This is a genomic window from Streptomyces sp. NPDC090021 (assembly GCF_044748225.1).
Lineage (GTDB): Bacteria > Actinomycetota > Actinomycetes > Streptomycetales > Streptomycetaceae > Streptomyces.
This window is the reverse complement of sequence record NZ_JBIVFO010000045.1, coordinates 1-55,810: the sequence shown is the minus strand read 5'-3', so window position 1 is coordinate 55,810 and position 55,810 is coordinate 1. Positions and strand designations below refer to the sequence as shown.

Annotated in this window: 51 protein-coding genes, 2 pseudogenes and 1 riboswitch; of the genes and pseudogenes, 28 read left to right on the top strand and 25 right to left on the bottom strand. The window is 72.8% G+C overall.

Going from position 1 to position 55,810, the window contains the following annotated elements; all coding sequences use genetic code 11:
- Positions 1-5: 5 nt before the first annotated feature.
- From ACIPXC_RS29385 to ACIPXC_RS29375, 3 genes are all read right to left on the bottom strand, one after another.
- A complete protein-coding gene (locus tag ACIPXC_RS29385) occupies positions 6-788 on the bottom strand; it encodes an SGNH/GDSL hydrolase family protein (RefSeq protein WP_401624119.1) in 783 nt (260 codons plus the stop codon).
- Positions 789-851: 63 nt separating this feature from the next.
- Positions 852-1,877: a hemolysin family protein gene (locus ACIPXC_RS29380; RefSeq protein ID WP_401624117.1), complete on the bottom strand. Its 1,026-nt coding sequence runs from the start codon at positions 1,875-1,877 to the stop codon at positions 852-854.
- Entirely contained in the window at positions 1,874-3,217 is a 1,344-nt protein-coding gene (locus ACIPXC_RS29375) for a hemolysin family protein (protein ID WP_401624115.1), read from the bottom strand. Before ACIPXC_RS29375 ends, ACIPXC_RS29380 begins: the two co-directional genes overlap by 4 nt.
- Before the next feature lie 229 nt (positions 3,218-3,446).
- Between ACIPXC_RS29375 and ACIPXC_RS29370 the strand changes: the two genes are divergently transcribed.
- Positions 3,447-3,917, top strand: a complete 471-nt coding sequence (locus ACIPXC_RS29370; protein ID WP_401624113.1) for a GNAT family N-acetyltransferase — start codon at positions 3,447-3,449, stop codon at positions 3,915-3,917.
- A gap of 239 nt (positions 3,918-4,156) precedes the next feature.
- Here ACIPXC_RS29370 and bioD read toward each other — a convergent pair whose 3' ends face one another.
- The 3 genes from bioD to bioB are packed head-to-tail and all read right to left on the bottom strand — an operon-like array spanning position 4,157 to position 7,490.
- Complete coding sequence (gene bioD / locus ACIPXC_RS29365) at positions 4,157-4,900, bottom strand: dethiobiotin synthase (protein ID WP_401624111.1); 744 nt, start codon at positions 4,898-4,900, stop codon at positions 4,157-4,159.
- 9 nt (positions 4,901-4,909) lie between these two features.
- The gene (locus tag ACIPXC_RS29360) at positions 4,910-6,232 is read right to left on the bottom strand and encodes an adenosylmethionine--8-amino-7-oxononanoate transaminase (RefSeq protein WP_401624109.1); all 1,323 of its coding nucleotides are present in this window, start codon (positions 6,230-6,232) and stop codon (positions 4,910-4,912) included.
- Complete coding sequence (gene bioB / locus ACIPXC_RS29355) at positions 6,225-7,490, bottom strand: biotin synthase BioB (protein WP_401624107.1); 1,266 nt, start codon at positions 7,488-7,490, stop codon at positions 6,225-6,227. Before bioB ends, ACIPXC_RS29360 begins: the two co-directional genes overlap by 8 nt.
- Positions 7,491-7,646: 156 nt before the next feature.
- Between bioB and ACIPXC_RS29350 the strand changes: the two genes are divergently transcribed.
- Positions 7,647-8,819: an 8-amino-7-oxononanoate synthase gene (locus ACIPXC_RS29350; protein WP_392578598.1), complete on the top strand. Its 1,173-nt coding sequence runs from the start codon at positions 7,647-7,649 to the stop codon at positions 8,817-8,819.
- A gap of 43 nt (positions 8,820-8,862) precedes the next feature.
- Here ACIPXC_RS29350 and ACIPXC_RS29345 read toward each other — a convergent pair whose 3' ends face one another.
- Positions 8,863-9,093: a DUF397 domain-containing protein gene (locus tag ACIPXC_RS29345; protein WP_401624105.1), complete on the bottom strand. Its 231-nt coding sequence runs from the start codon at positions 9,091-9,093 to the stop codon at positions 8,863-8,865.
- Positions 9,094-9,106: 13 nt separating this feature from the next.
- Positions 9,107-9,991: a helix-turn-helix domain-containing protein gene (locus ACIPXC_RS29340; RefSeq protein ID WP_401624103.1), complete on the bottom strand. Its 885-nt coding sequence runs from the start codon at positions 9,989-9,991 to the stop codon at positions 9,107-9,109.
- Between the two features lie 196 nt (positions 9,992-10,187).
- Here ACIPXC_RS29340 and ACIPXC_RS29335 point away from each other — a divergent pair, with 196 nt between their 5' ends.
- The 8 genes from ACIPXC_RS29335 to ACIPXC_RS29300 all read left to right on the top strand — a co-directional run bounded on the left by ACIPXC_RS29335 (position 10,188) and on the right by ACIPXC_RS29300 (position 15,935).
- Positions 10,188-10,637, top strand: coding sequence for an ATP-binding protein (locus tag ACIPXC_RS29335; RefSeq protein ID WP_401624101.1), 450 nt, complete (start codon positions 10,188-10,190; stop codon positions 10,635-10,637).
- A 353-nt stretch (positions 10,638-10,990) separates the two neighbouring features.
- Complete coding sequence (locus ACIPXC_RS29330) at positions 10,991-11,293, top strand: urease subunit gamma (RefSeq protein WP_030960114.1); 303 nt, start codon at positions 10,991-10,993, stop codon at positions 11,291-11,293.
- 15 nt (positions 11,294-11,308) lie between these two features.
- The gene (locus ACIPXC_RS29325) at positions 11,309-11,620 is read left to right on the top strand and encodes an urease subunit beta (RefSeq protein WP_392064295.1); all 312 of its coding nucleotides are present in this window, start codon (positions 11,309-11,311) and stop codon (positions 11,618-11,620) included.
- On the top strand, positions 11,613-13,334 hold the full coding sequence (locus ACIPXC_RS29320) for an urease subunit alpha (protein WP_401624098.1): 1,722 nt from the start codon (positions 11,613-11,615) through the stop codon (positions 13,332-13,334). Before ACIPXC_RS29325 ends, ACIPXC_RS29320 begins: the two co-directional genes overlap by 8 nt.
- Positions 13,335-13,347: 13 nt before the next feature.
- Complete coding sequence (locus ACIPXC_RS29315) at positions 13,348-14,022, top strand: urease accessory protein UreF (protein WP_401624096.1); 675 nt, start codon at positions 13,348-13,350, stop codon at positions 14,020-14,022.
- A 65-nt stretch (positions 14,023-14,087) separates the two neighbouring features.
- Complete coding sequence (ureG, locus tag ACIPXC_RS29310) at positions 14,088-14,783, top strand: urease accessory protein UreG (protein ID WP_401624094.1); 696 nt, start codon at positions 14,088-14,090, stop codon at positions 14,781-14,783.
- On the top strand, positions 14,780-15,565 hold the full coding sequence (locus ACIPXC_RS29305; protein ID WP_401624092.1) for an urease accessory protein UreD: 786 nt from the start codon (positions 14,780-14,782) through the stop codon (positions 15,563-15,565). The genes ureG and ACIPXC_RS29305 overlap by 4 nt, the downstream gene beginning before the upstream one ends.
- A 10-nt stretch (positions 15,566-15,575) precedes the next feature.
- Positions 15,576-15,935 carry a hypothetical protein gene (locus tag ACIPXC_RS29300; RefSeq protein WP_401624090.1) on the top strand — a complete coding sequence of 120 codons (360 nt, stop codon included), beginning with the start codon at positions 15,576-15,578 and terminating at the stop codon, positions 15,933-15,935.
- Between the two features lie 49 nt (positions 15,936-15,984).
- Here ACIPXC_RS29300 and ACIPXC_RS29295 read toward each other — a convergent pair whose 3' ends face one another.
- The 6 genes from ACIPXC_RS29295 to ACIPXC_RS29270 all read right to left on the bottom strand — a co-directional run bounded on the left by ACIPXC_RS29295 (position 15,985) and on the right by ACIPXC_RS29270 (position 21,265).
- Positions 15,985-16,695 carry a lysophospholipid acyltransferase family protein gene (locus tag ACIPXC_RS29295; RefSeq protein WP_386464662.1) on the bottom strand — a complete coding sequence of 237 codons (711 nt, stop codon included), beginning with the start codon at positions 16,693-16,695 and terminating at the stop codon, positions 15,985-15,987.
- An 84-nt stretch (positions 16,696-16,779) separates the two neighbouring features.
- On the bottom strand, positions 16,780-16,938 hold the full coding sequence (locus ACIPXC_RS29290; RefSeq protein ID WP_031150049.1) for a hypothetical protein: 159 nt from the start codon (positions 16,936-16,938) through the stop codon (positions 16,780-16,782).
- A 32-nt stretch (positions 16,939-16,970) separates the two neighbouring features.
- Positions 16,971-17,927 (bottom strand): cytochrome c oxidase assembly protein, encoded by a 957-nt coding sequence (locus tag ACIPXC_RS29285; RefSeq protein WP_401624087.1) that lies wholly within the window; start codon positions 17,925-17,927, stop codon positions 16,971-16,973.
- 101 nt (positions 17,928-18,028) lie between these two features.
- The gene (locus tag ACIPXC_RS29280) at positions 18,029-19,054 is read right to left on the bottom strand and encodes a 6-phosphofructokinase (protein WP_030960129.1); all 1,026 of its coding nucleotides are present in this window, start codon (positions 19,052-19,054) and stop codon (positions 18,029-18,031) included.
- Positions 19,055-19,269: 215 nt separating this feature from the next.
- Positions 19,270-19,998 (bottom strand): type 1 glutamine amidotransferase, encoded by a 729-nt coding sequence (locus ACIPXC_RS29275; RefSeq protein WP_401624085.1) that lies wholly within the window; start codon positions 19,996-19,998, stop codon positions 19,270-19,272.
- A gap of 28 nt (positions 19,999-20,026) precedes the next feature.
- A complete protein-coding gene (locus tag ACIPXC_RS29270) occupies positions 20,027-21,265 on the bottom strand; it encodes a MurT ligase domain-containing protein (RefSeq protein ID WP_401624083.1) in 1,239 nt (412 codons plus the stop codon).
- 123 nt (positions 21,266-21,388) lie between these two features.
- Between ACIPXC_RS29270 and def the strand changes: the two genes are divergently transcribed.
- Complete coding sequence (gene def, locus ACIPXC_RS29265) at positions 21,389-21,943, top strand: peptide deformylase (RefSeq protein WP_401624081.1); 555 nt, start codon at positions 21,389-21,391, stop codon at positions 21,941-21,943.
- Between the two features lie 145 nt (positions 21,944-22,088).
- Here the strand turns inward: def and ACIPXC_RS29260 are convergent, their stop codons facing one another.
- Positions 22,089-22,733, bottom strand: coding sequence for a TetR family transcriptional regulator (locus ACIPXC_RS29260; RefSeq protein WP_401624079.1), 645 nt, complete (start codon positions 22,731-22,733; stop codon positions 22,089-22,091).
- 214 nt (positions 22,734-22,947) lie between these two features.
- Here ACIPXC_RS29260 and ACIPXC_RS29255 point away from each other — a divergent pair, with 214 nt between their 5' ends.
- Positions 22,948-24,177, top strand: coding sequence for an acyl-CoA dehydrogenase family protein (locus tag ACIPXC_RS29255; RefSeq protein ID WP_386460503.1), 1,230 nt, complete (start codon positions 22,948-22,950; stop codon positions 24,175-24,177).
- 459 nt (positions 24,178-24,636) lie between these two features.
- On the opposite strand, the gene ACIPXC_RS29250 is transcribed toward ACIPXC_RS29255, so the two are convergent.
- Positions 24,637-25,074: an SRPBCC family protein gene (locus ACIPXC_RS29250; RefSeq protein WP_401624077.1), complete on the bottom strand. Its 438-nt coding sequence runs from the start codon at positions 25,072-25,074 to the stop codon at positions 24,637-24,639.
- A 155-nt stretch (positions 25,075-25,229) separates the two neighbouring features.
- Here ACIPXC_RS29250 and ACIPXC_RS29245 point away from each other — a divergent pair, with 155 nt between their 5' ends.
- Complete coding sequence (locus ACIPXC_RS29245; RefSeq protein WP_386460507.1) at positions 25,230-25,415, top strand: DUF5999 family protein; 186 nt, start codon at positions 25,230-25,232, stop codon at positions 25,413-25,415.
- A gap of 152 nt (positions 25,416-25,567) precedes the next feature.
- On the opposite strand, the gene ACIPXC_RS29240 is transcribed toward ACIPXC_RS29245, so the two are convergent.
- Together ACIPXC_RS29240 and ACIPXC_RS29235 are read right to left on the bottom strand one after the other, a co-directional pair.
- Positions 25,568-27,664: an ATP-binding protein gene (locus tag ACIPXC_RS29240; RefSeq protein WP_401624074.1), complete on the bottom strand. Its 2,097-nt coding sequence runs from the start codon at positions 27,662-27,664 to the stop codon at positions 25,568-25,570.
- 62 nt (positions 27,665-27,726) lie between these two features.
- Positions 27,727-28,692 carry a fibronectin type III domain-containing protein gene (locus tag ACIPXC_RS29235; protein ID WP_401624072.1) on the bottom strand — a complete coding sequence of 322 codons (966 nt, stop codon included), beginning with the start codon at positions 28,690-28,692 and terminating at the stop codon, positions 27,727-27,729.
- Positions 28,693-28,872: 180 nt separating this feature from the next.
- On the opposite strand from ACIPXC_RS29235, the gene ACIPXC_RS29230 reads away from it, so the two are divergent.
- The 7 genes and pseudogenes from ACIPXC_RS29230 to ACIPXC_RS29200 form a co-directional block, all read left to right on the top strand.
- On the top strand, positions 28,873-30,465 hold the full coding sequence (locus tag ACIPXC_RS29230; RefSeq protein WP_401624070.1) for an ABC transporter substrate-binding protein: 1,593 nt from the start codon (positions 28,873-28,875) through the stop codon (positions 30,463-30,465).
- A 46-nt stretch (positions 30,466-30,511) separates the two neighbouring features.
- Positions 30,512-31,477, top strand: coding sequence for an ABC transporter permease (locus tag ACIPXC_RS29225; RefSeq protein ID WP_401624068.1), 966 nt, complete (start codon positions 30,512-30,514; stop codon positions 31,475-31,477).
- Positions 31,470-32,336, top strand: coding sequence for an ABC transporter permease (locus ACIPXC_RS29220; protein ID WP_401624066.1), 867 nt, complete (start codon positions 31,470-31,472; stop codon positions 32,334-32,336). Before ACIPXC_RS29225 ends, ACIPXC_RS29220 begins: the two co-directional genes overlap by 8 nt.
- A 104-nt stretch (positions 32,337-32,440) precedes the next feature.
- Positions 32,441-33,451: an ABC transporter ATP-binding protein gene (locus tag ACIPXC_RS29215; RefSeq protein WP_401624135.1), complete on the top strand. Its 1,011-nt coding sequence runs from the start codon at positions 32,441-32,443 to the stop codon at positions 33,449-33,451.
- Positions 33,444-34,181: an ABC transporter ATP-binding protein gene (locus ACIPXC_RS29210; protein ID WP_401624064.1), complete on the top strand. Its 738-nt coding sequence runs from the start codon at positions 33,444-33,446 to the stop codon at positions 34,179-34,181. Before ACIPXC_RS29215 ends, ACIPXC_RS29210 begins: the two co-directional genes overlap by 8 nt.
- Positions 34,182-34,201: 20 nt before the next feature.
- Positions 34,202-34,396 (top strand): hypothetical protein, encoded by a 195-nt coding sequence (locus ACIPXC_RS29205; protein ID WP_401624062.1) that lies wholly within the window; start codon positions 34,202-34,204, stop codon positions 34,394-34,396.
- 27 nt (positions 34,397-34,423) lie between these two features.
- A pseudogene (locus ACIPXC_RS29200) lies at positions 34,424-34,615 on the top strand (hypothetical protein); the annotation flags it as partial.
- A gap of 66 nt (positions 34,616-34,681) precedes the next feature.
- On the opposite strand, the gene ACIPXC_RS29195 reads toward ACIPXC_RS29200, so the two are convergent.
- Complete coding sequence (locus ACIPXC_RS29195; RefSeq protein ID WP_401624060.1) at positions 34,682-38,494, bottom strand: helix-turn-helix domain-containing protein; 3,813 nt, start codon at positions 38,492-38,494, stop codon at positions 34,682-34,684.
- Positions 38,495-39,005: 511 nt separating this feature from the next.
- Between ACIPXC_RS29195 and ACIPXC_RS29190 the strand changes: the two genes are divergently transcribed.
- The gene (locus tag ACIPXC_RS29190; RefSeq protein ID WP_401624058.1) at positions 39,006-40,097 is read left to right on the top strand and encodes a nitrous oxide reductase family maturation protein NosD; all 1,092 of its coding nucleotides are present in this window, start codon (positions 39,006-39,008) and stop codon (positions 40,095-40,097) included.
- A 35-nt stretch (positions 40,098-40,132) separates the two neighbouring features.
- Complete coding sequence (locus ACIPXC_RS29185) at positions 40,133-41,221, top strand: methyltransferase (protein WP_401624056.1); 1,089 nt, start codon at positions 40,133-40,135, stop codon at positions 41,219-41,221.
- A gap of 103 nt (positions 41,222-41,324) precedes the next feature.
- On the opposite strand, the gene ACIPXC_RS29180 is transcribed toward ACIPXC_RS29185, so the two are convergent.
- The gene (locus ACIPXC_RS29180; RefSeq protein WP_401624054.1) at positions 41,325-41,582 is read right to left on the bottom strand and encodes an acyl carrier protein; all 258 of its coding nucleotides are present in this window, start codon (positions 41,580-41,582) and stop codon (positions 41,325-41,327) included.
- A 12-nt stretch (positions 41,583-41,594) separates the two neighbouring features.
- Positions 41,595-42,785 carry a SchA/CurD-like domain-containing protein gene (locus ACIPXC_RS29175; protein WP_401624052.1) on the bottom strand — a complete coding sequence of 397 codons (1,191 nt, stop codon included), beginning with the start codon at positions 42,783-42,785 and terminating at the stop codon, positions 41,595-41,597.
- Between the two features lie 146 nt (positions 42,786-42,931).
- Here ACIPXC_RS29175 and ACIPXC_RS29170 point away from each other — a divergent pair, with 146 nt between their 5' ends.
- Both ACIPXC_RS29170 and metE read left to right on the top strand, forming a co-directional pair.
- Positions 42,932-44,587, top strand: coding sequence for an FAD-dependent oxidoreductase (locus tag ACIPXC_RS29170; protein WP_401624050.1), 1,656 nt, complete (start codon positions 42,932-42,934; stop codon positions 44,585-44,587).
- 391 nt (positions 44,588-44,978) lie between these two features.
- Positions 44,979-45,205, top strand: a riboswitch (cobalamin riboswitch).
- A 184-nt stretch (positions 45,206-45,389) separates the two neighbouring features.
- Positions 45,390-47,732: a 5-methyltetrahydropteroyltriglutamate--homocysteine S-methyltransferase gene (gene metE / locus ACIPXC_RS29165; protein ID WP_401624048.1), complete on the top strand. Its 2,343-nt coding sequence runs from the start codon at positions 45,390-45,392 to the stop codon at positions 47,730-47,732.
- 15 nt (positions 47,733-47,747) lie between these two features.
- Here metE and ACIPXC_RS29160 read toward each other — a convergent pair whose 3' ends face one another.
- Positions 47,748-48,419 carry a TetR/AcrR family transcriptional regulator gene (locus ACIPXC_RS29160; protein ID WP_401624046.1) on the bottom strand — a complete coding sequence of 224 codons (672 nt, stop codon included), beginning with the start codon at positions 48,417-48,419 and terminating at the stop codon, positions 47,748-47,750.
- Between the two features lie 110 nt (positions 48,420-48,529).
- Positions 48,530-50,596, bottom strand: coding sequence for a discoidin domain-containing protein (locus tag ACIPXC_RS29155; protein WP_401624044.1), 2,067 nt, complete (start codon positions 50,594-50,596; stop codon positions 48,530-48,532).
- Between the two features lie 258 nt (positions 50,597-50,854).
- Between ACIPXC_RS29155 and ACIPXC_RS29150 the strand changes: the two genes are divergently transcribed.
- A complete protein-coding gene (locus tag ACIPXC_RS29150) occupies positions 50,855-51,139 on the top strand; it encodes a hypothetical protein (protein WP_401624042.1) in 285 nt (94 codons plus the stop codon).
- Between the two features lie 30 nt (positions 51,140-51,169).
- On the opposite strand, the gene ACIPXC_RS29145 is transcribed toward ACIPXC_RS29150, so the two are convergent.
- Together ACIPXC_RS29145 and ACIPXC_RS29140 are read right to left on the bottom strand one after the other, a co-directional pair.
- Positions 51,170-52,378 (bottom strand): serine hydrolase domain-containing protein, encoded by a 1,209-nt coding sequence (locus ACIPXC_RS29145; protein WP_401624040.1) that lies wholly within the window; start codon positions 52,376-52,378, stop codon positions 51,170-51,172.
- 419 nt (positions 52,379-52,797) lie between these two features.
- A complete protein-coding gene (locus ACIPXC_RS29140; RefSeq protein ID WP_401624038.1) occupies positions 52,798-53,778 on the bottom strand; it encodes a ScbA/BarX family gamma-butyrolactone biosynthesis protein in 981 nt (326 codons plus the stop codon).
- 109 nt (positions 53,779-53,887) lie between these two features.
- On the opposite strand from ACIPXC_RS29140, the gene ACIPXC_RS29135 reads away from it, so the two are divergent.
- From ACIPXC_RS29135 to manB, 3 genes and pseudogenes are all read left to right on the top strand, one after another.
- On the top strand, positions 53,888-54,571 hold the full coding sequence (locus tag ACIPXC_RS29135) for a ScbR family autoregulator-binding transcription factor (protein ID WP_401624036.1): 684 nt from the start codon (positions 53,888-53,890) through the stop codon (positions 54,569-54,571).
- Positions 54,568-55,524: an NAD-dependent epimerase/dehydratase family protein gene (locus ACIPXC_RS29130; RefSeq protein ID WP_401624034.1), complete on the top strand. Its 957-nt coding sequence runs from the start codon at positions 54,568-54,570 to the stop codon at positions 55,522-55,524. The genes ACIPXC_RS29135 and ACIPXC_RS29130 overlap by 4 nt, the downstream gene beginning before the upstream one ends.
- Before the next feature lie 120 nt (positions 55,525-55,644).
- Positions 55,645-55,810 (top strand): annotated as a pseudogene (manB, locus tag ACIPXC_RS29125) (phosphomannomutase/phosphoglucomutase); the annotation flags it as partial.

Genomic DNA, 55,810 nt, shown 5'->3' with positions numbered 1-55,810 from the left:
CCTTGCTACGAGAGCGGCGCGTCCCGGTAGGGCCGCAGTTCGGGGCGCTTGGCCGGGCGGCCGTCCCCGGAGGAGCGGCCCGTCAGGCGGCGGCCGATCCAGGGGAGCAGGTGCTGCCGGGCGAAGCTCAGGTCCTGGGACCGGCGCGCCGCCCAGCCGGGCGGCTCGGCGACGGGCAGTTCGGTGCGCCAGTCCAGCTCGGCGGGCAGGCCCAGCGTCTGCCAGACGGCCTCCGCCACCCGGCGGTGGCCCTCCGACGTCAGGTGCAGCCGGTCGACGTCCCACATCCGCGGGTCGGCGAGGACGGGAGCCCCGTAGAGGTCCACCACCAGGGCGCCGTGCCGGGCGGCGAGCTCGTCGATGGTGGCGAACAGCTGCTCCATCCGGGGGCGGAAGCGTTCCATCACCGGCCCGTCGCGCCCCGGGGAGCGCATCAGGACGAGCTGCTTGCACGAGGGCGCGAGCTGCTCCACGGCCGCCTCCAAGTGGGCGCGCACCCGGCCCATGTCCACCTTGGGGCGCAGGGTGTCGTTCAGCCCGCCCACCAGGGTCACCACGTCCGCGCCCATCGCGGCCGCCACCGGGACCTGGTCCTCGGTGATCTGGCCGATCAGCTTCCCGCGGACCGCGAGGTTCGCGTAGCGAAAGCATGGTTGGCGCGCCGCGAGACGGGCCGCCAGCAGATCGGCCCAGCCGCGGTAGGAGCCGTCCGGCAGGAGGTCGGACATGCCCTCGGTGAAGGAGTCACCGACCGCGACGAAACTGGTGTAAGGCGCATTCATCTCCATGGCGCAGTGATGTTACCGCGCGGTACCCCGGCCCCGCGGGGCCGGGGACCCACACCCCGGGCGTCACGCGGAAGCCGGCCTGCCGAACAGTTCCCGCAGTACGTCCTCCATCGTCACCAGACCCGTCATGGCGTCCTCCGCGCCCAGTACCGCCGCCAGGTGGGTACGGCTGCGCCGCATGGCGGTCAGCACGTCGTCCAGCGGTGTCTCCGCCCGGACCTGCGCGATCGGCCGCAGCGCCGACGCCGGGAAGGGCTCGTCGCGCGACTCCGCGTCCGCGTCCAGGGCGTCCTTCACGTGCAGGTAGCCCAGGATGCCCTGCTGCGCGTCGACCACCGGGAAGCGGGAGTACCCGCTCTCCGCCGACAGCCGTTCCAGCCCGGCCGGAGTGATGCCCTCGCGGGCCGAGATCACCCGCTCCGCGGGCAGCACCACGTCGATGACGGGCCGTCGGCCCAGTTCCAGGGCATCGTGCAGGCGCTCGCTCGCCCGGCCGTCGAGGAGCCCGGCCTCGCTGGAGTCCTTCACCATCCGGGCCAGCTCGTCGTCCGAGAACGTCGCCGCGACCTCGTCCTTGGCCTCCACCCGCAGCAGCCGCAGCAGGGCGTTGGCGAAGGCGTTGATCGCGAAGATCACCGGCCGCAGCGCCCGGGTCAGGGTCACCAGCGGCGGCCCCAGCAGCAGGGCCGTGCGCACCGGCTCGGACAGCGCCACGTTCTTCGGCAGCATCTCGCCGAAGAGCATGTGCAGGTACGTCGCGAGCGCCAGCGCCACCACGAAGGAGATGGCGTGCGTCAGCCCGGACGGCACCCCGACCAGGTCGAAGAGCGGGGTCAGCAGATGGGCGATGGCCGGTTCGGCCACCACGCCCAGTACCAGCGTGCAGAGGGTGATGCCGAGCTGAGCCGCCGCCATGAGTGCCGACACGTGCTCCAGGCCCCACAGGACGGCGCGGCCGCGCCGGTCGCCCTGCTCGGCGTACGGCTCGATCTGGCTGCGCCGGACCGAGATCAGCGCGAACTCCGCGCCGACGAAGAAGGCATTCACGACCAGGGTCGCCAGGCCGATCAACAACTGGATCGCGGTCATCGCGCGTCCTCCGTACCCTCGGCCGGACCGGCCGACCCGGCGGGCGCGTGCAGCAGCACCCGCGCCGCCCGGCGCCCGATGTCGTCCACCACGTCCAGCCGCCAGCCGCCCAGCTCCAGGCTGTCGCCGACGGCCGGGATCCGGCCCAGCTCGGTCGCTATCAGGCCGGCCAGGGTCTCGTACGGGCCGTCCGGCACGCTCAGCCCGATCCGCCGGAGCTGGTCGGTGCGTGTGGCCCCGTCGGCGGAGTAGAGCCGGCGCCCGGAGGCGTCCGTGCCGGCCGGGGCGAGGTCGGGGGTCTCGTGCGGGTCGTGCTCGTCGCGGACCTCGCCGACGACCTCCTCGACGATGTCCTCCAGCGTGGCCACGCCCGCCGTGCCGCCGTACTCGTCGATGACCACGGCCATGGTCTGCTTGCCGGACAGCCGGTCCAGCAGCCGGTCCACGGTCAGGGACTCCGGTACGAGGAGGGGCTCGCGCAGCAGCTGCGACACCGGACGGCGGCGGCGCTCCTCGGCGGGCAGCGCCAGCACGTCCTTGATGTGGACGGTGCCGACGACGGTGTCGAGGCTTCCGCGGTAGACCGGGAAGCGGGACAGACCGGTGGCCATCGTCGCGTTCGCGACGTCCTCGGCGGTGGTCTGCACGTCGAGGGCGGTGACCTGGACGCGCGGGGTCATCACGTTCTCCGCGGTCAGATCGGCCAGGTTCAGGGTCCGGACGAACAGCTCGGCCGTGTCCTTCTCCAGGGCGCCCTCCCTGGCGGAGTGCCGGGCCAGGGCGACCAGCTCCTGCGGGGTCCGCGCGGAGGCCAGCTCCTCGGTCGGCTCCATGCCGAAGCGGCGCACCATGTGGTTCGCGGTGGTGTTGAGGTGGCTGATCAGCGGCCGGAACGCACGGCTGAAGACCCGTTGGAAGGTCGCCACCCGCTTGGCGATCACCAGCGGCGAGGAGATGGCCCAGTTCTTCGGCACCAGCTCGCCGACGACCATCAGGACGACGGTGGACAGGGCCGTTCCGAGAACCAGGGCGGTGGAGGACGCGGCGCCCGCCGAGAGCCCCATGGCCTCGAACGGGCCCTGGAGCAGGGCGGCGATCGAGGGCTTGGAGATCATGCCGATGACCAGGCCGGTCACGGTGATGCCGAGCTGGGCGCCGGAAAGCTGGAACGTGAGGCTGCGGACGGCCGACAGAGCGCTGTCGGCGCCGCGCTCACCGCGCTCGGCGGCCCGCTCGAGCTCGCTGCGCTCGACGGTCGTGAGGGAGAACTCGGCCGCGACGAACACCCCGCAGGCAAGGCAGAGCAGCAGTGCCACGACGAGCAGGAGCACCTCGGTCATCGGTCGATCACCTCCGTCCCATGATCGGCCAGGAGGAGGGGGATCGCGCGGTGTCGCGAACGGTGACGTCGCGGGGGCCGCGAAGTGCTGTGTCGTGGACTGGGAGGCTCGCCCATGGGCGGACGCTCACACCTTTCACTCAGGAGGATCTGTCCCCACATGGTAAAGGACGAGCAAAGCGGCCGGATCATCCTTTCGGCGCAGCGCCGCCTGATGATGAGATCCCGGCATGAGTGATCTCCATATCGGCCCCGCGTCGGCCGAGGACCTCCGTGACGTCCTGGACTTCTGGAAGACCGCCGCCGAGGGGACGAGCATCAGCGACGACCTCGCGGGCGTCGAGCGACTCCACGAGCGGGACCCGCGGGCGCTGCTGCTTGCACGCCGCGACGGCGAGCTCGTCGGGACCGTGATCGCCGGGTTCGACGGCTGGCGCTGCCACCTCTACCGGCTCGCCGTGCACCCCGGTCACCGGCGGCAGGGGATAGGCACGGCACTGCTGGCCGCCGCCGAGGAGCGCTTCGCCGGACTCGGCGGGCGGCGGGCCGACGCGATGGTGCTCGACCGCAACGAGCGGGCGCACCCGGCGTGGCAGGCCGCAGGGTACGGGCCCCAGGACCAGTGGACGCGCTGGGTGAAGCCGCTCGCCTCGCCGGCGGGGCCGCGGATTCCCGGGAGCGGGCGCCCCGGCCCCGCGTGAACGCGGGGCCGGGCCCACGGGGCCAACGGGGCCGAAGGGCCAGGGGCCGAAGGGGCGGGGCGCCGCCCCGGTCCCTGGCCCCGGCCCTGGCCCCGGCCCCGGCCCTGGCCCCGGTCCCCGGCCCTGGCCCCGGTCCCCGGCCCTGGCCCCGGTCCCCGCATGTCGGCCCCTGGCCCCGGGCCCGGCACGTCGGCCCCCGGCCCCCGGGCCCGGCACGTCGGCGGGGCCCGGGGTGGTTGTCAGGCGCCGGCGGGGGCGTAGGCCGGCGGGGACCAGGTGGTGAGGAAGGCTTCCGCCGACCAGGTGCCCGACAGCGACGGGGCCAGCCAGGAGGGGGCCGCCGCGCGGAAGCGCTCCGGGGGCAGCCTGCCCGAGCCCTCCGGGATCGCGCCCAGGAGGGGCACCTGCGAGGACTTCGGGAGGTCCGCCAGGTTGCACCGGGCCGCCAGGTCCGCGGACCGCGGCCAGCTCCCGACCACCACGCCCAGCGGGGTCAGGCCCCGGGCCCGCAGGCCCTCCGCTGTGAGGGTCGTGGAGTTGAGGGTCCCCAGGCCCGCCTGGGCGACGATCAGCGTCGGGGCGTCCAGCAGGCGCGCCGCGTCGGCCAGGGTGCTGCCCGCCTCGTCGAACCGCACGAGCAGCCCGCCCGCGCCCTCCACCAGGACCAGGTCGTGGTCCTCGGACAGCCGCCGGGCGGCCTCCGCGATCTGCGTCGGGGCCAGCGTCGGCAGCCCCGCGCGCCGGGCGGCCGTGTCCGGGGCCAAGGGCTCCGGATAGCGGGCCAGTTCCCTCGCCGTGACGGCGGAACCGGCCAGCCGTACCACCTCCGCCGCGTCCCCAGGCTCGTGCGGGCCGACGCCGGTCTGCGCCGGCTTGAGCACCGCCACCGAGCGGCCCGCCGCCACGGCCGCCGCCGCGACGGCCGCGGTGACCACGGTCTTGCCGATCTCCGTGCCCGTCCCGGACACGATCAGTACGGTCATCCCAGCCCCTCAGCCTTCCCGGGCCGCCGCGCACACCGCGCGGCAGATCCGGGCCACATCCGCGTCGCCCGAGACGAACGGCGGCATCACGTAGAGCAGGTCCCGGAACGGCCGCAGCCACACGCCCTCGCGCACCGCCGCCCGGGTGGCCGCCGCCACGTCGACCTCGTGGTCCAGCTGGACCACGCCGATCGCGCCCAGCACGCGTACGTCCCGCACACCGGGGACGTCGGCCGCGGCGGACAGGCCCGCGCGCAGCCCCGCCTCGATCCGCTTGACCTCCAGCGCCCAGTCCTGGCCCAGCAGCAGCTCCACGGAGGCCAGCGCCACCGCAGTGGCCAGCGGGTTCCCCATGAAGGTCGGTCCGTGCGCGAGCACCGGGACCTCGCCCTGGGAGATCCCGTCGGCCACCCGTGCCGTGCACAGGGTCGCCGCCAGCGTGAGGTAGCCGCCGGTCAGGGACTTGCCCAGGCAGATCACGTCCGGGGTGATCCCCGCGTGGTCGGCCGCGAAGAGCGCGCCCGTGCGGCCGAAGCCCGTGGCGATCTCGTCCAGGATCAGCAGAACCCCGTACTCGTCGCACAGTTCGCGCAGCACCCGCAGATAGCCGGGGTTGTGGAAGCGCATGCCGCCCGCACCCTGTACCACCGGCTCCACGATCACGGCGGCCAGCTCGTCCGCGTGCGCGGCGATCACGTCGCGCAGGTGGTCGGCGTACGCGGGATCCACGGGCGTGTCGAAGCCGCCGGGCGGCGCGTCCGCGAAGACCTGCCGCGGAAGGTGACCCTGCCACAGCTCGTGCATGCCGCCCTCGGGGTCGCAGACGGCCATGGGCTGCCAGGTGTCACCGTGGTAGCCGCCGCGCCAGGTCATCAGCCTGGTCTTGCCCGTGCGCCCCAGCGAACGCCAGTACTGCAGACACATCTTGACGGCGACCTCGACGGAGACCGAACCGGAGTCGGCGAGGAAGACGTGCTCCAGTCCCGGCGGGGTGATCTCGACGAGCTTCGCGGCGAGACGGACGGCGGGCTCGTGGGTGAGACCGCCGAACATCACATGCGACATACGGCCGAGCTGCGCGGTCACGGCCTCGTTGAGCACCGGATGGTTGTAGCCGTGGATGGCCGACCACCAGGAGGACATACCGTCGACCAGTTCGTCGTGGCCCTCCCCCTGGGACGGCTCGGCGAGCCTCAGCCGCACCCCCGACGCGGACGCGATGACCAGCGGCTCCTGCCGCCCAGGCATCGGGCCGTACGGGTGCCAGACGTGCTGCCGGTCCAGCGCGAGCAGGTCCGCGCCGGCCGACGGCGGGAGCGACTGCTCAGGCATTGGGGGCGATGTCCGTCCCCGCGCCACGGCGGCGTACCGCCACCAGGTCCGACCGGAGCGCGCCGGGCTCGGCCTGGGCCGGCTGCGCCGCCACCGGGGCGGCCTCCGCGTGCGCGTGCCCGGAGCAGCCGCCGCACGCCGAACCGCAGCCCGCGGCGTCCGCGTCCGCGTCCGAAGCCGCACCCGCACCCGATCCACACAGCGAGGCGCCGCCGCCGGAGCCGCAGCCGCCACCGGCGGGGGCCGCCGCGTCGGAGCGGTGCGCGGGCAGGGTCGTCGTACCGGCGCCCTCCACCTCGAAACCGGCGTCCGCGATCATGTCGAGGTCGGCCTGACCGGCCTGGCCCTCACTGGTGAGGTAGTCACCCAGGAAGATCGAGTTGACGATGTTCAGGGCCAGCGGCTGCAGCGAGCGCAGGTGCACCTCGCGTCCGCCCGCCAGCCGGACCTCGACGTCGGGGCAGACGAACCGCGCCATCGCCAGGATGCGCAGGCAGCGCTGCGGGGTGAGGTTCCACTCCTTGGCCAGCGGAGTGCCCTCGAAGGGGATCAGGAAGTTGACCGGGACCGAGTCGGCGTCCAGCTCGCGCAGCGAGAAGACCACGTCGACGAGGTCCTCGTCGGTCTCGCCCATGCCCGCGATCAGGCCGGAGCAGGCCGACAGGCCCGCCGCGTGCGCCTTCTCCACGGTGTCCACGCGGTCGGCGTAGGTGTGGGTCCTGGTGATCTGGCCGTAGGTGGCCTCGGAGGTGTTCAGGTTGTGGTTGTAGGCGTCGGCGCCCGCCTCGCGCAGCTTCTCCGCCTGGCCGTCCGAGAGCAGACCGAGGCAGGCGCACACCTCGATGCCCTCGTTCTGCTCCTTGATCGCCTCGATCGTCCTGCCGACGCGCTCGACGTCACGGTCCGTCGGACCGCGGCCGCTCGCCACCAGGCAGACCCGCTTCGCCCCGCCCGCGACGCCCGCGGCGGCGGCCTGCGAGGCCTCCTCCGGCCCCAGCCACGTGTACTTGAGGATCTCCGCCTTCGAGCCCAGGCGCTGGGAACAGTAGGAGCAGTCCTCCGGGCACAGGCCCGACTTCAGATTGACCAGGTAGTTCAGCTTGACCCGACGCCCGAACCACTGGCGGCGCACCTTGCCGGCCGCGGCCACCACGTCGAGCAGTTCGTCGTCAGAAGTCGCCAGTACGGCGAGTGCTTCTTCGCGGGTCGGCAGCTCGCGCCGCAGCCCCTTGTCCACCAGGGTGTTCAGCAGGTCCATGGACCAGATCCTGTCCCACACCACCGCTCCCGGCCAAGGAGAGATCGCACAACATGGCCGGATGGGTGTGTGTGTATCACCACACCTGGCGGACCGGCCGCGGCGGCTAGGGTCGGGCTGGTCTGTGGACTGCCGACAAAACACGAGGAATCGCCGATGCCCCAGCACACTGCCGACCCCGCGGACGTCTTCGCCTGGATCGACGCCGCGGAGAGCGTACGGGAGCGGGCCGGACTGGTCCGCACCCTGCGCCCCCGGCCGCCGGTGTCGCCCCTGCTGGACCTCGCGAGCAACGACTACCTCGGCCTGTCCCGGCACCCCGAGACCGTCCGGGGGGCCCGCGAGGCGGCCGAGTGCTGGGGAGCCGGAGCCACCGGTTCCCGTCTCGTCACCGGCACCACCGAGCTGCACGCGGAACTGGAGCGGGAACTCGCCGCCTTCTGCGGGTTCGAGGCCGCGCTCGTCCTGTCCTCCGGGTACGCGGCCAACCTCGCCGCCGTCACGGCACTCAGCGACCGGGGCACGCTCGTCGTCTCCGACGCGGGGAACCACGCCTCCATCGTCGACGGCTGCCGGCTCTCGCGCGCCGGGACGGCGGTGGTCCCGCACTCCGATCCGGACGCCGCGCGCAAGGCTCTCGCCGCGCACGAGGGCCGGGCCCTGCTGGTCAGCGATTCGGTGTTCTCCGTGGACGGGGACGCCGCACCGCTCGCCGGGTACGACGCGGTGTGCCGCGACGCGGGCGCGGCCCTGCTCGTGGACGACGCGCACGGGCTGGGCGTGCTGGGGGAGGGCGGCCGGGGCGCCCTGCACGCCGCCGGGCTGGCCGGCGCGCCCCATGTGGTCGCCACCCTGACGCTCTCGAAGTCACTGGGCAGCCAGGGCGGAGCCGTGCTCGGTCCGGCCAAGGTGATCCGGCACCTCGTCAACACCGCGCGCACCTTCATCTTCGACACCGGGCTGGCCCCGGCCGCCGCGGGCGCGGCACTGGCGAGCCTGCGCCTGCTCCGGCGGGAACCGGAACGCGCCGACCGTGCCCGCGAGGTGGCCGGCCGGCTGTACGGGCGGCTCACCGCGTCCGGCCTGACCGCGGCCCGGCCGGACGCGGCCGTGGTGTCGGTACGGGCCCCGTCCGCCTCGGCGGCACTGCGCTGGGCCGCCGACTGCCGCGAGGCAGGTCTGTCTGTGGGATGCTTCCGCCCGCCGTCGGTGCCGGACGGTATCTCCCGGCTGCGGCTGACCGCCCGGGCCGATCTCACGGGGGACGAGATCGATCGGGCGGTCACGACGATCGTCCGGGCCGCGCCCGCCGGAGCCACGCACTGTTAGACGGGGCTGTCGGACGGGACTGTCAGACGGGTGGACGGGGCTGTCAGACGGGCGCGCGGTCGTCCGCCCGTACGGAGACCAGGAAGCCGTCCCAGGCCGGCCCGGTGAAGAGCACGGCCGGGCCGTCCGTCCGCTTGGAGTCGCGGACGGCCAGCAGGCCGTCGCCGAGGACGGCCGCTTCCACGCAGTTGTTCATGCCGGTGCTGCGGCTGCTCCGCCGCCACCGCGCAGCTCTGATCAGAAGTCCGCTGGTGCTCAAGGGGGTTGCGGACACGGGGGTGCCTCCTCTACGCGTCGTCAGCGAGTGAGCTGATGAGTTCAGACGAGTCCTGGGGCGGGAGGGCGTGCGCCTGGATGGTGCGGAACGCGGCGCCGTACGCCTCTAGGTCTTCCTTCCGCTCCAGATAGAGGCTACTCGTCAAATGGTCGAGTACCACCACATCCAGATCGGCGATGTTCGTAAATGAGAAAATAACGAACGGTCCTGTCAGGCCGAGATGACCACCCACGCTGAACGGCAGTACCTGTAGGGTCACTTGGGGGAGCTGTGCCACCCGGACCAGGTGCCTCAGCTGCTCGCCCATCACCCCCGGCCCGCCGATCTGCCGGCGCAGCACCGCTTCGTCCAGCACCGCACTCAGCTCCAGCGGCGGATCCGCCCGCAGCACCGCCTGCCGGGCGAGCCGTACGTCGACCAGGGCGTCCACCTTCGGCTCCGGCAGCCCACCGAGGGCGGCCCGGGTCACGGCGCGCGCGTACTCGGGGGTCTGCAACAGTCCAGGCACCACGGACAGTTCCACCGTACGGGCGGACCGGGCCCCCGCCTCCAGGCTGATGAAGTCCCGGTACTCCTGGGGCAGCAGCCCCCGGTAGTCGTGCCACCACTGGCGCCCCCGCCCGGTGCCCCCGCCCGGTCCGGGGCCGGCGGCCGAGACGGAGAGGGCCTCCAGCAGCGCCCGCTGTTCCGGGCTCACGACCTCTCCGTAGGCATCGAGAAGCAGTCGGATGTCCTCCGGTTTCACGCCGCTGCGGCCCGTCTCGATGCGGCTGATTTTCGACTGGTGCCATCCCATGATCCGGGCGGCCTCACCACTGGTGAGTCCCGACCGGTCACGCAGGGCACGCAGTTCCTCGCCGAGCTTACGCCGGCGCACCGCGGGACCGTGCTGCACACCCGCCTCCTTCCACCGGCACAGGTCGCACCAGTCTGCCGTCCAAATACGCTCTTCCGTAGCAGAGTTCACCGCAACGGGCGACAGATATATGCACATCTTTGGGGAAAGGCAGGTGCGGCGCCACGATGGGTGGCACTCTGGCGTCCAGCACAGATCCGGGGAGTTTCCGACCCGGTGGGAAAGGGACGTCGCCATGGCAGACCACCAGGAAGCATCCGTCACTCTGCCGAGCGATCCCGCCTCGGTGGCCGCTGCCCGGCGCTACGTCGCGGAGGTGCTGTGCGCATGGGGACTGCCCGATGACGCCGAAACCGCGGACAGCGTCCGGCTGATCGTCTCGGAGCTCGCCACCAACGCCGTACAGCATACTTTCGGCCAGTCGCCCACCTTCACCGTCGACATCCGTCTGGAGCGAGAGGAATGGCTCCGGGTCGGGGTGACCGACAGCCACCCGCGATGGCCCAGGCGGCTTCCGGCCGCCGTCCAGCAGGACAACGGCCGGGGGCTGGTCATCATCCGCTGGCTCGCCGCGGAGGCGGGCGGCCGGCTCTCGGTCACCCCCACCGAGGAGGGCGGCAAGACGGTCTGGATCGCCCTGCCCTGGACCGCGGGCGCACCCGCCGCGGCGGCCGGCGGCTGCTGACCGCACCACTGCGCCGCCGGACCGTCCGTGCACGCCGGGCGCCCGGACGGCCGGGCGCCCGGCTCTCTCCGTATACGGAAGACGGCCCCCGGGGGCCGCGGGCCCGAACCGGGAGCCTTCCCGAAACGTGGGTTAACGCAGCGGAAAAGAGCGGACCCTAGCGTGGCGGTCACGTGCGACCACCAGTGATCACCCATGAGCCGGTAAAGCTGCGGTGGGCGCAACGGAAAGCCTTCCCCCACGTTGGGCAAGGGACGCTTGGGTCGGAAATGTGCAGGTCAACAGAGCGTTGAAGGCCGTTAGGGTCGCCATCGGCGCGAAGTCGATCTTGTCCTGGAAGCTTGGTGATACGAGTGCAACTGACACCGCACGAACAGGAGCGACTGCTCATCCACGTGGCCGCGGACGTGGCCGGGAAGCGGAAGGCGCGCGGGGTGCTCCTCAACCACCCCGAGGCGGTGGCGCTGATCACGTCGCACATCCTCGAAGGGGCCCGCGACGGCCGCACGGTGGCTGAGCTGATGGCCTCCGGCCGCACCGTGCTGAGCCGCGCGGACGTCATGGAGGGGATCCCCGAGATGATCCATGACGTGCAGGTCGAGGCGACCTTCCCGGACGGCACCAAACTCGTCACGGTCCACGACCCCATCGTCTGACAAGGAGCACCCCGCATGATCCCCGGCGAAATCGCCTTCGGTGAGGGACCGGTGCTCCTCAACGAGGGCCGCCCCGTCACCCGTCTCACCGTGCTCAACGCCGCCGACCGGCCCGTGCAGGTCGGCTCCCACTACCACTTCGCCGAAGCCAATCCCGGCCTCGACTTCGACCGCGCGGCGGCCCACGGGCTCCGGCTCAACATCGCCGCCGGCACGGCCGTGCGCTTCGAGCCGGGCATCCCGGCGGCGGTGGAACTCGTCCCGCTGGCGGGCGCGCGGACTGTACCCGGACTGCGCGGCGAGACCGGGGGGCCGCTCGATGGCTGAGATCTCCCGCCGGGTGTACGCGGACCTCTTCGGCCCGACGGCCGGCGACCGGATCCGCCTCGCGGACACCGACCTCTTCGTCGAGATCGAGCAGGACCTCGCCGGCGGCCCCGGCCGGTCGGGCGACGAAGCCGTCTTCGGCGGCGGCAAGGTGATCCGCGAATCCATGGGCCAGGCCCGCACCACCCGGGCCGAGGGTGCGGCCGACACCGTGATCACCGGAGTCGTGATCCTCGACCACTGGGGCATCGTCAAGGCCGACCTCGGCATCCGCGACGGCCGGATCTGCGGCATCGGCAAGGCCGGCAACCCCGACACCATGGACGGTGTCGACCCCGCCCTGGTCATCGGCCCCGAGACCGAGATCATCGCGGGCAACGGGAAGATCGTCACCGCCGGCGCCATCGACGCCCACGTGCACTTCATCTCCCCGACGGTCGTCGACGAGGCCCTCGCCTCCGGGATCACCACCCTGGTCGGCGGCGGCACCGGACCGGCCGAGGGCACCAAGGCCACCACCGTCACCCCCGGGCCCTGGCACCTGGCCCGGATGTTCGCGGCGCTGGAGGCCCACCCGGTCAACATCGGCCTCCTCGGCAAGGGAAACACCACCTCCCGCGAGGCCATGCACTCCCAACTGCGCGGTGGAGCCCTCGGCTTCAAGATCCACGAGGACTGGGGGGCCACCCCCGCCGCCATCGACGCCTGCCTGAGCGTCTGCGACGAGACCGGCGCCCAGGTCGCCATCCACACCGACACGCTCAACGAGGCGGGCTTCGTCGCCGACACCCTCGCGGCCATCGCCGGCCGGACCATCCACTCGTACCACACCGAGGGCGCGGGCGGCGGGCACGCACCCGACATCATCACCGTGGTCTCCGAGCCGAACGTCCTGCCCAGCTCCACCAACCCCACCCGGCCGCACACCGTCAACACCGTCGAGGAACACCTCGACATGCTGATGGTCTGCCACCACCTCAACCCCGCCGTCCCCGAGGACCTCGCCTTCGCCGAGTCCCGCATCCGGCCCTCGACGATCGCCGCCGAGGACGTCCTGCACGACCTCGGTGCCATCTCCATCATCTCCTCCGACTCCCAGGCCATGGGGCGCGTCGGCGAGGTGGTGCTGCGCACCTGGCAGACCGCCCACGTGATGAAGCGGCGCCGTGGCTTCCTCCCCGGCGACGGACCCGCCGACAACCACCGGGCCCGCCGCTACGTCGCCAAGTACACGATCAACCCCGCCGTGGCCCAGGGGATCGCCCGCGACGTCGGCTCGGTCGAGACCGGAAAGCTCGCCGACCTGGTGCTGTGGAACCCGGCCTTCTTCGGTGTCAAGCCCGAGGTCGTCATCAAGGGCGGCCAGATCGCTTACGCGCAGATGGGCGACGCCAACGCCTCCATCCCCACCCCCCAGCCCGTCCTGCCCCGACCGATGTTCGGCGGCCACGGCCGTGCGCCCGGCATGAACTCGCTGAACTTCACCGCCCAGGCCGCGCTCGACGACGGCCTGCCCGAACGGCTCGGACTCGGCAAGCGGTTCACCGCCATAGAGACCACCCGCAAGGTGACCAAGGCGGACATGCGCAACAACGACGCCATGCCCCGGGTCGAGGTCGACGCCGACACCTTCACCGTCACCATCGACGGCGAGGCCGTGGAGCCCGCGCCCGCGGCGGAACTTCCCATGGCCCAGCGCTACTTCCTCTTCTGATGGGCCCCCGCGCATGAGCCTCGCCGCCCTGCTCGTCCTCGCGGACGGCCGGTTCCCCGCCGGGGGGCACGCCCACTCCGGCGGGGCCGAGGCCGCCTGCAAGGCGGGCCGGATCCACGACGCCGCCACCCTGGAGGACTTCTGCCGGGGCAGGCTGCACACCGCCGGGCTCACCGCGGCGGCACTCGCCGCCGCGGCGGCCCTCGGGCTCGATCCGGCCGTGCTCGACGCCGCGGCCGACGCCCGCACCCCGTCGCCCGCGCTGCGCACCGCGGCGCGGCGGCTGGGCCGCCAACTGCTGCGGGCGGCGCGGGCGACCTGGCCCGACCCCGCACTGGATCGGCTCGCCGCCGTCTTCCCGCGCGGCGCCCACCAGCCCGTCGTGCTCGGCCTCACCGCCCGGGCGGCCGGGCTCGGGCCGCTCGACGCCGCGCACGTGGCGGCGTACGAGAGCGTCGGAGGCCCTGCCACCGCCACCGTGCGGCTGCTGGGCCTGGACCCCTTCGAGGCGAGCGGGGTCCTGGCCCGGCTCGCCCCCGAGCTCGACGCCGTCGCGGCCCGGGCCGCCGAGGCCGGACGCCGGGCGCTGCTGGACGGACCCGAGGCCCTGCCGGCGGCCTCCTCGCCGCTGCTGGAGATCGCGGCCGAGGTCCATGCCGGCTGGCCGGTACGCCTGTTCGCCTCCTGACCACCCGGCGCCCGCCGCCCGCCGACCGGCGCCCCACCGCACCCCTTCGACCACGGGAGCACCCCATGCACCTCGACCACGCCGTCGCCCACACCCACCGGCACACCCACAGTGCCGAACCGCTGCGCGCCGACGGCACCCGGCGCGCCCTGCGCATCGGCCTCGGCGGACCCGTCGGCTCCGGCAAGACCGCCACCGTCGCCGCCCTCTGCCGCGCCCTGCGCACCGACCTGTCCATGGCGGTGGTCACCAACGACATCTACACCCGCGAGGACGCCGAGTTCCTGCTGCGCGAAGCGGTCCTGCCGCCGGAGCGGATCACCGCCGTCGAGACCGGAGCCTGCCCGCACACCGCCATCCGCGACGACATCTCCGCCAATCTGGAGGCCGTCGAAGAACTGGAGGACGCCTTCCGCGAGCACGCCCCGCTCGACCTGATCCTCGTCGAGTCCGGCGGGGACAACCTCACCGCCACCTTCTCCCGAGGGCTCGTCGACGCCCAGATCTTCGTCATCGACGTCGCCGGCGGGGACGACATCCCGCGCAAGGGAGGCCCTGGCGTCACCACCGCCGACCTCCTCATCGTCAACAAGACCGATCTCGCCCCCCACGTCGGCTCCGACCTCGACCGGATGGCCCGCGACGCCGCCGGGCAACGCGGCGAGCTGCCCGTGGCCTTCCAGTCGCTGCGCGGCCCCGAGGGTGTGGCCCCGGTGGCCGACTGGGTCCGCGCGCGGATCGCCGCCTGGACCGTACGGTGACCACCGCGCCCCCCGTCGCCCCGCCCGCCACGGGGGTGCGGGCCACGGCCCGCATCCACGCCGTGGCCGACGGGAGGGGCGGGACCGCACTGCCCCTGCTGGCCGGTGAGGGCCCGCTCGCCCTGCGCCGCACCCGTGGCGGGGAGGCCGAGGCCGGCGTCGTCCTGGTCGGCGCGATGAGCGCCCCGCTCGGCGGCGACCACCTCACCGTCCGTGCCACCGCCGGGCCCGGGGCCCGGCTGGCCCTGGCCTCGGCGGCGGCCACCCTGGCCCTGCCCGGCCGGGCGGGCGAGCCCGCGCGCTACGACGTGGATCTGGACCTGGAGGACGGAGCCGCGGTGCGGTGGCTGCCGGAGCCCCTCGTCTCGGTCCGCGGCAGCGACCTGCGGGTGCGCACCCGCGTCCGCCTCGCGCCGACCGCCCGCCTGCTGCTGCGCGAGGAACAGGTGCTCGGACGGCACGGTGAGCCGTCCGGCCTGCTGCGCAGCCGCCTCACCGTCACCCGGGGCGGCCGGCCGCTGCTGGACCAGGAGCTCGCCTGCGGCCCCGGCGCCCCCGGCGGCTGGGACGGCCCGGCCGGCCTCGCCGGACACCGGGCCGTCGGACAACTCCTCGTCGTGGATCCCGCGTTCGAAGAGGACCCGCCGCCGGCCGCCGTGCTCGGCGAGTACGCCGCGGCCACCGCGCTGGCCGGTGCGGCCGTCCTCGTGACGGCCCTGGCCGCGGACGCCCTCCGGCTGCGCGAAGTCCTCGACGAAGCCTGCCGCACCTACGACCGCTGAACGCGGGACGATGCGGGCTCCGCTCGCCAGAACCGCCGGGGCCGTCAGGAGCGACGCCGTCTTCCACCTCGGCGACACCCGCGCGCAGGTCGACGCCAGGGGGCAGGAGCTCCGTGGCGAGGCCAAGGCCAACCCGTTCGGCGGAATCGTCGGCCCGGCCGACCCCATGGGCTTCTTCCGGAGCGCCCCGTACTACGACTCCTGCCGGGTGCCCGTAGCCCAGACCTTCGCGGCATGGGCGGCCGGTGACGAGCATGCCCCCCGCACGCCGCGCCGGTCGCCACGGCCGCGGCCGCCGCCGGGCGGTCGCTCGACCACGGCACCGGTGCGGGCCGGCCGCAGCGCGAGGAGCCCCCCCGCCGTCCGTTGAGGACGGGAAGCCGGGCAGCCGCCGGGTGGGCGGTGACGAGGGAGAGGGCTCAGCGCGTCGTGCGCCGGGCCTTCTTCCGCGCCTGCTCCTCCTCGGCCTTCACCTCGGCCGCGTACCGGTCGACGTACTCCTGCCCGGACAGGTTGAGGATCGCGTACATGATCTCGTCGGTGACCGCCCGCAGGACGGCGCGCTCGCCCTCCATGCCGGCGTACCGGGAGAAGTCCAGCGGCTCACCGAAGCGGATCGTCACCCGCCGGATGTTCGGGATCCGCTGCCCGGGCGGCTGGATCTCGAAGGTACCCACCATCGCGCAGGGGATGACCGGCACGCCGGCGCCCAGGGCCATCGCGGCCACGCCCACCTTGCCCTTGTAGAGCCGGCCGTCGTGCGAGCGCGTCCCCTCCGGGTAGATGCCCAGCAGCTCGCCCTTGGCCAGGACCCCCAGCCCCTCGCGCAGAGCGGCCTGTCCGGCGTCCTTGCCGGACCGGTCCACCGGGATCTGGCCGGCGCTGCGGAAGAACGCCGCGGTGAGCCTGCCCTTGAGCCCGGGGCCGGTGAAGTACTCGGCCTTCGCCAGGAAGGTGATCCGCCGCGCCAGGATCGCGGGCATCAGGAAGTGGTCGGAGAACGACAGGTGATTGCCCGCGACGATCGCGGCGCCCTCCGCGGGGATGTTCTCCAGCCCCTCGATCCGCGGCCGGAACAGCAGCCGCAGCAGCGGACCGAGGAACACGTGCTTGAGCAAGTGGTAGAACACCAGGCCGCTCCTGTCGGTTTCCCGTCGTCACTGCCATATTACGGACGGTGAGCCCCGGGAAGGAGGGGGCGGTGGTGACCTTCCTCAGGCATTGCGCGAGGCGGCCATCCCCGCGGTCAGCAGCCCCAGCACCACCCAGCCGAACCACAGCCAGCCGTTGCTGCCGAGGACCACCGAATACGTGGCCACGGCCACCAGTGCGGCGAAGGTCATGACTGCCATCGCCTTAACGGATCCGGTCATGCCCCATGGTGGCGCGCCGGAGCGGGGTCGCGCTACTGGCCACGCGCTTGGAGCGAGGCGAGATACGCGTTGTACGCCTCCAGCTCCTGGTCGCCGTTGCGGTCCGCGGCCCGGTCGGAGCGCTTCGCGGCCCGCTGCTCGGAGTGGTACCACTGGTAGATCAGGGCGATCAGCACCAGCACCGAGGGGATCTCGCTGAATGCCCAGGCGATGCCGCCGCCCCACTGCTGGTCGAGCAGCGGATCGATGCCGAGGGAGGCCGGCGGGTTCGCGTACGTCTTGATCATCGGCTGGCTCGCCATCATCAGGGCGATGCCGAAGAACGCGTGGAAGGGCATGCCCGCGAAGAGCTCCAGCATCCGCATGACGTAGCCCGGACGGTGCGGGCCGGGGTCGATGCCCATGATCGGCCAGAAGAAGATCATGCCGACCGCGAAGAAGTGGACCATCATCGCGATGTGTCCGGTGCGGCTCTCCATCAGGAAGTCGAAGAGCGGGGTGAAGTACAGCGCGTACAGGCTCGCGATGAACATCGGGATCGTGAAGGCCGGATGGGTGATCACCCGCATGTACCGGCTGTGCAGGAGCGCCAGCAGGAGCTCGCGCGGCCCCTTGCGTCCGCGGCCCGCGGGCGGCAGTGCGCGCAGCGCCAGCGTCACCGGGGCGCCCAGCAGGACCAGGATCGGGGTGATCATGCTGATCACCATGTGCTGGACCATGTGCACGCTGAACATGACCATGCCGTAGTCGTTCAGCTTGGTGCACATCACCAGGATCACGGTGAGCACGCCGAGGGTGAACGCGATCGTCCGGCCCAGCGGCCAGGAGTCCCCGCGACGGCGCAGCCGCAGCACGCCCCACCCGTACAGGGCGAGCCCGATCAGGGAGCCGAACAGGAAGAACGCGTCGAAGGAGAACTCCAGCCCGCGCCCGAGAGTGAACGGCGGCAAGTCCATGTGCATGTCCATGCCGTGCCCGCTGTGGTCCATCTGTTCACTCCCTCGACTGTGCTGCCCCACCACATTAGTGCCGCCCCCGTACGCTCGTGCGCGCGGGGGCGGTTCTGCCGCAAATGGGACGCCGGGAGCGGTCAGAGAACCGTCTGGGCCTCTTCGTAGCGCTCGGCCGGGACGGTCTTCAGGGTCGAGGTCGCCTCGGCGAGCGGGACCATCTCGATCTCCGTGCCGCGCAGCGCGGTCAGCATGCCGAACTCGCCCCGGTGCGCCGCTTCCACCGCGTGCCAGCCGAACCGGGTGGCGAGGACCCGGTCGTACGCGGTGGGCGTACCACCGCGCTGGACGTGACCCAGGATCACCGGCCGGGCCTCCTTGCCCAGGCGGTTCTCCAGCTCGACGGCCAGCAGGTTGCCGATGCCGGCGAACCGCTCGTGGCCGTAGATGTCCTTGCCGCGCTCCTCGAAGGCCATCGAGCCGGGCTTCGGCTTGGCGCCCTCGGCGACCACGACGATCGCGAACCGCTTGCCCGCGGAGAACCGCTCGCCGACGATCGCGGTCAGCTCGTCGATGTCGAAGGGGCGCTCCGGTACGACGATCGCGTGCGCGCCGGCCGCCATGCCCGAGTGCAGGGCGATCCAGCCGGTGTGGCGGCCCATGACCTCGACGACCATCACACGCTGGTGCGACTCGGCGGTGGTCTTCAGACGGTCCAGCGCCTCCGTGGCGACCCCGACGGCGGTGTCGAAGCCGAAGGTGACGTCGGTGGAGGCGATGTCGTTGTCGATGGTCTTCGGGACGCCGACGATCGGCAGACCGGCCTGCGAGAGCAGGTTCGCGGCCTTCAGGGTGCCTTCGCCGCCGATCGGGATGATCGCGTCGAGGCCGAGGTCGGCGACGTGCCCGCGGGCACGCTCGACACCGTCGCGCAGGTGCGCGGGCTGGACCCGGGAGGAGCCCAGGATGGTGCCGCCGCGGGCGAGGATGCCGGCGACGGCATCGAGGTCGAGCTTGCGGTAGTCCGCCTCCAGCAGGCCCTTCCAGCCGTCGTGGAAACCGATCACCTCGTCGCCGTGGTCGACGACGGCGCGGTGTACGACGGAGCGGATGACGGCGTTGAGGCCGGGGCAGTCGCCACCGGAAGTGAGCACACCTATGCGCATGGCAGAAGAGACCTTTGCAACGTGGGCCGGCGACCGGACCACGTCGTCCGGTTGGAACTACGGCCACCCTACAAGCGGTTTGGAGGTGTGCTGAACCATCCTCCACATGCTGGTCGTGATCGTCGTGCGAAACGACGTCGGCCCGGTTCCCCCTAGGGAGAACCGGGCCGAACACATGATGCGGAGGCCGCCCCGATGAGCGCTCCGCGGGGGTGCTAGGCGGGCTGCGTCGCGGCCGCGATCCGCTCCGCGCGCAGCGCCTCGTACCACCGGTCGTCCATGGCCGGGAGGGCGTTCACGTCGAGCGCCAGCTTCAGCAGCAGGTCCGCGATCTGCGGGTTGCGCGCCATCACGGGCCCGTGCATGTAGGTGCCGAACACCGTGTCGTTGTACGCGCCTTCGGTGCCGTCGCCGGTGCCGTTGCCGCGGCCCATGGTCACCCGGGCGAACGGCTTCGCCGTCGGGCCGAGGTGGGTGACGCCCTGGTGGTTCTCGAAGCCGGTCAGCTGCGGCAGGCCCAGCCGGGGGTCGATGTCGGCGAGGACGTCGCCGACGCACCGCTCGCCCTCACCGCGCACGGTGACGACGTCCAGGAGGCCGAGGCCCTCCTGGCGCTGGCCCTGGTCGTTGACGAACTCTTTGCCCAGGATCTGGTAGCCGGCGCACACGGAGAAGACGATCGCCCCGTTCGAGACGGCCCGCTCCAGACCGCCGTCGCGCAGCAGCCGCTCCGCGGCCAGGCGCTGCGGACGGTCCTCGCCGCCGCCGATCAGGTAGATGTCGCCCGAGGTGGGGATGGGCTGGTCGCTGCGCACGTCCACGCGCTGGACGTCCAGGCCGCGCTGGCGGGCCCGGCGCTCCACGACGAGGGCGTTGCCCTGGTCTCCGTACGTGCTGAGCAGGTCGGGGTAGACCCACACCAGACGCAGGCTGTTGTCGCTCATGCTCGTGTGTCCTCTGGGGGTATGAGTACTAGTTGCCGACGCGGCGGCGCACGTCCTGGAAGGCGGTGTAGTTGGCGATCAGCTCGATCTGGCCGGGCGGCGCGAGCTGCACGGCCTCGTCGAGGGTCTCGCACACCCGGAAGTCCAGGCCCGCGACCTCCAGGCGGACCGCGAGGTCCAGCTTGCGGTCGCCGATCACGAAGATCGGGTGGCCCGCGAGGCGCGGGTAGTCGACGTCCCACAGCCAGGAGGTGTCGGTCCCGTCGGCGCCGCGCGCGTTCACGGAGAGGATCACCGGGCTCGGCGGCGGGTCGATCAGCGAAAACGTTTCGAGCCAGCCCGCCGGGTTCTTCGCGAGCAGCAGCCGCAGCTCACGGCCCTGGAAGTGGACGACGTCGTAGCGTCCGGCGACGGCCTGCACCTGGTACATCCGCTCCAGCGCGACCTGTGGCGGGACCCCGAAGACGGCGGCCACGGCGGCCGAGGTGGCGGCGTTGGCCTTGTTGGCGCGGCCGGGCAGCTGGAGGTGGATCGGCCAGGCCGAGCCGTGCGGGTCCAGCACGTGGTCGCCGGAGAGCACCCAGGCCGGGGTCGGGCGGCGGAAGCCGCACTCGCCGCAGAACCAGTCGTCGCCCGGGCGCTGCATGACACCGCCGCAGGAGGGGCACGACCAGGCGTCGTCCTTCCACTCCTGGCCGGCCGCCACCCACACCACGTTCTGGGAGGAGGAGGCGGCCCAGACGATCAGCGGGTCGTCGCAGTTGGCGACGATGACGGCCTTGGAGCCCTGGAGGCCCTCACGCCACTTCTCCGCGAGCATGCGGGTCTCGGCGGCGCGGTCCAGCTGGTCGCGGGAGAGGTTGAGCAGGGCGATCACCTTGGGGGTGACGTCCCGGGCCACTCCGGCCAGGTACTTCTCGTCGACCTCGATGACGCCGTACTTGGCGTCCGAGCCGCCGGCGAGCGCCGAGGTGATGCCGGCCGGCATGTTGGCGCCGAGGGCGTTGGAGACGACCGGACCGCTGGCCCGCAGGGCCTCGGCGATCAGCCGGGTCGTCGTGGTCTTGCCGTTCGTCGCTGATACGAGGACGACGTCGAGGTGTTGCGCCAGCGCGCCGAGAAGATCGGGGTCGAGCCTGAGTGCGACCTTGCCGCCGATCACCGATCCGCTTCCGCGTCCCGCGGCCCGCGACACCGCCGCCGCGGCCTTGCCCGCCGTCACGGCCAGCTTGGCCCGCGGCGAAAGCGGCTCCGTGTTGCCTGCCATCGTCCCTTGTCCTCCTAGCGTCGGTCGGCCCCAGCCTATCCAGTACCGGCCGGAGCCTTGACCGCGGCGCCCCAGCCCCGCCGCGGATCTCCTCATACAGTCGCCCGTCGTACGCTTACGGCCATGCGACAGCGCCTCATCCCCGGTACCACCGGACTCGTCCGCACCATGAGCCTGCTGGGTGATCCGGTGCTCCACTCGCCCTGCGCCGAGGTCACCGAATTCGGTCCGGCCCTCGACCGGCTGATCGAGGACATGTTCGCGACGATGTACGCCGCCGAGGGCGTCGGCCTCGCCGCGAACCAGATCGGTGTCGCCCAGCGGGTGTTCGTCTACGACTGTCCCGATGACGAAGAGGTACGGCACGTCGGGCACATCGTCAACCCGCGTCTGGTGACGGCCGACGGGGACGAGTTCCTCGGGCCCGAGGGCTGCCTGTCCCTGCCGGGGCTGGAGGCGGGCACCGTCCGCTTCGACCACGCGGTCGTGGAGGGGGTCACCTCGGACGGTGCCGCGGTGCGTATCTCCGGGACGGGCTTCTTCGCACGCTGCCTCCAGCACGAGTGCGACCACCTCGACGGGACCGTGTACGCGGACCGCGTGACGGGGATGCGCGCCCGCCGGCTGCAGCGGGCGATCCGCAAGGCCCCGTGGGACCCCGGCCCGGCGCGCGGCTAGCTCCGTTCTTCGCGGGCCAGGGGGTTTCCTGCCGATCGGATCCTGGGCGCCGGCCCGGACCCGGTGGCCCGCTCGGCTCCGCCCGGGGCCGTCCCGCGCGGTGTCTTCGTCGCCGGAGGCGGCCGTGGCGGGACCGGAGCGGAACTCAGAAGCCGGGACCGTCCTCGCGGTTGCCGGCGGTGGACAGGCGGCCCCAGAGGAGGTCGGTGAGCCCCGTGACCAGGTCCGCGCGCTCGCAGGGGCGTTCGCCCAGCCACCAGTCGCCGGCCGCGTGCATCATACCGACGATGCCGTGGCCCCAGACCCGGGCCAGCTGCTCCCCGCCCGGGCCGAGGTCGACCCGCTCGCTGATCACCCGGGCCAGCTCCTCGCCGAGTCGGCGCAGCAGCGGGGCCGAGTGCAGGCCCACGTCGAATCCGCGCTCGGCGGTGTGCGAGTCCTCCGCCGGGTGCATCAGGAAGCGGTAGACCTGCGGGCGGGCCTCGATGGCGGCGAGGTAGGTGTCGAGGGTCGACTCCACCCGCCGACGGCGCTCGGCGGGGGCGTCGAGCGCCGCCCGCAGCGAGTCGAGCAGCGCGTCGGTGTGCCGGACGGCGAGTGCCTGGTAGAGGCCCGCCTTGTCCCCGAAGTGCCGGTAGAGGATGGGTTTGGTGATGCCGGCCTCGGCCGCGATGGCGTTCATGGAGGCCTTGGGGCCGTCCCTGAGCACGACCCGGTCGGCGGCTTCGAGCAGCTCGCGCCGACGGCGTTCGGCCGCTCCCGGTTCGCCGGTCTGCTGCGTGGTCTCCATGACGTGTTCTCTCCCCGCCCTTGCGATGTGCCTGACGCCCACGCAACGTAACACCCGAGGCGCCCCGGCGATCGAACCGGCGGGCACGACCTGAGGGCCGTCGACGGCATCGCTCGTGCTTGACAGTGCTTACTCGCCGGTAACAGACTGTGGTCCCCACGCAGGTTACCGCTGGTAACTTCCGGAGCGAACGAGTACGACAGGTGGAGGGGACATGGCGGAGTTCACCATGGAGCTGAACGACGACCAGAAGCAGGTGCGGGACTGGATCCACGGCTTCGCGGCCGATGTGATGCGACCCGCCGCCGCCGAATGGGACGAGCGCGAAGAGACTCCGTGGCCCGTCATCCAGGAGGCCGCCAAGGTCGGCATCTACTCCCTGGACTTCTACGCCCAGCAGTTCTTCGACCCGACCGGGCTCGGCATCCCGATGGCCATGGAAGAGCTCTTCTGGGGCGACGCCGGCATCGCGCTGTCCATCGTCGGTACCGGGCTCGCGGCGATCGGCGTCGTGGCCAACGGCACCGAGGAGCAGATCGGCACCTGGATCCCCCAGATGTACGGCACCCCCGACGACGTGAAGGTCGCCGCCTTCTGCTCCTCCGAGCCCGACGCCGGCTCGGACGTCGGCTCGATGCGCACCCGGGCCGTCTACGACCAGGCCAAGGACGAGTGGGTGCTCAACGGCACCAAGACCTGGGCCACCAACGGCGGTATCGCCAACGTCCACATCGTCGTGGCCGTCGTCGACCCGGAGCTGGGCACCAAGGGGCACGCCTCCTTCATCGTGCCGCCGGGCACCCCCGGGCTGTCCCAGGGGCAGAAGTTCAAGAAGCACGGCATCCGCGCCTCCCACACCGCCGAGGTGGTCCTGGAGGACGTACGCATCCCCGGCAACTGCCTGCTGGGCGGCAAGGAGAAGCTGGACGAGCGGCTCGCACGGGCCAGGGAGCGTGCGCGCAGCGGCGGGGGCGAGCGGGTCAAGAACGCGGCCATGGCGACCTTCGAGGCCTCGCGGCCGGCCGTCGGGGCGATGGCGGTGGGCACCGCGCGCGCCGCGTACGAGGTCGCCCTCGACTACGCGAAGACCCGTACGCAGTTCGGCCGCCCGATCATCGACAACCAGGGCGTGGCCTTCCAGCTGGCCGACATGCGCACGCAGATCGACGCCGCCCGGCTGTTGGTGTGGCGGGCCTCGTGGATGGCGGTCGCGGGGCGGCCCTTCGAATCGGCGGAGGGTTCGATGTCCAAGCTCTTCGCGAGCGAGGTCGCCAAGAAGGTCACCGCCCAGGCCGTCCAGATCCTCGGCGGCAACGGCTTCACCCGCGAGTACCCGGTGGAGCGCATGCACCGCGACAGTGCGATTTACACGATCTTCGAGGGGACGAGCGAGATCCAGCGGCTGGTGATCGCGCGGACGATCTCCGGCATGCCGATCCGCTAGCGCGGAGCCGAACGAATCCGCGGGGCCCTGCGGCCCCGCGGGCCCGCGGCCGTGCGGTACCGAGGCCTGCGGGCCCTGGGGCGGGTGGGCGGTGCACCCGTGCCGGGCCCGCTGCGGTACGGGTCCGCGGCCTGCTTGGGTTCTAACGGTCCTCGCAACACCCGCGATCTGTGGGAGTTGCGAGGACCGTGGGCGTTGAGCGGGTTGATCTTGTGGGGGCTTTCCGGGTCCGTGGTGCGGCATCGAGGACAGCCGGTCCTGGGGCCCGCGGGCCCCAGGACCGTGCCGGGTCCGTGGGTGGGGCGGACTGTGCTCGTGTGGGCACGCCGTCGCCCGAGTGGCCCCGCGGTCCGCCTTCCGGCCGGCGGCGGTGGGGGCCTTCGTCGTGCGGCGCGTGCCGCGGTGGTCGTTCGGGGCTTCCGGGTCCCGCGGCCGTGCGGCCCGCCGTGGGCCGGGGGCTCAGGGGCGCAGGAGGCGGGTGATGGCGCGGCCGAAGAGGAGGCGGCCCACGGCCGCGACCGCGGGGTCCAGGGCGCGGGGGAGGCCGCGCAGGCGCAGGTCCTCGCGCCAGTGGATCTCCGCGCCGCCCGCGGGCAGGGGGCGGATCTCGATCTCCGCCCAGCCCGTCACCGCCCGGCCGCGCTTCTCCAGCCGGACCAGTCCCGGCGAGCCCGCGGCGGGCGGTCGCCAGACGACGACCTCCATCCGGTCGTCGAATGTGATCCTGCCCACACCCGTACGGGCCGTGAAGATCGTTCCCACCCGCGTCGGCGGCGTCGTCTCGATGATCGTCCGGGTGAGAGGGACCTGCGCCCCGTGGCGCTTCCAGTCCGTGAGCCTGGACCACGCCCCGGCGGCGGGCGCGGACGTGCGGTGAACGATCCGGATAACGGGCATGAGCGCATGGTAATCGGGCATACACACCGTGAACTGGACGGCGAATATGGGTTCCGTCCGGGGGCGGCGATCAGTAATACTCGCCGCCACCGTGGATCGCGGATTCGACCGGGTGACCACCGGCCCTCCCGCCCCACATCGCGAGGAGGTGCGCCATGTGCTCCCACCAGCCCCCCTGCCCAGCCGCCGACAGCGCCGACCACGACGCCGCCCGCAGTGTGGCCTCCCATCCGGAACAGGGATGGAGCCTGCTCTGCAACGGAGTCGTGATCTTCGACGACACCGGTGAACTGCTCCCCGACAGCCGCGCGGTGGAACCCCGCCGCCCGGCCCTGGTCTGAGCGAGGAGGCAGCATGCGCCAGCAGCTGATCCGCAAGCCCGTCCCCAAGCCCGCCCCCCGAGACCTGGATCTGCGCACACCGTCGGGCAGACCCCTCCCGTACTGACGGGAGCCCCGGCGAAGTTACGCAGCGCGCCGTCCACGGGCCGGACTCAGCCCGTGGGCGCCGCCGCCCCGCCCAGGAACGCCGCCTCGAAGGCCGCGTCCCCGATCGCCGCCCGGGCCTGTCGTTCGCCCTGGTCCCGTACGGCTCTCAGCGAGGGTGAGCCCATCTGCGGCCGGCCCACGGTCCGCCACCACGCGTGCCCGGTGCCCAGCAGGCGGGCCGCCAGTTCGCCGTCGCCCAGCCCGGCCACCGCCGCGGCCAGCAGGTCCAGGCCCAGTGCGATGCCCAGCCGGTCGCCGAGGAGCCGCTTCCCCGACAGCATCGCCCGTACGTGGCGGGCGGCCTCCCCGTGGTCGCCCAGGCCCAGCGCGGCCACCGCCAGGATGTAGTCCGCATAGGACCGCATCCAGCGGTCGCCCAGCTCCGCACAGGCCTCGCGCAGCGACCGCGCCTCCTCGGCCGCCTCCCCGAAGCGTCCCAGCGCGCACAGCGAGTAGCTGGTGGACAGCTTGCACAGCAGCCAGCCCGGCCCGGTGGTCCGTCCGCCGTATGCTGCCCGGGCCTGCGGCCCGGCCAGCTCCAGGGCGCGTACCGGGTCCCCCGGCATGAGGACGGACGCCGCGTGCAGGTAGGCGGCGCGCAGTTCCCGTTCGGGGTCGGCGAGGTGGGCGGCGTCCCGCGCGCACTGTTCGCCGACGCGCCGGGCCTCGTCCATGTCGCCCTGGAGCACCATCGTGAGTCCGAGGGACCACAGGGCCTGGTTGTACGCGACCTCCGTGCGCGGGGCGGTCTCCAGGGCCCGTTCCAGGAAGGCCCGGCCCTCGTGCACGTGCCCGCACGCGAACCAGTAGAACCACAGGGCGCCGGCCATCTCCAGCGCCGCCGTCGGGTCGGAGGTGAGCAGGTGTTCCAGGGCGGTGCGCAACTGCGCGTGCTCGGCGGTGATCCGGCGGTACCAGTCCACCTGCCCCGGACCCATCCAGCCCAGGTCGGCGGCGTGCGAGAGGGCTGCGTACCAGTGGGCGTGCCGGTCGGTGACCAGGTGCGTCTCGCCGAGCTCGGCCAGCCAGTCGTGCCCGTACTCGCGGATCGTGTCCAGCAGCCGGTAGCGGGTGCCGGTGCCCCGCTCCTCGGTGCGCAGGACCACGGACTTGGCGACGAGACCGGCCAGCAGGCGTTCCACCTGGGCGGCGGGCAGCGGTCCGCCCGCGCACACGGCGCGTGCCGCGGCGATGTCGAAGTCTCCCGTGAACACCGAGAGCCTGGCCCACAGCAGCCGTTCCAGCGGCTCGCACAGTTCGTGGCTCCAGCCGATCGTGGTCCGCATCGTCTGGTGCCGGGGCGGCCGGGGGACGCGGACGTCCGACAGCATCTCGAAGCGCTCGCCGATCCGCTCGGCCATCTGCTCGACGGTCCACAACCGCAGCCGGGCGCCGGCGAGTTCCAGGGCGAGGGGGATCCCGTCCAGCCGCCGGCACACCTCGGCGGCGACCGCGGTCCGCTCGGGGTCGGCGAAGACGGCGGCGGCGCGCGGGTTCGCGGCGAGGGCGCGGGCCCGGAAGAGGGCCAGGGCGTCGCTGTCGGGGCCTTCGCAGGGGAGCGGGCGAACCTCGACGACCTCCTCCGTCGCGCAGCGCAGCGGCTCCCGGGAGGTGATCAGGATGGTCAACCCGGGCGCGGACTGCAGCAGTTCGCCCGCCAGGTGGCGGCATTCGGGGACCAGGTGCTCGCAGGTGTCCAGGACGAGCAGGAGCTCCCGGTCGGCCATCCACGCGCACAGCTCCTCGTCGAGCGGGCGCGGGGTGTGGTCGGCGAGGCCCACGGCGTGCGCGACCGTCGCGGTCAGCAGGGCGGGATCGCGCAGCGGGGACAGGTCGACCCACCAGACACCGTCCGGCCGGGTCCGGCCGGCCCCGGCGAGCGCGCGCAGGGCGAGCCGGGATTTGCCGACGCCTCCCACCCCGGTCAGGGTGACCAGCCTCCGCTCGCGCAACAGCTGCCCGAGCAGGTTCAGTTCGGGCTGTCTGCCGATGAAGCTCGCCGACTCCGGCGGCAGGTTGCCCAGTGGTGTCCCGGCGCCCGGGGCGGGAACGCCGTCCGTGGAATCTGGCTGATTGTCATTGACCGAGTACTCACCGAACACGGGAGTATTGTGCGTGATCTCCTGTCCCACCGTGCCGTTCGGGCGGGATCGGTGCACGGAGGTCATCCGGCGAGGGAGATCCGCCGTTCCGCCGAGAAGGCCCCCCAGTTGCCGTCGGGGAGCCTGGCCCGCAGTTTCACGGTCCACTCGGTGCCGGCGGGTTCCGTCACCGTGAGGCGGTGTTCCACCCGTCCGGGGGGCACCGCGCCCGCGCCGAACTGGATGACGGTGGTGGGCCGTCCGTTGACGTGCAGCTCGTACTCGGCGGTCGGGCGTCCGGTGTCCGGGGCGGTCCAGGCGAGGGTGACGGCGCCCGGTGAGGCGGTCGCCGTGAGGTCGGCGGGGGCGGTGCCCGGGCCGTCGCCGGAGGCGGGCGGCGTGCTCACGTCCACGGCCGGGCCGTCGGGGGAGGAGTTGTCCGCGCCGTCCCGCGCCCGCACGGTGAAGGTGTAGACGGTGTCGGGCCGGAGGCCGGTCAGCGTGGTCCCGCTCTCGCCGGGCCCGGCGGTGTGGATGCGTACGCCGGCCTGGTAGACGTCGTACGCCGTGACACCCGTGTCGTCCGTCGAGGGGGTCCACGAGAGCCGGGCGGAGCGGGGGCCGGTCGCGCTGCCCTCGGTGGTGGCGGGGGCGGTGGGTGCCGTGCGGTCCTCGGCCCTGGCCGCCGGGGTGGTCACGGCCGCGGCCGGTCCGGCCCCGGAGAGGTTGCCGGCGGAGTCCAGGGCCCGCACCGTGAAGGAGTAGCCGGTCTGCGGGGTGAGGCCGGTGATGTCGACCATGGTCTTCTCGGCGGGGAGTTCCCGCACCAGCCGTCCGGCCTCGAAGACCTGATAGCGCGTCACTCCGTCCCGGTCCGCCGCCGCGTTCCACATGACGTGTACGGAGGTCGCACTGCCGGCCTGGGCGGTCAGTCCGGTGGGGGCGGACGGCGGCTCGGTGTCAGGGGCGGTGCACGCGGTGAGGCCGGTGAGGCCCGTGACGCCGGTGAGGGTCAGGAAGAGGGCGAGCGTGGGGGCGCTGCGTCGCACGGGGTGCCTTCCTCGGCTTCCGTAAAGGTCTAGACATATATGGCACGGAAGGCGGGAGGGCGACAAGACCTGTGCGTCGCCGACCGGTGATGTGACCCGATTCGTCGACTTCTGATCACCTCTGGCATTATTGCCATCTCTTTGCAATAACGGATAAACGCGAACAGGGATGTGCAGAGCATGACGGCCCGGACAGTACGGGGAGCGGCCAGGACGACGGTGGCCGCCGCACTCATCACGGGCGTGGCGGCCTGCTCCGCCCCCGGAGCCGGCGGTGCGGCCGCCGCCGACTCGGTCGTGGTCGGCATCGCCACCGAGCCGGAGAGCCTCAGCCCGCTGCTTGGCTACGGCAAGGACGGCAACTCCAAGATCTTCGACGGTCTGCTCGCGCACGACGCGGACCTGAAGCTGAAGCCCGCCCTGGCCGAGCGCCTCCCCGAGGTCTCCGCGGACGGACGCACCTACACCTTCGCGCTGCGCCGGGGCGTCACCTTCAGCGACGGGGCCCCCTTCTCCGCCAAGGACGTCGTCTTCACCTACCGGACCATCCTCGCCGCGGGGACGAACAACGCCTCCAAGACCGAACTGGACGCGATCGAGGGCGTCGAGGCGAAGGGCGAGGACACCGTCGTCTTCACCCTGAAGTACCCCTACGCGCCCTTCGCCGAGCGGACCGTGCTGCCCATCGCCCCCGAGCACGTCGCGGGCGCGCAGGACGTCAACAGCGGCGACTTCACCACGCGGCCCGTCGGCACCGGCCCCTACGTGCTCGTCGGCTGGTCCAAGGGCGAGAAGCTCAGCTTCAAGGCCAATCCCCGCTACTGGGGCGGCGAGCCCGCGGTCAAGAAGTTCACCATGGCCGTGATCAAGGACGACGACGTCCGCGCCACCCGGCTGCGCTCCGGCGAGCTCGACGGCGCCGTCCTGCCGCCGAACCTGGCCGCGGGCTTCGCCAAGGACGGGTCCCGCCGCACCTACGCCGCCAAGACCTTCGACTACCGCAACGTCACCCTCCCGACGCACCACGAGGTCACCGGCGACCTCGCCGTCCGGCAGGCACTCGACATCGCCGTGGACCGCACGGCCATGGTCGACAAGCTGCTCGAAGGCGCGGGCAAACCCGCCTTCGGCCCGGTGCCGACCGACAGCCCGTGGTTCACGGCCGGCACCGAGCGACGCCACGACCTCGACCGGGCCCGCAGGATCCTCGACGACGCCGGCTGGAAGGCCGGCGAGGACGGGATCCGCGTCAAGGACGGGGTCCGCGCCTCCTTCCCGCTCTGGTACACCTCGGGCGACAAGATCCGCCAGGACCACGCCCTCGCCTTCGCCTCCGACGCCAAGAAGGCCGGTATCGAGGTCACCGTAGAGGCCGGGACCTGGGAGGTCATCGAACCCCGGATGAAGACCGAGGCGGTCCTCGCGGGCGGCGGCTCACCGGCCGACCCGGACTTCGACCAGTACCTGCTGCTCACCTCGTCGCTGGGCGGCGACGGCTTCAACAACATGGCCTGGTACGACGATCCGGCCGTGGACGCGGCCCTCGCCGAAGGCCGCCGCAGTGCGGACCCGGCCGTCCGCAAGGCCGCCTACGACACGGTGCAGCGGCGCCTCGCCGACAACCCGGGCTATGTCTTCCTCACCCACATCGACCACCTCTACGTCGTGAACGACAGGTGGGACGGGCTCGGCACCCAGGTGGAGCCGCACGAACACGGTCTCGGCTCCGGCCCCTGGTGGAACGTCGAGAGCTGGAAGCCGAAGCAGAAGTGAGCCACACACAGTGACCACCCGCTCCGTCCGCCTCCCCTGGAGGCCGATGGCGCGCATGGCGGGGCGGCGGACCCTGTCCGCCGCCCCCGTCCTGCTCGCCGTCACCTTCGGCGTCTTCGCCCTCGCCGCACTGTCCCCCTTCGACCCCGTCAAGGCCTACGCCGGCACCGCCGGACTCACCGCCTCGCAGGCCGAACTCGACCAGCTGCGGATCAACCTCGGCGTCGACCGGCCCCTGGTCGCACGCTGGTGGGACTGGCTGACCTCGGCCCTCACCGGCGACCTCGGGACCTCCGCCGTCATGCGCCGGCCCGTCGCCGACGTCATCGCCGAGCGGGTGGGCTGGTCGGCGCTGCTGGCGGCCTGCGCCTTCACCCTGGCCGTACTAGCGGGCACCGCGCTCGGGGTGCTCGCCGCCCGCCGGGCGGGCGGCCCGCTGGACCGCGCCGTGTCCGCACTCGCCTACACCCTGGAGGCGGCCCCGGCCTTCTGGCTGGCACTGCTCGCCATCTGGTTCTTCTCCGTCCGGCTCGGCGCGCTGCCCTCGGGCGGTCTCACCGACGCGGGCAGCGACACCGTCACCCCCGGGCAGGTCGCCTCCCACGTGGTGCTTCCCGCACTGGTCCTGGGCGTCTCCCAACTGCCCTGGTTCTTCCTGTACGTCCGCCAGGGTGTGGCCGACGCACTGGCGGAGGACCCCGTACGCGGGGCCCGCGCACGGGGACTGGCCGAACGCAGGGTCCTGCTCGGGCACGCCCTGCGCTCCGGCCTGCTCCCGATGCTGACGCTGATCGGCTCCCGGACACCCGAACTGATCACCGGCGCCCTGCTGGTGGAGACGGTCTTCAGCTGGCCCGGCATCGCGGCGGCGACCGTACAGGCGGCCACCTCCGTCGACTTCCCGCTCCTGGCCGCCCTGACGGTGCTGGCCACCGCCGCCGTACTCGCCGGGAACCTCCTCTCCGACCTGCTGTACGGCCTGGCCGACCCGAGGGTGGGCTTCGATGGCTGAGCAGGTCTGGCGCCCGCAGGGCCGCACCCGCCGCTCCACCCGCACCCTGCGGGTCCGCACCTCCGCCACCGTCATGGCCGTGATCGTGCTCGCCGTCCTGCTCGTGCCCCCGCTGGCGCAACTGGACCAGCAGGCCGTCGACCTCGCGGCGAAACTTCGCCCCCCCTCGTGGGAGCACCCCTTCGGCACCGACGACGTCGGACGCGACCTGCTGCTGCGCTGCGTGTACGGACTGCGCGTCTCCCTCTTCGTCGGACTGGTGGCCGCACTCGCCGCCACCGTGATCGGCACCGCGGTGGGCGCGGCCGCGGGCGCGCTCGGCGGCCGGACCGACCGGATGGTGATGCGCGCCGTCGACACCCTCTCCTCCGTCCCGCACCTGCTCCTGGGCATCTTCGTCGTGGCGGTGTTCCGGCCGGGCGTCTGGCCCGTCGTGGCCTCCGTCGCGGTCACCCACTGGCTCTCGACGGCCCGGATCGTCCGCGCGGAGGTCATGTCCCTGCGCGGCCGGGCCTACGTGGACGCCGCCGTCTCCGGCGGCGCCTCACGGTGGCGGGTCGCCGTACGGCACCTGGTACCCGGCGTCCTCCCGCAGGCCTGCCTCGCCGCCGTGCTGATGATCCCGCACGCGATGTGGCACGAGTCCGCCCTCTCCTTCCTCGGCCTCGGACTCCCGGCCCACCAGGCGAGCCTGGGCAACCTGGTACAGACCGCGCGCGGTTCGCTGCTCGCCGGTCACTGGTGGCCCACCCTCTTCCCCGGCCTCCTCCTGATCCTCCCGACCCTGGCCATCGCCGGTCTCGCGGGCGCCTGGCGCGACCGCCTCAACCCGCGCCGCCGCTCGGAGCTGACCCTGTGACCCCCTCACCACCCGCCCCCGCCACGCCCGCCGGAGCCGACGCCCCCCGCACCGGGGGGACCGGCCCCGTCCTGCGCGTCGAGAACCTCTCCGTCCGCTTCCGCATGCCCGCGGGCCGCTACGTGGAGGCCGTCACCGGCGCCGACTTCACCCTCGCCCCCGGCGAGAGCCTCGCCCTCGTCGGGGAGAGCGGCTGCGGGAAGTCCGTACTCGCCTCCGCCCTCCTCGGCCTGCTCCCCGGCAACGCCGAGACCGCCGGATCGGCCCGGCTCGCCGACGGCCTCGACCTGCTGGCCGCCGACGAGCGCACCCTCGCCCGGACCGTACGCGGCCGACGCGTCGGCCTGGTCCCGCAGAGCCCGGCCGCGCACCTCACCCCGGTCCGCACCGTCCGCGCCCATCTGGAGGAGACCGTTCGCGACCGGGCCGGCACCGGGTACGCCGACCAGGACGCCGCCGAGGGCACGGCGGCGGCCGGGCCCCACCCCTCTCCGGCCGGCCGGGTCCCCGCCTCCGGCACAACCGACGGCCCTGCCCGCGGCGGACGCCGGCGCCGGCTCGCCGCCGTGCGCGCGGCGGCCCGGGCGGCGGCGGGCCGCGCCGCCTTCCCCGCCTCCCACCTCGACCGCCACCCCCACGAGCTCTCCGGGGGCCTCGCCCAGCGCGCGGCCACCGCCCTCGCCCTCGTGGGCGACGCACCGCTGCTCCTGGCCGACGAACCCACCACCGGCCTCGACCGCGACCTCGTCGAGCGCACCGTCGACGAACTCCGCGCCCACACCCGCGCCGACGGCCGGGCACTGCTGATGATCACGCACGACCTGGCCGCGGCCGAGCGGATCGCCGACACCGTCGCCGTCATGTACGCGGGACGGATCGTCGAGATCGCCCCGGCCGGAGCCTTCTTCGGCAGCCCCGGCCCCCGCCACCCCTACGCCCGGGGCCTCCTCGACGCACTCCCCGAACGGGCCTTCACCCCCGTCCCCGGTGCCCCGCCCGAGCTCGGCGCGCTCCCGCCGGGCTGCGCCTTCGCCGCCCGCTGCGCCGCCGTCGACCCGCTCTGCCGCACCCGGCGGCCCGTGCTCACCGAAGGGGTGGCCTGCCACCATGCTTGAGCTCAAGGACATCACCGCGGGTTACGACCGCCGTGCCCCCGCGGTCCGCGGCGCCCACCTGAGCCTGCGTCCGGGGGAGTCCCTCGGCCTGCTCGGACCGAGCGGCTGCGGCAAGTCCACCCTGGCCCGGGTCGCCGCCCTGCTGCACCGGCCCGACCGGGGGACCGTCACCCTCGACGGCCACACCGTCACCGGCTTCTTCCACCGGGCCCCCCGCTCCCTGCGCACCGCCGTCGGAGTCGTCTTCCAGCAGCCGCGTCTCGCCGCCGACCCCCGCCTCAGGCTCCGCGACCTCGTCGCGGAACCCCTCCGGGCGAACGGCCGGCGTCGGGAAGCGGAGCCGCTCGTGGCCGAGCTGGCGGAGCGGGTGGGCCTCGGCGCGGACCTGCTCTCCCGCCGTCCCCACGAGGTCAGCGACGGCCAGCTGCAACGCGCCTGCCTGGCCCGGGCCCTGGTGCTGCGGCCGCGCTGGCTGGTCTGCGACGAGATGACCGCGATGCTGGACGCCTCCACCACGGCCGCGCTGGTCGCGGTCGTCGAGGACTACCGCGCCGAGACGGGGGCCGGACTGCTCGCGGTGGGCCACGACCCGGTGCTCCTCGACCGCTGGTGCGGGCGAACGGTCCACTGGAAGGAGATCGTCAAGCACCGACCACCCGTCACGGACGGTCAACACCCGTACGGCGGACACGTCCTTCGCCCGGAAGCACCCCGCTCTGCGCCACCATGACGGTGACTCAGGAGGTCTCGATGGTGCTTTCCCTCTCCGTGGTCGTCCTGCTCCTCATCCTCGCCTGGATCTTCCTGCGCAGCGGCGGGCTGAAGTTCTCGCACGCCCTCGTCTGCGTCCTGCTCGGGTTCCACCTCGCGAGCAGCAGCATGGCCGCGACCATCCACAGCGGCCTGACGGCCACCGCGAACGCGGTCTCCGGCCTCAACCCCTGACCGGCTGCCGCGCCTTCGTGAATCATCCTCGCACCCAACGGCCGCAGCGGCATGCACTCCGACGCGGCCGGCAGCGCCACCTCGCCCTGGGCGGGGCCGCTCGGCAAGAACCTCCGGGTGACCAGCCGGAGGATCGCGGCGCTCGGCGGCGAGTGCGCCACCGCCCCCTTCGACTCGGGCGGCCGTCTCGTCACGGTGTGCGGCACCTTCTCGGGCTTCAACGGCATCGTCGCGGTCCGCGACCGCTGACCCCCGCCCCTCGGACCCGGTCGCCGGGACGGCCCCTCAGCGGTCCGTCCCGGCCTCCAGGGACGACGGACTGCCCCGTCCCCGCCGCAGCCGGTCGATCTCCGCCAGCCGCGCCCCCACGTCCAGGTTCCACAACCGCACCGTGCCGTCCGTGCTGCTGCTCGCCACCGTCCCCCCGTCCGGGGCGAAGGCGACCCCCCACACGGCGTTCGTGTGTCCGGAGAGCGCCGCGAGCGTGCGCCGGCCGGCCACGTCCCACAGCCGCACCGTACGGTCGTTGCCACTGCTGGCGAGGGTGCGGCCGTCGGGGGAGAAGGCGATGCCCCGGGCCGACCCGGTGTGGCCGGACAGGGCCGACTCGAAGCGGTGGCGCCGCGCGTCCCACAGCCGTACGGTCCCGTCGTTGCCGCTGCTGGCGAGGGTGCGGCCGTCGGGGGAGAAGGCCACGCCCCGGACCGCACCCGTATGACCGGTGAGAGCGGCCAGCGGGCGGCGGCCGGGCACGTCCCAGAGGCGGACCGCCAGATCGTCACCGGCGCTCGCCAGGGTGCGCCCGTCGGGGCTGAACGCCACGTCGTTGGCGAAATCCGTGTGCCCGCGGAGCGTGGCGAGCGGCCGGCGCGAGGCGACGTCCCACAGCCGGACGGTGCCGTCGGAGCCGGCCGAGGCCAGCGTCCGCCCGTCCGGCGAGAAGTCCACCGCGAACACGGTCCCGCCCTGGCCGGCCAGCGTGGCCGTCGGGCCGCCCGCCGCGACGTCCCACAGCCGGACCGTGCCGTCGGAACCGGCCGAGGCCAGCGTCCGCCCGTCCGGCGAGAAGTCCACCGCGAACACCGTCTCGGTGTGCCCGCCGAAGGTGGCCACGACCCTGCGCCCCGCCACGTCCCACAGCCGCACCGCGTGATCGGCCTCCGCCGTGGCCAGCAGCTTCCCGTCCGGGCTGTACGCGGCGTGCCAGACCTCCGTGAACGGCCGCGAGGCCAGCACCGCGCCCCGCAGGTCCCACAGCACCACCGACTGGTCGAACCCCGCGGTGGCCAGCACAGCGCCCCGGCTGTCCACGGCCACCCCGAGCACGTAGTCGGTGTGTCCGGCGAGCGACGCAGTCAGCCGGCCGCCGGCCACGTCCCACAGCCGGGTCGTACCGTCGCCGCCCGCACTGACCACCGTCGTCCCGTCCGGTGTGAAGGCGACGCCGTTGACGTCGTCGCTGTGCCCGGTGAGGGTGGCGGTCGTCCGGCGCCCCGCCACGTCCCACAGCCGTACGGTCCGGTCGACGCCCCCCGTGGCGACCGTACGGCCGTCCGGGGCGAACGCCGCGCCGAGCACCTCGTCCGTGTGCCCGGGCAGCACGGCGACTTCGGCGGCCCCCACCGGGTCCCACAGCCGTACGGACCGGTCGGAGCCGGCCGAGACCAGCATCCGGCCGTCCGCGGCGAAGGACAGGGCGTTGACCCGCCCGGTGTGCCCGGCCAGGGACGCGACGGCGCGGTGCTCCCCGGTGGTCTCCCACAACCGGATCGTCCCGTCCGGGCAGCCGGTGGCCACGGTACGCCCGTCCGGCGCGAAGGCCACGGCACGCGAGCCCGTCGTGCTCGCCGGGAGCGCCGCGCCCGGACGGCCGCCGGTGGTGTCCCAGAGCCGTGCGGGCCCGTCCGTGGAGGCCGCCGCGAGCGTGCGGCCGTCGGGGCTCACGGCGACCGAGCGGACCCGGCCGGCCAGGGTGAAGGTGGCGGTGGTGCGCCGGTCGGACAACTGCCGCACGGTCACCGTCCCGTCGGAACTGCCCGTCGCGAGCAGCCCGTCGTCCGGGCCGAAGGCCACCGTGTTGACCGGTCCGCCGTGTCCGCCGAGCCGGGCGACGAACGGCTGGGACTGGGTGCTCAGCACGGCCCCGCGCGCCTCGCTGGTCTGCGCGGTCCGGTACGCGTCGCCGGCGAGCAGCATCGACGCCTCCGGCTGCCCCGCGGCCAGTGCCGCCGACTGCAGGGCGAGCGCCCGGGAACGGGCGATCCGTTCCTGGCCGAGCGCACCCGCGCGCTGCTGGTACGCCAGCCCGCCGGCGCCCACGGCCAGGACCAGCAGGAGCACCAGCGTGGCCAGCATCCGCCGGCGCAGCCGTGCCTGGCGGGCGGCCTGCCGCTCGCGGCTGTCCTGTGCCGCGCGGCTCTCGCGGAGGAAGTCCGCCTCCCCGGGGGCGAGCCGGCTCCTGCCGTCGAGGTCGTCCGCCCACGAGCGGGCCGTGTCCAGCCGGGTCCCGCGGTAGAGCACCGACGGGTCACGGCCCTCGCGCTCCCACTCGGCCGCGGCGTGGGCCAGTTGCTGGTGGATCAGGAGCCCCGCCCGGTCGGCGCCGATCCAGCCGCGCAGCCGCGGCCAGGCGTGCAGCAGGGCCTCGTGGGTGATCTCCACGGTGTCGCTGTCCATGGTGATCAGGCGGGCCCGTACGAAGGCGTCGAGCGCGGCCGACGCCGGGCCCGCGTCGGCCAGTTGCTCCATCAGGGCCGTCCGGGCCATCCGGCGCCGGGTGGCGCCCGTACCGTCGGCGACGTGCACCAGCCGTACCAGGATGCGCCGGAGCGTGTGCTGCTCGGCAGGGTAGAGGCGGGCGAAGACCTGCTCGGCGGTCCGGGCGACCGCCCCCTGGATGCCGCCGGTGCGCTCGTATCCGGCGACGGTCAAGGTGGTGCCCTCGCGCCGGCGCCAGGTGGCCATCAGCGCGTGGGAGACCAGGGGCAGCGCGCCGGAGGGCGTCGCACCGCCGGGCGGATCGTCGCGCAGGCCGACATCGGCCAGCAGCAGGGGGACCAGTCCCGGTTCGAGTGCGAGACCCGCGAGCCGGGCCGGGAGGGTGATCGACTCCCGCAGTTCCTCGGGCGACATCGGCGGCAGGACGAACAGGCCGCCGGTGAAGACCGGGGCGAGCTCGGGGAGGTCCAGGCAGTTCCCGGAGAAGTCGGCCCGCACACCGAGCACCACGACGGCCGGGGCGTACGGAGGTCCCGCGACGGCCAGCGCGCAGAGCACCCGTACGAACGCGCGCCGTTCGTCCTCGTCGGCGCACAGGGTGAACAACTCCTCGAACTGGTCGACGAGCAGTACGGGACGCAGGGGCGGCGGCGGCAGGCCCGGGGCGGTCGGGCGGGGCTCCGACAGCCGGTGGACCGCGTCGAGCAGGACGTGCGGATGCTCCCGCACCTCGTGTGAGGTGATGCCGAGATCGCCGCCCAGCACCTTCGCGGTGCGGCAGAGGAGTTCCTCCAGCGGATGCGCGGTGGGGGTGAGCCTGACCACCGGCCAGGTGTCGGCGCCCGGCATGGGGAGGCCACCGCTCCGCAGCGCCGGTACGAGGCCGGCGTTGAGCAGGGAGGACTTGCCGGCGCCCGACGGGGCGACGAGCATCAGGGGCCCACTGCCGATCCGCTCGAAGACGCGTTCGGTCAGCTCGGCGGTGGCCCTCTCCCGGCCGAAGAACCACCGGGCGTCCTGCTCGGTGAAGGCGGGCAGGCCCCGGTAGGGGCACTCGGCCTCCGTCCGCGGTCCGGCCACGGTGACCGCATCGCCGGCGGCCCCACCCTCGGGCGACTCCGCCTCCCGGGCCATCCGCAGCAGTTCACCCCCTGCGCGCAGCACGTCGTCGCAGCGGCGGGCCACATCGACGGTGACGCGCTTCGAGCCGGTCTCGATCTTGCTCAGGTAGCCCTTGCTGTAGTGCGTCGCGCGGGCGAGGTCCGCGAGGGACAGGCCGCGTTGCAACCGCAGACGTCTCAGCTGGGCGGGGAAGGGTCGTGCGGCGTCGTCGGACTCCCGCAGGTGGTCGGTCTTCCGCCGGTGGTCCGGATCCCCCACGACATCCCCCATGGCAGTGCGACCAGACAGTGAGACGGCATCGCCCAGGCTACCGCGAGGGCCAACCGGAAGCGGGGATCTTCCCGCCGGTATGAAGAGAACACGGGCTTCCGGAGCCGAAGTGCGACGGCTCCGGAAGTCCTCCTCGCGGGGGTGCCGGCGGTCGAGGCGGATGGAGTCGACCGGCGTGAGGTCGGCATGCACACCGGTCTTGGAGGCGAGGGGGGCTGCCGCAGCCCGCGCCGTTCGAGCCGGTGCACAGGTTTGCGGTCGCACCGCCGTACTGGTTGTTCGGCACCCCGTGCTTCCCGAACCGGTTGCCGAGGTGGTGGGCCCCGTACCGGTGGAAGACGTACGCCGGCCCGACGGTAGCGGGCGGCGCGGTACGCGGCGGTGCGGCTCCGGTACGACGATCCACTCTCCGGACGTCAAAATGCGGCCGTTTGCCCACGGCATGCATCGATACGATGACCCAATGTGGCGATATGTCCCAATCGCCCATAACTTCTGCATGGTGACGAACCGACAACTGAAGTCCCTCACGTGCATCGCCGTCGTCATGGCCGCCGGTTTCGGCGTGTTCGCGCCACCCGCGTCCGCGGCCGGACACCGAGTGCACCCGGGCGACTCGATCCAGGACGCGGTGGACTCCGCGCGGCCGGGCGACACCATCACCGTGATGCCCGGCACCTACTACGAGAACGTGCTGATCACCAAGCGGCTGACGCTGCGCGGCTGGGGAGAGCGGACGGTCATCAGGCCGCCGGCCGCGAAGACCCTGCCGGCCGGGCCGAAGGCGTCCGGGCGGGCCGCCCTCGCCTGCTCGCAGGCGGACACCGGCATCTGCGTCATGGGTACCGAGGAGCGGCCCGTCGCCCGGGTCGAGATCCGGGCGCTGACCGTCTCGGGCTTCAAACGGAACGGCATCTGGGCCTCGTACACCGACCGGCTGAGCGTCGAACGCGTGATCTCCGAGAACAACAGCACCTGGGGCATCGCCCAGGAGCGGTCCACCCGCGGGTTCTTCCGCGACAACATCGCCCGCGACAACGCCGAGTCGGGCATCTTCATCGCCAACACCGTCGCGCGCGAGGGCGGTGCCACCGACACCGGAGGCGCGGTGATCCGCGGCAACCGGCTGACCGGCAACCGGATCGGGGTCACGGTCAGGCGCGTGCGGAACCTCACCGTCAGCGGCAACAACCTCAGCGGCAACTGCGGCGGCGTGTTCGTCGTGGGAGACGAGGGCGAGCCCGGAGCCGGTGACCTGACCATCCGAGGCAACCGCATCCACGAGAACAACAAGTTCTGCAAGGGCAACAGCCGCCTTCCCGACATCCAGGGCGTCGGCGTCGTCCTCACCGGCGCCGAAGAGACGATCGTGCGTTCGAACTCCATCCGCGGCAACGTCGGATCCTCCCCGCTGTCGGGCGGCATCCTGCTGTTCAAGAGCTTCGTGGGCGCGACGAACACCGACAACGTCATCGAGGACAACGAGGTGAGGGACAACCTGCCGGCGGACCTGGCCAACCAGGGCGCCGGGTCGGGCAACCGCTTCCTCAACAACCGGTGCGACACCTCCGTGCCCGCCGGCATGTGCTGACCGGTGTCCCCCCTCATCAGGAGAATCGAGGCCCCATGACAACGGTGAGTTCCACCCCCGCCGCAACCCCCGCCCCCGTCCCTGCACCGAACGCCGGCCCCCCGCACACGCCCCCGCCGGCCATGCGCCTGCGGGAGCTCGCCTTCGGCGCGGCCGTCGCCGCCGCCGTACGGGCCGCGGCCCGCCTCAAGGTCGCCGACGCCCTCGGGGAGTCGCCCGCCACCCCCACCGAGCTCGCGGCCGCCGTGCAGGCGGAGCCGAAGCCCCTGCAACGCCTGCTCCGGGCCCTGTCCTGCTACGGGATCTTCGCCGAGACCGAGGACGGGTGCTTCGTCCACACGGAGATGTCGCGGCTGCTGCGCGAGGACGACCCGCACAGCCTGCGCGACATCTCGCTGTGGTGCACGGAACCCTGGACCTGGCAGGCGTGGCCGCGCCTCGACGACGCCGTGCGCAGCGGCGACGGCGCGAGCATCTTCCACGAGCTGTTCGGCAAGGGGTTCTTCACGTACCTGCACGAGGACGCCCACGAGTCGGCGCACGTCTTCAACCGCGCCATGACCACCTCCAGCGTCCAGTCGGCGCTGGACGTCGCGGACCTCCTCGACCTCACCGGCGTCTCGGTGGTCGCGGACATCGGCGGCGGCCAGGGGCACGTGCTGGCCAGCCTGCTGGAGAAGCACCCGACCGTGCGCGGGTACCTGCTCGACCTGCCCGGCGTGGCCGCCAAGGCCGATCCCCGGCTGCGCGACGGCGGTCCCCTCGCCGACCGGACCGGCATCGTCCCCGGCGACTGCCGCGAGGCCGTTCCGGTCGAGGCCGACCTCTACATCATCAAGAACATCCTCGAATGGGACGACGACAGCACCCGCAGGTGCCTGCGGAACGTCGTCGCCGCCGCCCGCCCCGGAGCCAGGGTCGTCGTCATCGAGAACCTCGTCGACGACACCCCCTCGATGCGCTTCACCACGGCCATGGACATGATGCTCCTGCTCAACGTCGGCGGCGCGAAGCACACCAAGGAAAGCCTCCGCACCCGGCTGGCGGACGCCGGACTGGTGCTCGGCGACATCCGTCCCGTCAACGCCTACCTGCACGCCTTCGAGTGCACCGTGCCCGGGTGATCCTCCCGGCCGGCACGCGCCACGACGCCCCGGGACCGGCGGTCGGCCGGTCCCGGGGCGTCGTCATGCGTGCCGGGCGGCGGCGCCCGTCCGCCCGGACGCTTCAGGTGCCGGCCGTCAGGGCTTCGTTGACGAGGTCGAGGAACTCGCGCGGCGACTTGCACTGGTCCGCCCCGGCGGGGAGGGGCCGGCCGTGCCGGTTCTCCAGCTCGCCGACGATGCCGAGCAGCCCCAGGGAGTCGAGCCCCCACTCATCGAACTGCGCGTCGGGCCGACTGGCCATCACGGCGGGGTCGACTGCGATGCCCGCACCCTTCTTCATCAGCGCGGCCAGTTCTTCCACGGTCAGTCGGTCGGTCATGGCGGGCTTCTCCTAGGCTCGGGCCGGCGAACGCCGGTCGGTGATCAGGCGCATCTCGGAACGCTCCAGGAAGCGCGAGATCTCCTGGTGGGTGGTGGGGACGCCGTCCTTGGCGCTGTCGAGCAGCCGCGCGAGCACCGCCGCCCGGTGGCCGCCCTCGACGCCGAGCGTCAGAGCCGGCCGGGCGTCGTGCGGTCCGCGCAGGTCGAGCAGACGCACGACGATGTCGTCGCGCTGGAAGACGGTGCTCGCCTCGATCGGGCTCGACGCGTCGTCCACGGCCGTCTCGTCCTGTGCGGCGAGCAGCCGGGCGAGTTCCATGCCGCAGCCCTTCTTGGCGGGATAGAACAGCGCGTGCCGGTCGAGTTCCGCGCCCTCACCGCCACCGGCCGCCACATGGTGCACCGCGGGCAGCGCCGCACGGGTGAAGAAGGTCCGCGCCGAACCGGGGTCGCTGAGATCGCGGTCCTGCTCCAGGTACGGGTTGATGGCCTCCTCCAGCGCCCTGACCTCGGGCTGCAGGGCCACGTGACGCAGCGCCGCGAGCAGGTCCCCCTCGACCTCGACGGCCCGTACGACCCGGTTGCCGTGCATGAAGAGCGAGGTGCGGCGCAGCCGGGTGTGCTCGTCGACCTGCGCCTGCGGCGAGGTGTACCCGCTCAGCAGCCCGGCCACGACGTCCTCGCTGCCCGGCTTGACCGTGAAGGTCAGCGCGTGGCGGACCACACCGTCACCGCGTCGCGGGGCGACCTGGAGGCGGCCCCTGGAGCGGTCCGGGCCGTCCGCGGAAGCGGGGGCGAAGGCGGAGCCGGCGGGCGGGCCGGGGGAGAAGGCCGCGGCGGCGGCGCCGGGACCGTGGTCCTGCCCGGTCTCCCGCAGCACGCTGAACCGCAGCGAACGGGTGTCCCGTACGCAGCCGTGGAGGGGCTGGACCGACGCGACGTGCTCCTCGCTGTTGACCCAGGCGAGAAACCGCGGTGCGCTCTCCCATTCGCTGGTGATCAGCCACTGCGACGGATTCTCGATCGACTGGCACAGCTCGTCCCGGATGTGCCCGGGGACGGAGGAGACCTGCTTGTGGAGGTCCTCGTAGACCTCGAGGAACTGGTTCTGCGCACCGTCGTACAGATCCAGCAGCAGCACGACCCGAAGTCTCGAGTCGTCGAAGGCGGACTGGGATATCCGTTCCGACATGGTTGTCATCGTTCACACTCCTTCGAGACCACACGGTCGCCACGGGCGGCGCCACCCGAACCGATCGTGGTCCGGTAGCGCCGTCGGCGCGAGATGAGAGAACCAAGCGGGTGAACGAGCGAGCGAACCCACCTCGCACAGGGCATGGAAGAGCCATGAAGGAAAACGTCGACCACCGCGTCCCGGTCCTCATCGTGGGCGGCTCGCTGGTGGGCCTGTGCACCTCGCTGTTCCTCGGCCGTCATGGCATCACGCACATGCTGGTCGAGAAGCACGCGGGAACCTCGCTGCACCCGCGTGGACGCGGTATCAACGTACGCACGATGGAACTGTTCCGGGTCGCCCGGGTCGAGGAGCGGATCCGCGAGGCCGCCTCGGTCCTGGCGGACAACCACGGCATCCTGCAGGGCGGCTCGCTGACCGGCGACGACCAGGAGTGGCTGTTCGAACAGATCGACCCCGGTGGCGCACTGGCCCGGTTCAGCCCTTCCACCTGGTGCCTGTGCAGCCAGAACGACATTGAGCCGGTCCTGATGTCCGTGACCCCGACGCTCGGGGCGGACCTGCGGTTCTCCACCGAGCTGCTCTCCTTCGAACAGGACGAGAGCGGCGTCACCGCGCTCGTGAAGAACCGGGAGACCGGGGAGCGCAGCACGGTGCGCGCCGACTATCTGGTCGCCGCCGACGGGCCACGCAGCCCCGTCCGCGAACAGCTCCGGATCGGCCAGAGCGGCCCCGGCGACCTGTTCCACAACGTCAGCGTCACCTTCCGGTCCCGCATGCTCGCGGACGTGATCGGCGACCGGCGCTTCATCGTCTGCTACCTGACCAAGCCCGACGCCGACGGCGCTCTGCTGCCCGTCGACAACCGCGAGCGGTGGGTCTTCCACGCGCCGTGGCACCCCGACCGGGGCGAGACGCTGGAGGACTTCACCGACGAACGCTGCGTCGAGCACATCCGACGGGCCGTCGGCGCACCCGACCTGGACGTGGAGATCACCGGGAAGGCACCGTGGCACGCCGCCGAGCGCGTCGCCCAGCGGTACGCGGCCGGCCGGGTCTTCCTCGCCGGGGACTCCGCCCACGAGATGTCGCCCACCGGGGCGTTCGGCTCCAACACCGGCATCCAGGACGCGCACAACCTCGCCTGGAAGATCGCCGCCGTGCTGGGCGGCGCCGCGGGCCCGGGGCTGCTGGAGACCTACGAGGCCGAGCGGCTCCCGGTGGCGCGGGCGACGAGCGAGCGGGCCTCAGCCCGTTCCGCCGAGCACAGCCACCCGGGGTACGAGCCGGACCACGAGTCCGCCGCCGCCGCACCGGCGCGCGGCGGGCCGCAGAACGGCGTCCTCGCCGTGGCCATGGGGTACGGGTACGGCCAGGGCGCGGTCGTGGGGGCCGACCCGGAGCTGCCGGTCGTGCCCGAACGGATGCGGCTCTGCGGTGACCCGGGCACGCGCGCCCCGCACCTGTGGCTCCGCGAACCGGCGGCGGGGGAGCGGAGGTCCACCCTCGACCTCTACGAGCGGTCCTTCGTGCTGCTCTGCTCCGAGGGCACCCCGTGGAGCGGAGCGGCCGGCTCGGTCGCCAAGCGGATGAACGTACGCCTGGACGCCTACGCGATCGGCACCGGCCCGGAGGCCGACCTGATCCCGGAGGACGGCGGCGACTGGGCCGAGGCGCACGGCACCACCGAGGCCGGAGCGGTCCTCGTCCGCCCGGACGGTTTTGTTGCCTGGCGCTCGACGGCGGCCGTGGCGGACCCGGAGTCGGTCCTCTACAAGGTCCTCACGACCCTGCTGCACCGCCACTGACACCCGGCCCGGAGGCGCCCGTCCGGCGCCTCCGGGCCGGATCGGCTCACGGGACCGTCGTCGGACCGGGCCCACCCGGTCTCTTCGGTGTCCAGGCGCCACGGCCGCGGCCCCGGCGGGTTCCGGCTCCCCGTGCTCCCGCGTGCTCACCCGCGGGACGTCGTTTCCGTGTCGGCCCAATTCTCCTCGTCGGCGGGCAGGGCCACCGGCACGTCGGCCTTCCCGTCGGTGATCCGCCGCACCACCGGCGGATGATCCGCACGGCATCGCGTACGGGTAACCCACCCACGGTGGGCGGCGGGTGGCTGCCGCGGACCGCCTCGGCACCTGCGCGTCTCATCACGGCTTCCGGATGCTGGACAACCGTACCCACTGCCGGGGAAGGGCATCTACTCTGGCCGGTGCAGCTGGTTCGCCCCGTCCGCCAGGCGGGATGCGTCGTAAGAGGGAACCCGGTGGGAATCCGGGACTGCCCCGCAGCGGTGAGCGGGAACGACCGCCGTCATACGCACTGGGACCGGACAACGGTCCTGGGAAGCGACGGCCAGTAGGTGCCCGCCGGGAGACCGGCAGGCGTGCCCGCGAGTCCGAAGACCTGCCCGTTGCCCGCGTGCGCCCCGTCGTGCGCGGACATCCCGGTGACCTCGTGGGCGGGTCGGCGACACATCAGGCGGGCGACCGCGGGCGCGTACGGGTACGTACGTCCTCCCGCAAACCGGTCGTGGTCCGTCCTGTTCGTCATCCCTTCGCGCTCGCGACCCCCGCCGGGGTCCACAGGAGACAGCTCGCGAAGGAGAGTTCCGTGACCAGCAAGACTTCCGCCACCGCCGGACGGGCCGGTGCGGCCACCGTGTACGGCTATCCCCGGCAGGGGCAGAACCGGGAACTGAAGAAGGCCGTCGAGGGCTACTGGAAGGGCCGGGTCGGCGCCGACGCACTCCGCGAGACGGCCCGGGACCTGCGCCGGACGAACTGGCGGCAACTGGCCGACGCCGGCATCACCGAGGTGCCCACCGGTGACTTCTCGTACTACGACCACGTACTGGACACCAGCGTCATGGTCGGCGCCGTCCCCGCCCGCCACCGCGCCGCCGTCGACGCGGACGCGCTGGACGGCTATTTCGCCATGGCGCGCGGCACCCAGGAGGTGGCCCCGCTCGAAATGACCAAGTGGTTCGACACCAACTACCACTACCTGGTGCCGGAACTGGGCCCCGACACCGTCTTCACCGCGGACTCCTCCCAGCAGGTCGCGCAGTTCGAGGAGGCCCGCGCGCTCGGCCACACCGCCCGCCCGGTCCTGGTCGGGCCGGTGACGTACCTGCTGCTGGCCAAGCCCGCCCCCGGTGTGGCGGCCGGTTTCGACCCCCTCGCCCTCCTCGACCGCCTGCTCCCCGTGTACGCGCGCGTCCTCGCCGACCTGCGTGCGGCCGGAGCCGAGTGGGTACAGCTGGACGAGCCCGCCCTGGTGCAGGACCGCACCCCGGCCGAGCTGAACGCCGCCGCCCGCGCGTACCGCGGGCTCGGCGCCGCGGCCGACCGGCCGAAGCTGCTCGTGGCCACTTACTTCGACCGGCTCGGCGAGGCCCTGGCCGTGCTCGCCAAGGCCCCCGTGGACGGGCTCGCCCTGGACTTCACCGGCGCGGCCGCCGCGAACCTCGACGACCTCGCCGCCGTCGGCGGCCTGCCCGGCAAGCGCCTGGTCGCCGGCGTCGTGGGCGGCCGCAACGTCTGGATCAACGACCTGGAGAAGTCCCTCGCCACGCTCGGTACCCTCCTCGGCCTGGCCGACAGCGTCGACGTGGCCGCCTCCTGCTCGCTCCTCCACGTGCCGCTGGACGCCTCCGCCGAGCGGGACATCGACCCGCAGGTCAGGCGCTGGCTCGCCTTCGCCCGCCAGAAGACCGTAGAGATCGCCACGCTCGCCCGCGGGCTCGCCCGCGGCACGGACGCCATCGCGGCCGAACTCGCCGCCAACCGGGCCGACCTGGCCTCCCGCGCCACCTCCTCCGTCACCCGTGACCCCGCCGTCCGGGCCCGGGCTGCGGCCGTCACCGACGCCGACGGCCGCCGCTCCCGGCCCTACGCGGAGCGGGTGACCGCCCAGCGCGCCCGCCTCGGCCTGCCGCTGCTGCCCACGACGACCATCGGATCGTTCCCGCAGACCACCGAACTGCGCACGGCCCGCGCCGACCTGCGGGCCGGCCGCACCGACACCGCCGGCTACGAGGACCGCATCAGGGCGGAGATCCGGGCGGTGCTGGCCTTCCAGGAGAAGGCAGGCATCGACGTACTGGTGCACGGCGAGCCCGAACGGGGCGACATGGTGCAGTACTTCGCCGAGCAGCTCATCGGCTACCTCGCCACGCAGCACGGCTGGGTCCAGTCCTACGGCACCCGCTACGTCCGCCCGCCCGTCCTGGCCGGCGACATCTCCCGCCCCGACCCGATGACCGTCCGCTGGACCACGTACGCGCAGACGCAGACGACCAAGCCGGTCAAGGGCATGCTCACCGGGCCGGTCACCATGCTCGCCTGGTCCTTCGTGCGCGACGACCAGCCGCTCGCGGACACCGCCCGGCAGGTCGCGCTGGCCCTGCGCGACGAGGTGAACGACCTGGAGGCCGCCGGAACCTCCGTCATCCAGGTGGACGAGCCGGCCCTGCGGGAGACCCTCCCGCTGCGCGGAGCCGACCACGCGGCCTACCTCGCCTGGGCCACCGAGTCCTTCCGGCTCACCACCTCGGGCGTCCGGCCGGACACCCAGATCCACACGCACATGTGCTACGCCGAGTTCGGCGACATCGTCGAGGCCATTGGCGACCTCGACGCCGACGTCATCAGCCTGGAGGCCGCCCGGTCGCACATGCAGGTCGCCGACGAACTGTCCGGCGCCGGGTATCCGCGCGAGGTCGGTCCGGGCGTGTGGGACATCCACTCGCCGCGGATCCCCTCGGTGGAGGAGGCCTCGGCGCTGCTGCGCAAGGGTCTGGGGGCCATCCCGGCCGAACGGCTGTGGGTCAATCCCGACTGCGGTCTGAAGACCCGGGCCTGGCCCGAGACCCGGGCCTCCCTGGAGAACCTGGTCGAGGCGGCCCGCCTGGTTCGCGCCGAGGTGGGCGCCGACGGGTCCGGCGCCGCCTGATACCCGCGGAGCCCGTCAGGCGGAGAGCGGGCGACGGGCGTAATCCGGCGAGTGCGGCCGGTCCCCGTCACCGGTCCCGTCACCTGGCCCGTCCGCGGTCTCGGTGAGCCCCGCGACATGGTCGGTGATCATGTCGAGGATGGCCGCCGAGACCGCGGCGTCGCCGAGCACGAGGTGGTTGAGGGTGAGCCCGTCCGTCATGGCGGCCAGGTAGCGGGCCAGTACGTGCACCGGTACCCGCAGTTCGAAGGGCATGAGCCGGCGGAGCTGCTCGATGAGCTCGGTGTAGGTGTCGCAGTACAGCTCGTACTGGCGTCGCGCGAGGTGCTCGAACCCGGGCCGGCGCAGGGCGTACTGCGTGAGTTCGTAGGTGAGCATGTGCTCGCCCGGGTTGGCGGCCACATGGTCCCAGTACGCCTGGAAACCGGCCCGGATGGTCTCCCGGAGGGTGGCCCTGGGCCGGATGGCCTCCCTCGCCACGGCGATGCCGTGCTCGGTGATCGCCACGATCACGGATTCGAGCAGGGCCTGCTTGGAGTCGAAGCAGTAGTGGAAGACGCTCAGGGACACGCCCGCCTCGGCGCAGATCGAGCGTGTCGTCGCCCTGCCGACGCCGTCGCGGGCCATCACGCGGATCGCCGCCTCGGTCAGCTGCCGGCGTCGCTCGGCCGACGGCATCCGTGCCATGGGCGTTCGTTCCCTTCGTTCCGTGCGGTGCCGTGCTGTCGGGCAAAGGCGGCCGGGGCCGGCCGGATCGGCGGATCCGGCCGGCCCCGGCCGCGGGGGCGTGGGCGGTGTCAGCTGCTGTAGACGCCGACCTCGTGGAGCGAGTAGCCCCACTTGGTGCCGCGCTGGACCCCGTGGACGCGTACGTAGCGGGCGGTGGTACCGGTGAACAGTGCCGTGTCCAGACCGCCGTCACCGGTGGTGGTGGACCATACGGACTGCCAGTTCGTGCCGTCGTCCGACAGTTCGATGCGGTAGGCCCGCCCGTGCGCCCGCTCCCAGTCGAGGGTGACGCGCTTGACCAGGTTCGCGGCGCCGAGGTCGATCCGGATCCACTGGTCGTCGCTCCAGTCGCTCGCCCAGCGGGTGCCCGTGTTCCCGTCCACGGCCCGGGACGGGGCGTAGCTGGTGAACGGGTTCCACTCGGAGGAGCTGGCCGTGGCGGACGCGCCCGCGGCGAGGTTCACCCCGGCCTTGTGCTTCTCGGACGAACCCCAGGTGGTGAGGTAGGACTCGGCGCCGCGGAAGAGGTCGTCGACCACGTCCTGGCCGCCGACGATCCGGAGGTCCTCGATCCAGTCCGGGACCAGGCCGTAGTGCGAGGCGCCGTCGGTGTTGAGGTCCCAGGTGCGCTGTCCGGTGGTCTGCTTGTCGATGACGGAGCCGCCGTCGGTGCTGCGGAACGGGTAGCGCACCGGGTTCGGGGTGTCGGCGCCCCGGGGGCCCGGCCAGCCGCCGACGCCGTTCATGTCGGAGCCGTAGCCGTAGCCGACGTCGTACTTGTCACGCAGGGCGTTCTTGGCCTTCGCCTCGGCGCTGAAGCCCTCGGCTCCGCCCATGTACTGGGCGACGAACCCGCCGAGCTTGTAGAGCCGCTCGGTCCAGTTGTCGTCCATCCAGCTGTGCGAGGAGATGACGCCCGGGTAGGACTCGGACTCCAGGATGTCGAAGGCCCGCCCGGCGGCCTTGACGCTCATGTGGTCGATCTCCAGCATCATCTTGCGTTTCATCATCCCGCGCACGGCGTACTCGCCGAGGTCGGTCAGACCGCGGGTGTTGCACTGCGCGTCCGCCGCGTACGAGGGCACGGTCACGCCCGCCGGGAGTTCCTTCTGCGCCGCGGGAGCGGCCGCGAGCCCGATGGGGTTGTCGTGCTGCGGGCCGGTGCACTTCTCCGTCTTCCAGAAGGTCCCGGTCGACAGGAACTGGCCGACGTTGATCGCGGTGCCGAGCGCGCCCTGGTCGAAGCGGACACCGCACAGGGCGTTGTCGAACTTGTGGCAGAGGAACATGCTGCGCACGCCCAGCCGGTGCAGTTCGTCGAGGCCCCGGTCGATGTCCTCCTTGCTGCACTGCGCGAAGTCCAGGATCTGCTTGCACCCGAACGGTTCGGAGGTCTCGACTCCGAGGACGACCGCCAGCTTGCCCTGCTTGATGACCTCACGGGCCTGGGCGGAGTCGGTGACGATGCGGAACCAGCCCTTTCCGGGGCCGCCGTACATCTTGTCGATGAAGGCCTGCATGTCGTACGTCTTCTGCGCTTCGAGCCGGATGGCGGTCATCTCGTCGCAGCTGCGGTCCTTGAAGAAGTAGACCGAGCAGATCACGCCGTTGGTGACGAGGTCGTTGACGAGGACGCGCTGGCCGCCGCGCCAGGCCCGTTCGACCCAGGCGTAGTAGTTCTGCTGGTGGGTGAGCGAGTCGTGGGCGGGCCAGTCCTTGAAGGTGGGCCAGCCGTTCGGGTCGTGCTTGCCGTCGCCGCCCTTGGTGATGAAGTCGAAGATCGCCAGGGTGCCGTCGGGGTAGTGCTCGGGGCAGTCCTTGAGCGCGTCGGCCACGCCCATGTCGGAGAAGGGCTTGCCGCAGATGAGGCGCCCGCCGAAGCCCTCGTTGGACATCAGGTGGTCGTGGGCGTCGACGAAACCGCGGACCCTGCCCTGGGCGTCGGTGCCCTTGAAGGGTTCGCCGGTGACGTTGATCTCGGAGTCGGGTGCGGGCCGCGCCACCGGATTCCACCAGCCGGGGTCATCGGCGGCGGAGCTGGGCACGGGGCCGAGCACCATCGCCACCACGGCGAGGAGCAGGGACAGGACCGCGATCGGGCTGCGCCTGGGGTTCTTGTGCCGGGAATTGGTCATCACTCACGTCTTCGGTCAGCGGATGGCGCGGTGCAGGAGCCGGATCCGTTCGGGGTCGCGACGGCCACGGAAGACGCTGACTTGTCATGAACCCGCAAACGGTGGGTCGAGAATCGCCACTGGCGCCGACGGAGTCAAGAGTCCGGGACGAATGACCTGATGATTCGTCAGGCCGCGTACCGGCAGGATCGGGTACGGAAGGGGACGGCCCGGCGCGCCCGGACAGCCGGAGGCGCCGGGACGGCCTACCGTCGGAGCATGAGCGCGATGGCCGTGGTGTACGAGGTGGAGGACCCGGCGGCGGCGCACGCCGGCGGGACCGAGGGGGACGGCGGCGAGGTGACCGTCGTACGCGTGCACGCGGCGCCCGTGGCGCCCGGCATGCCCGGTGTCCCCGGCCCGCGGACGTTCTGCGGCAAGGACACCTTCGCGATGCGGGCCGCCCCGCGGCAGCCCGCGGGGCGGCCCGGCCCGTCGTGGTACGGCACCGACCACGCGGACCGGGTCTGCCCCGCCTGTGACGACGCGGTGGGCACCGGCTGAGGGGCCGGGGCGGCACCGGCCGCGCGGGCGTCAGCGCGCGTTGTGCTCGGGCAGGTCCACCTCGGCCGGGGCGAAGCCGAACCCGCGGGCACCCTTCTTCTCGGTCCGCTGGCCGCAGAACGCCGCTTCGAGGGTGCCGCCGAGCGCCGTGTTGGCGGCACCCCGGTTCGAGGTGTTCGCCATCGCGGAGAGGCTGCGCCGGCCGTCGCGCGTGGAGAAGGCGTAGGTGTAGAAGCCCTGCACCGTGCCTGTGTGCCCGTAGACCGACGTGCCGCAGGAGAGGTCGTAGCGGCGCAGGCCCAGACCGTAGAAGCGGGTGTTCGTGGTGTCCGTCGGGGTGGCGGTGACCATGGCGTCCAGCAGCTTCGGGGACAGCAGCCGACCCCCGAGCAGCGCCGAGGTGAAGGTGTTCAGGTCGGCCGGGCTGGAGATCACCGCCCCGGCGGACTGGGCCCACGACACCGTCTGCTCGGTGGAGTCGACCAGCGGCGCACCGGCCTCGTCGGGGTGGAGGTAGCCGCGGGCGTGCAGTCCCCTGATCTTCGTGTCGGGGTGGACGTACATGGTGTCGCGCAGGCCCAGCGGCTTGACGATGCGCCGCTCGTACTCCTTGCCCATCCGGTTTCCGGTGGCCTTCTCGATCAGCATGCCGACGACGACGAAGTTGGTGTTCGAGTACTTGTACGCCACGCCCGGCTCGGTCGTCCTGGGCTCACGCAGCGAGAGGTCGAGCAGCTCCTGGTAGCTGAACACGCGGTTGCGCACGGCCTCGAAGCCGGGGACGGTCTGCTCGAACATGGCGTCGGTGTAGTCCGCGAGACCGCTGCGGTGGGTCAGCAGGTGGCGCACGGTGATCCGGTCGTCGGGCAGCAGGCCGGGCAGGTAGCGGTTGACCGGGCTGTCCAGGGCGATCTTCTTCTCGCCGACCAGCTGGAGCAGGACCACGGAGGAGAAGGTCTTGCTGACGCTGCCGATCCGGAAGCGCGCCTTCGGGTCCATGGCCGCGCCCGTGGTCCTGTCGCGCACGCCGACGGTCCGTGTGCTGACCCCGTCGGGGCCGCTGAAGCGGGCCATCGCGCCGGGCGCTCCGGCGGCCGTGGTGTTGCGCAGCGCCTGGGTGAGCGCTTCGAGGTCGGGGGTGGTTCCGGCGGCGCGGGCGGTGGTCGCCGGGGCGACCGCGGCGGTCACGGCGAGCAGGGCGGCGGTCAGGGCGAGGCGTCGGTTCACGGGCAGCGGCACGGTGCTGGGTTCCTCTGGTCGGTGGTCAGTCGGCAGGGGGCGGCGGGGCGTCGCGGTCGGCGGACGGGCGCGACCGCGACGCACCCAGAAAAATCATCCGGCAGGTGGAGCGGCTGTGTGCGTCGCAACGCGCCGTTCTACGAAGGCAGTTCCAGCAGACGCAGGGGTCGCGAGCACTTCCTGGCGCAGCTCCACCTTGCGGACCTTCCCCAAGCGCCCCGAGTGCGGGCATGAGACGTCATCCCGTTCGGTGAGTCCGCGTACGACGATTCGTCGGCCGGCGGGACGTCATGAGCGGGGGTGGGCGTCGATGGATACGTCACGTCTGACGGGACAACGGAAGGCGCCTGCCCGGCAGAGCCGGGCAGGCGCTTCGTCGTACGCGTGGGGGGATCGGTGCCGACCGCCCCGGGGTGAGGTCAGGGCGTGGAGAACGCGCGCGGGGGCGCGGCCGCCGTGGTGGTGATCGTCGCCGTGGCGGTGAAGATGTCCTCGTCGTTCTGCCGGGCCACGACCCGCACCGGGTGCCGGCGGCCGGCCGGCGACGCCGTGTGGTCGGGGAGCGCGGTCGTCTCGATCCAGCAGGGCGAGTTCAGTTCCGCATAGCGGAAGAACTGCATCTCCATGTCGGTCAGGACCCCCCGGCGGGGGAACGCGGAGGCGTACGCGGCCTGGCGCACGGCCTCCAGCAGCAGCATGCCCGGGGCGTGGTCGACGGGGTGGTCGAAGAGGATCGGATGGTTGATGTCGGCCCGCAACTGGGCGCGGTGCAGGGAACTCGTGGGGGAGAGCACCACGTCGTGGAAGCGGTCCCGGCACACCCGCCGGGGCGTCATCGGCGGCGGGAGCGGGATGACGCTGGCGGTGACCTGGTCGAGGTCGGCGTTCCCGCCACGCAGGCGCCGGTACACGGCGTCGGGCTGGTTGGTGAAGCCGGCCTCGGCGGTGCCGAGGAACTCCCCGTCGCGGGTGGCGGTGACGTGCATCGTCAGGCGGGCGAGCCTGCTGCCCCGGCGGGCGATGCCCGAGCAGCGGATGTGGAGCATGATGTCGGCCGGTCTCGAACCGACCACCAGTGCGGCGGGGCTGGTGGAGTAGGTGAACGTGTCCCAGATCTGGCGGTGTCCGAAGGGCACGTCGTACGCCACGTGGCTGAGCAGCGGGATGGCCTGGCGGACGGATTCGGCCAGGAGCAACGGGTCGTGGTGCCCCGCGTCGGGTGAGTAGAAGCTGTGGGCGCGGGGCCACTGGGCGGTGACGACGTACTCGTCGGGAGCGACGGAACGCCATCCGGTGAGCAGGACTTCCGAGTGCGCGCTCTTGTGCACGTACTCCCGCGGTAAGGCGCTGCTGAGTACGGCGGTTGCGGGCGAGGTGGAGCGAGTAGCAGACACAGTCATGGTTGAGCCCCCCTGGAACGTCGGACATGAGCTGGTGCTGGTGCTTGTTCGGCGCTGGGTCCTAAAATAAAGGATGTTCGTTTTTTTTGTCGAGAAGGATTAGGTGCCCATGTCAGAGCGGAAGCAGCAACGAGCCCCTCAACTCAGGGCAGTTCAGACCAAGGCGGCCATCTTGCGCGCCGCCGCGGAGGTCTTCGACGAGTTCGGCTTCAGCGGAGCCAGCATCAGCAAGATCATGAAACGGGCGGACGTCACGCAGGGTGGGATGTACTTCCACTTCAGCTCGAAGGAGGAACTCGCCTACGCCGTGATGGTCGGGCAGGGCGAGGGCCTGGAGTTCCCCGCGGGCGAGGACGGCCTGCAGCGGCTGGTGGACATCACGCTCTACCTCGCCGAGCAGCTCCGGCACAATCCGGTGCTCCGCGCAGGCGTACGACTGGCCGTGGAACAGGGCGAGTTCGGCCTGCGCGACGATGTCGCCTACCAGGCCTGGGTCCTGGAGTTCCGCCAGCAGCTGCGCTTCGCGCGCGCCAAGGGCGAGCTCCAGCCCGACGTCGACGACCACGAGCTGGCCTGGGTGCTGGTCAGCTCCTTCACCGGCGCCCAGCTCTTCTCCCAGGCCTCCACCGGCCGTGTCGACCTGCCCCAGCGCATCGCCTCGCTCTGGCGCTACCTGCTGCCCGCCGTCGCCACCGAGGACGCGCGCAAGGGCATGCGCCTGGCACTGCCGCAGACCGGGCCGGAGCAGCCGCCGCAGCCCGATGCGGACCGGAAGCCGGAGCAGCAGGGTTGAGCGGCCGTCAGGTCGTCGTGACCGGAGCGACGGGCTTCATCGGATCCGCAGTGCTGCGCCGCCTGGCCGAACAGGATCCGGGGGCCGTGGCGCGGGTGGTGTCCCGTACGCAGACCCCCGACGCCGTCGGCGCCGGACGGCGGGTGGACGCGGACCTGGCCGACCCGGCCTCGCTGCACGGGGTGTGCGAAGGCGCCGACGTACTGCTCTCGCTGGCCTCCTACGTCGGGCCGGACGCCGGCCGCTGCGAGGCGGTCAACACCGTGGGGACCGCGGCGCTGATGGCCGAGGCACGACGCGCCGGAGTGCGGCGCATCGTCCATCTGTCCACCTGCGCCGTCTACGGAGCGGGTCCGCACCGAGGCGCGGACGAGGCGGAGTTGACGCCCGCCCCGGTGTCGCCGGCCAGCAGCAGCAGGCTGTCGGGGGAGGCGTCCGTGCTCGGGGCGCAGGGCCTGGTCCTGCGTGCGGGACTGGTAGTGGGCAGGGGTGACCGATGGGTCGTACCGGCCCTCGCCGATGCGTTCCGGCGCGTACCGGCGCGGTGGGACGGGGGAGCGGGGACGGGCTCCTACGTCGACGTCGACGACCTGGCACGGCTCGTCGTGGCGTTCGCGCTGGGGGACGGCGCCGCCGCCGCGGCGAAGGGCGTCCTGCACGCCCACCACCCGGAGCCGGTCCGCAACCGGGACCTCATGGATGCGCTGGCCGGACACGGGGTGCTGCCGCGGCGGCCGGTGGTGGACTGGCCCTGGGCCCGCTGCCTGGAGGCCCTGGCCCGGACCTCGGGGTGGGTGAGCGAGCGGCAGTTCACGCTGCTGGCGCGCGACCACTGGTACCGCGCGGACGCGGCGTGGCGGCTCGCCGGCATCGAGCCGGGGCCGGGCCCGCTGGACCGCCTCGGCCGGGCGGCCCCCTGGTACCGGGAGAGGGGTGCGCTCCCGCCGGGGTGACGGCGATCTGCCAAAGCCTCAACGGGATGGGGGCGGACGGGGCGTGGCGGGGAAGGGGGCGGGTAGCGTCCCGGACACAGCCGGTCCTGGTCATCCCGTTGACCCCGATGGAGGAGTGAAATGCCCGACCTTTCGAACATCGTCAAGGCGTATGACGTGCGTGGCGTTGTGCCGGACGAGTGGGACGAGTCGCTGGCGGAGCTGTTCGGTGCTGCTTTCGTCGAGGTCGTGGGTGGCTCGGCGATCGTGGTGGGTCATGACATGCGTCCTTCGTCGCCGGGTCTGT

Bases quoted from the DNA above. Each gene is read 5' to 3' on its own strand.
- ACIPXC_RS29385 (WP_401624119.1), bottom strand. From the start codon at position 788: ATGGAGATGAATGCGCCTTACACCAGTTTCGTCGCGGTCGGTGACTCC.
- ACIPXC_RS29380 (WP_401624117.1), bottom strand. From the start codon at position 1,877: ATGACCGCGATCCAGTTGTTGATCGGCCTGGCGACCCTGGTCGTGAAT.
- ACIPXC_RS29375 (WP_401624115.1), bottom strand. From the start codon at position 3,217: ATGACCGAGGTGCTCCTGCTCGTCGTGGCACTGCTGCTCTGCCTTGCC.
- ACIPXC_RS29370 (WP_401624113.1), top strand. From the start codon at position 3,447: ATGAGTGATCTCCATATCGGCCCCGCGTCGGCCGAGGACCTCCGTGAC.
- bioD (WP_401624111.1), bottom strand. From the start codon at position 4,900: ATGACCGTACTGATCGTGTCCGGGACGGGCACGGAGATCGGCAAGACC.
- ACIPXC_RS29360 (WP_401624109.1), bottom strand. From the start codon at position 6,232: ATGCCTGAGCAGTCGCTCCCGCCGTCGGCCGGCGCGGACCTGCTCGCG.
- bioB (WP_401624107.1), bottom strand. From the start codon at position 7,490: ATGGACCTGCTGAACACCCTGGTGGACAAGGGGCTGCGGCGCGAGCTG.
- ACIPXC_RS29350 (WP_392578598.1), top strand. From the start codon at position 7,647: ATGCCCCAGCACACTGCCGACCCCGCGGACGTCTTCGCCTGGATCGAC.
- ACIPXC_RS29335 (WP_401624101.1), top strand. From the start codon at position 10,188: ATGGCAGACCACCAGGAAGCATCCGTCACTCTGCCGAGCGATCCCGCC.
- ACIPXC_RS29325 (WP_392064295.1), top strand. From the start codon at position 11,309: ATGATCCCCGGCGAAATCGCCTTCGGTGAGGGACCGGTGCTCCTCAAC.
- ACIPXC_RS29320 (WP_401624098.1), top strand. From the start codon at position 11,613: ATGGCTGAGATCTCCCGCCGGGTGTACGCGGACCTCTTCGGCCCGACG.
- ACIPXC_RS29315 (WP_401624096.1), top strand. From the start codon at position 13,348: ATGAGCCTCGCCGCCCTGCTCGTCCTCGCGGACGGCCGGTTCCCCGCC.
- ureG (WP_401624094.1), top strand. From the start codon at position 14,088: ATGCACCTCGACCACGCCGTCGCCCACACCCACCGGCACACCCACAGT.
- ACIPXC_RS29300 (WP_401624090.1), top strand. From the start codon at position 15,576: ATGCGGGCTCCGCTCGCCAGAACCGCCGGGGCCGTCAGGAGCGACGCC.
- ACIPXC_RS29290 (WP_031150049.1), bottom strand. From the start codon at position 16,938: ATGACCGGATCCGTTAAGGCGATGGCAGTCATGACCTTCGCCGCACTG.
- ACIPXC_RS29285 (WP_401624087.1), bottom strand. From the start codon at position 17,927: ATGGACCACAGCGGGCACGGCATGGACATGCACATGGACTTGCCGCCG.
- ACIPXC_RS29280 (WP_030960129.1), bottom strand. From the start codon at position 19,054: ATGCGCATAGGTGTGCTCACTTCCGGTGGCGACTGCCCCGGCCTCAAC.
- ACIPXC_RS29275 (WP_401624085.1), bottom strand. From the start codon at position 19,998: ATGAGCGACAACAGCCTGCGTCTGGTGTGGGTCTACCCCGACCTGCTC.
- ACIPXC_RS29270 (WP_401624083.1), bottom strand. From the start codon at position 21,265: ATGGCAGGCAACACGGAGCCGCTTTCGCCGCGGGCCAAGCTGGCCGTG.
- def (WP_401624081.1), top strand. From the start codon at position 21,389: ATGCGACAGCGCCTCATCCCCGGTACCACCGGACTCGTCCGCACCATG.
- ACIPXC_RS29260 (WP_401624079.1), bottom strand. From the start codon at position 22,733: ATGGAGACCACGCAGCAGACCGGCGAACCGGGAGCGGCCGAACGCCGT.
- ACIPXC_RS29255 (WP_386460503.1), top strand. From the start codon at position 22,948: ATGGCGGAGTTCACCATGGAGCTGAACGACGACCAGAAGCAGGTGCGG.
- ACIPXC_RS29250 (WP_401624077.1), bottom strand. From the start codon at position 25,074: ATGCCCGTTATCCGGATCGTTCACCGCACGTCCGCGCCCGCCGCCGGG.
- ACIPXC_RS29245 (WP_386460507.1), top strand. From the start codon at position 25,230: ATGTGCTCCCACCAGCCCCCCTGCCCAGCCGCCGACAGCGCCGACCAC.
- ACIPXC_RS29230 (WP_401624070.1), top strand. From the start codon at position 28,873: ATGACGGCCCGGACAGTACGGGGAGCGGCCAGGACGACGGTGGCCGCC.
- ACIPXC_RS29225 (WP_401624068.1), top strand. From the start codon at position 30,512: ATGGCGCGCATGGCGGGGCGGCGGACCCTGTCCGCCGCCCCCGTCCTG.
- ACIPXC_RS29220 (WP_401624066.1), top strand. From the start codon at position 31,470: ATGGCTGAGCAGGTCTGGCGCCCGCAGGGCCGCACCCGCCGCTCCACC.
- ACIPXC_RS29215 (WP_401624135.1), top strand. From the start codon at position 32,441: ATGCCCGCGGGCCGCTACGTGGAGGCCGTCACCGGCGCCGACTTCACC.
- ACIPXC_RS29210 (WP_401624064.1), top strand. From the start codon at position 33,444: ATGCTTGAGCTCAAGGACATCACCGCGGGTTACGACCGCCGTGCCCCC.
- ACIPXC_RS29205 (WP_401624062.1), top strand. From the start codon at position 34,202: ATGGTGCTTTCCCTCTCCGTGGTCGTCCTGCTCCTCATCCTCGCCTGG.
- ACIPXC_RS29190 (WP_401624058.1), top strand. From the start codon at position 39,006: ATGGTGACGAACCGACAACTGAAGTCCCTCACGTGCATCGCCGTCGTC.
- ACIPXC_RS29185 (WP_401624056.1), top strand. From the start codon at position 40,133: ATGACAACGGTGAGTTCCACCCCCGCCGCAACCCCCGCCCCCGTCCCT.
- ACIPXC_RS29180 (WP_401624054.1), bottom strand. From the start codon at position 41,582: ATGACCGACCGACTGACCGTGGAAGAACTGGCCGCGCTGATGAAGAAG.
- ACIPXC_RS29175 (WP_401624052.1), bottom strand. From the start codon at position 42,785: ATGACAACCATGTCGGAACGGATATCCCAGTCCGCCTTCGACGACTCG.
- ACIPXC_RS29170 (WP_401624050.1), top strand. From the start codon at position 42,932: ATGAAGGAAAACGTCGACCACCGCGTCCCGGTCCTCATCGTGGGCGGC.
- ACIPXC_RS29160 (WP_401624046.1), bottom strand. From the start codon at position 48,419: ATGGCACGGATGCCGTCGGCCGAGCGACGCCGGCAGCTGACCGAGGCG.
- ACIPXC_RS29155 (WP_401624044.1), bottom strand. From the start codon at position 50,596: ATGACCAATTCCCGGCACAAGAACCCCAGGCGCAGCCCGATCGCGGTC.
- ACIPXC_RS29150 (WP_401624042.1), top strand. From the start codon at position 50,855: ATGAGCGCGATGGCCGTGGTGTACGAGGTGGAGGACCCGGCGGCGGCG.
- ACIPXC_RS29140 (WP_401624038.1), bottom strand. From the start codon at position 53,778: ATGACTGTGTCTGCTACTCGCTCCACCTCGCCCGCAACCGCCGTACTC.
- ACIPXC_RS29135 (WP_401624036.1), top strand. From the start codon at position 53,888: ATGTCAGAGCGGAAGCAGCAACGAGCCCCTCAACTCAGGGCAGTTCAG.